Genomic DNA, 55,416 nt, shown 5'->3' with positions numbered 1-55,416 from the left:
CCCTCCGCATCGTTGCCGAACCCGCGCTCCGGCATTCGGAATCCAAGGCTCCGGGGCGTCCCCGTCCCCGAAGTCCCCCAGAACATACTCCGTTCCGCGCACCCCGCTCACTCCCCCCGCCCGGGGGCGGCGCCGACCCGCTCCCCCGGCCCGCCGCTGCCGGCGTCCGCGGCGTGCCCGGCGGCCTCCGCGCGCGCCCCGCCCAGGGCGCCGCGCCAGCGGCGGTAGAGGGTGTGCGGGACCCCGGCCGCGTCCAGGACCCGGCCGGCGACGAAGTCCACCAGCTGCTGCGCGGTGGAGCCGCCCGCGTAGAAGGCGGGCGACGCCGGGAGGACCACCGCGCCCGCCTCGTCCAGCGCCACCAGCTGGCGCAGGGTCTGGCCGTTCAGCGGGGTCTCGCGCACCGCGACCACCAGCGGGCGCCGCTCCTTGAGCGTCACCGAGGCGGCCCGCTGCAGCAGGTCCTTGGAGAGGCCGAGCGCGATCCCGGCGACGGAGGCGGTGCTGGCGGGCACCACGAGCATCCCCTTGGCGGGGTACGAGCCGCTGGACGGCCCCGCCGCCAGGTCGCCCGCGGGCCAGTACCGGACCCGGTCCAGGCCGGCGGGGGCCTCCGGGGCCGGGGAGTCGCCGAGGCCCTGCGCCAGCCACGCGCCCAGGTCGTCGCGCCAGTGGCCGTCACGGAAGGAGATCCCGGTCTCGTCCAGGATGGTGAGGCGGGCCGCCCGGCTCACCACCAGGTCGACGTCCTCGCCCGCTGCCAGCAGCGCCCGGACCACCGAGGCCGCGTAGGGCGTGCCGGACGCCCCGGACACGCCGACCACCCACGGCCGCCGCGGCCGCTCCTGCTGCTGCACTGCCGCCGACTCAGCCACACCCGCACTCTACCTTCGGCACCTTCGATCCGAAGGCGGCGGCCCGTCGGCGGGGCGGCACCCGGGGGCGCCGGAGGCCGTGGCCGGGCTAGACCCCCAGACCGCGCAGGACGAGGTCCAGCAGGGCGAAGCAGAAGAGCGCGATGCCGACGAAGCCGTTGACCGTGAAGAAGGCCCGGTTGAGCCGGGAGAGGTCGTCCGGCCGGACGATGGCGTGCTCGTACAGGAAGGCGCAGGCCACGACGGCGAGGCCGAGCCAGAAGGCCGGTCCGGCGTCGGTGAGGACGGCGTACCAGGCGAGCAGGCCCGTTGTGACCACGTGGGAGGCGCGTGCGCCGTTCAGGGCGGCCGCGATGCCGAAGCGGGCCGGGACGGACCTCACCCCGTGGGCGCGGTCGGCGGCGACGTCCTGGCAGGCGAAGATCAGGTCGAAGCCGCCGATCCAGACGCCGACGGCCAGGCCGAGCACCACCGCGTCCCACGACCAGGTGCCGGTGACGGCGATCCAGGCGCCGACCGGGCCCATGGCCTGGGCGAGGCCGAGGATGGCGTGCGGGAAGTCCGTGAACCGCTTGCCGTACGGGTAGACCACCATCGGCACGACCGCGACCGGCGCCAGGGCCAGGCAGAGCGGGTTGAGCAGGGCGGCCGCGCCGAGGAAGACGGCCAGGGCGACGAGGGCGCCGGTCCAGGCCGAGCGGACGGAGACGGCGCCGGTGACCAGTTCGCGGCCCGCGGTGCGGGGGTTCCGGGCGTCGATCTCGCGGTCGATGATCCGGTTGGCGGCCATGGCGAAGGTCCGCAGGCCGACCATGGCGAGGGTGACCAGCAGCAGGTCGAGCCAGCGCACCGTGCCGCCGTCGAGGTGCATCGCGGTGAGCGCGGCGATGTAGGCGAAGGGCAGCGCGAAGACCGAGTGCTCGATCATCACCAGGCGCAGGAACGCCCGGGTGCGGCCGGGGGCGGGCGCGGCCGGGGGCGGGGTCGCGTGCCCGAGGGCGTCGGCGGCGCTGCTCACAGGCCGTACTCCTTCCAGCGCCGGGTCACCAGGTCGGCGGTGTCCGGGTCGGACAGGACCATCTCGGGCCAGCCGCCGTCGCGGGTGTAGCCCTCGGCCGGCAGCTTGCGGGTGGCGTCGATACCGGCCTTGCCGCCCCAGAACTGCTGGTAGGAGGCGTGGTCCAGGTGGTCGACCGGCCCCTCGACCACGACCAGGTCGCGGCTGTAGTCGGTGTTGCCGAAGGCCCGCCAGGCGACCTCGTGGTAGTCGTGCACGTCGCAGTCCGAGTCCACCACGACGATGAGCTTGGTCAGCGACATCATGTGGGCGCCCCAGATGGCGTGCATGACCTTCTGGGCGTGCTTGGGGTACTTCTTGTCGATCGAGACGATCACGCAGTTGTGGAAGCCGCCGGCCTCGGGCAGGTCGTAGTCGACGATGTCCGGGACGATGATCTTCAGCAGGGGCAGGAAGAACCGCTCGGTGAACTTCCCCAGCGGCCCGTCCTCGGTCGGCGGCCGGCCCACCACGATGGACTGGAGGAGCGGGCGGCGGCGCATGGTGACGCAGTCGATCGTCAGCGCCGGGAAGGGCTCCTGCGGGGTGTAGAAGCCGGTGTGGTCGCCGAACGGGCCCTCCGGCAGCATCTCGCCGGGCTCCAGCCAGCCCTCCAGCACCACCTCGGCGTCGGCGGGCACCTGGAGCGGCACCGTCCGGCAGTCCACCATCCGCACCCGCTCGCCCTGCACGAAGCCGGCGAACATGTACTCGTCGATGTCGCCGGGCAGCGGCGCGGTGGCGGCGTACGTCACGGCGGGCGGGCAGCCGAAGGCGATGGCCACCGGCAGGCGCTCGCCGCGCCGGGCGGCCACCTGGTAGTGGTTGCTGCTGTCCTTGTGGATCTGCCAGTGCATGCCGATGGTGCGCCGGTCGTGGCGCTGCAGCCGGTACAGGCCGAGGTTGCGCACCCCGGTCTCGGGGTCCTTGGTGTGGGTCAGGCCCAGGTTGAAGAAGGACCCGCCGTCCTGGGGCCAGGTGAAGAGGGCCGGGAGCTGCTCCAGGTCGACGTCGTCGCCGGTGAGGACGGTCTCCTGCACCGGCGCGTCGCCCGGCTTGACCTTGCGCGGCGGCACGTGCGCCATGGACGCGAGCTTGCCGAAGGCGTCGCGGAAGCCGGTGAAGCCCTGCGGCAGCTCGGGCTTGAGCAGTCCGGCGATCCGCTGCCCGATCTCGTCGGCGGACTTCAGGCCGAGCGCCTTGGCCAGCCGCCGCTCGGTGCCGAAGACGTTCATGGCCAGCGGCATCGACGAGCCCTTGACGTTCTCGAAGAGCAGCGCCGGGCCCTTGGCCTTCTGCACCCGGTCGACGATCTCGCCGACCTCCAGGTAGGGGTCGACCTGCGCCTTGACGCGTTTCAGCTCGCCCTCGCGCTCCAGCGCCCGCAGGAAGGACCGAAGGTCGTCGTATGCCATGCCTGCCAGTATCCGCCACCCACTACCCTGGACCCGCCATGAGGTCCCCCTGGGCCGTGTCCGTACCGGGGGAGATGCACCGCCGTGCTGAGGTACCTGCCGTTCCTGATCGTGCTCGCCCTGTGGGTCTGGGCCTTCGTCGACTGCCTGATCACGCCCGAGGAGGAGGTCCGCCACCTGCCCAAGGTGGTGTGGATCCTCGTCATCCTCTTCCTCGGCGAGGTGCTGGTCGGCCCGATCGCCTGGCTGGTCGCGGGCCGGGCGCGCGTCGGCGCGGCGCGCCGGCGGGCGCCGTGGCCGTCGGACGCCGACGGCCGCCCGGAGGACGGGCGGCCGCAGCGCCGCGTGCTGGCACCGGACGACGACCCGGAGTTCCTGGCCTCGCTCGGGAAGCACAACGCGGCCCACGAGGACATGCTGAAGCAGTGGGAGTCCGACCTGCGCCGCCGCGAGGAGGAGCTGCGGCGCCGGGCGGACCGCGCCGACGAGGCGGACGGCGGCCGGGGGGCCGAGGACTGACCTCCCGCCGGGCCGCCCCCGCGGGCGGGCCGGGCGGGCGCCGTGCCCGCGGGCGGGACCGGCGCCGTGCCCGCGGGGCGGGGTGACGGCGCGCCCGGGTGACGGTGCGCCCGGGTGACGGTGCGTCGTACGGCGGCGGCGCGCCGGGCCGCCGCACGTGCGTTGCCGCGGCGCCCCGGGGCCGGGAGAGTGGGGGCATGGGCGAGGCGGCGGATCTGCGGGCGATGCTGGCGGTGGCGGTCGAGGAGGCGCGGGCCGGGCTGGCCGAGGGCGGGATCCCGATCGGGGCCGCCCTGTTCGGCCCGGACGGCGAGGTGCTGGGGCGCGGCCGCAACCGCAGGGTGCAGGACGGCGACCCGTCGCTGCACGCGGAGACCGCGGCGTTCCGGGCGGCGGGCCGCAGGCGCGGGTACGGCCGCACGACGATGGCCACGACGCTGTCCCCGTGCTGGTACTGCAGCGGGCTGGTGCGGCAGTTCGGCATCGGCCGGGTCGTGGTGGGCGAGGCTTCGACCTTCTCCGGCGGCCACGACTGGCTGCGCGGGCACGGCGTGGAGGTCGTGGTGCTGGACGACCCGGAGTGCACCGCCCTGATGGAGCGGTTCGTCCGGGAGCAGCCGGAGCTCTGGTTCGAGGACATCGGGGACTGACCCGGGGCCGGCCGGCCCCCGGAGGGGCGCACCGGGCCGGAGGGGCGCACAGGGCCGGAGGGGCGCACCGCACGGGTGCCGGGCGCCGGAGGGGCCCGCGTCACTCGTTCGGAGCCGCGGGGGCGGACCGGCTGCGACGGCCTCCGCACCCCGCCCCGATTCACCCGTACGGAGTACACGGCGGCGGGCGGGGCGCTACCGCGGACGGCGCGCGCAGGGCGGACGCCGTCCCGGCCGAACTCGGCGTCCACCGGGCCCGGAGGGCGGTTCCGGACAGGCGGAGGCGCACCTGTCGCCCCGTTTGTGCACATTGGCCGCGGTGTGCTCCTGTCCGGCTCGGACATGGAATCCGGCCGGACCTTGTACGGAATCGACCCCCGCGCGGCGAGCGGACCGCTCGTAAGGTCGTAAGGGAAGTGTTCGCAGCCGCCGCAGCCGATCCTGCTGTCGCGGGCCGCCCCCCACGACGCCGTGGGGGAGCCGCCGAACCGGCCGTCGAGCGATTCCGGACAGACATGGAGTGGTGGGAGATGACGGTTCTGCAAGAGGCGACCACCGGGGAGGCGGCCGAACCCGCCGCCGAGGCCCCGGCAGACGCGCGGGGGCGGGTCGCCGAGCTGCGCGACATCAGGAAGCAGGCCGTCGACGGTCCGAGCGAGGCGGCGACCGCGGCCCAGCACGCGAAGGGCAAGCTGACCGCCCGCGAGCGGATCGCCCTGCTGCTGGACGAGGACTCCTTCAACGAGGTGGAGCCGCTGCGCCGCCACCGGGCGGCCGGCTTCGGCCTGGAGGCGAAGAAGCCGTACACCGACGGCGTGGTCACCGGCTGGGGCACCGTCCACGGCCGCACGGTCTTCGTGTACGCCCACGACTTCCGGATCTTCGGCGGCGCGCTGGGCGAGGCCCACGCCCAGAAGATCCACAAGATCATGGACATGGCCATCGCGGCCGGGGCGCCCCTGGTCTCCCTCAACGACGGCGCCGGCGCCCGCATCCAGGAGGGCGTCACCGCGCTCGCCGGCTACGGCGGCATCTTCCAGCGCAACACCCGCGCCTCCGGCGTCATCCCGCAGATCTCGGTGATGCTCGGCCCGTGCGCCGGCGGCGCCGCCTACAGCCCCGCGCTGACCGACTTCGTCTTCATGGTCCGCGAGACCTCGCAGATGTTCATCACCGGCCCCGACGTCGTCAAGGCCGTCACCGGCGAGCAGATCTCCCAGAACGGCCTCGGCGGCGCCGACGTGCACGCCGAGGTCTCCGGCGTCGCCCACTTCGCCTACGACGACGAGCAGACCTGCCTGGAGGAGGTGCGCTACCTCCTCTCGCTGCTCCCGCAGAACAACCGCGAGACCCCGCCGCCGGTGGCGACCGACGACCCGGCCGACCGCCGCTGCGAGTCGCTGCTCGACCTGGTGCCCGCCGACGGCAACCGGCCGTACGACATGCGCAAGGTCATCGAGGAGGTCGTCGACGACGCCACCTTCATGGAGGTCCACGAGCGCTGGGCCACCAACGTGATCTGCGCCCTGGCCCGCCTGGACGGCCAGGTGGTGGGCATCATTGCCAACCAGCCGCAGTCGCTGGCCGGCGTGCTGGACATCGAGGCGTCCGAGAAGGCCGCCCGCTTCGTCCAGATGTGCGACGCCTTCAACATCCCGCTGCTGACCCTCCTCGACGTGCCCGGCTTCCTGCCCGGCGTCGACCAGGAGCACGGCGGCATCATCCGCCACGGCGCCAAGCTGCTCTACGCCTACTGCAACGCCACCGTGCCGCGCATCCAGCTGATCCTGCGCAAGGCCTACGGCGGCGCCTACATCGTCATGGACTCGCGCAGCGTGGGCGCCGACCTGTCCTACGCCTGGCCCACCAACGAGATCGCCGTGATGGGCGCCGAGGGCGCGGCCAACGTCATCTTCCGCCGGGAGATCGCCGCCGCCGAGGACCCCGCGGCCAAGCGGGAGCAGATGGTCAAGCACTACAAGGCCGAGCTGATGCACCCCTACTACGCGGCCGAGCGCGGCCTGGTCGACGACGTCATCGACCCCGCCGACACCCGCAGGGTCCTCATCGCCTCCCTGGCCATGCTCCGCACCAAGCACGCCGACCTGCCCTCCCGCAAGCACGGCAACCCGCCCCAGTGACCGGCACCGTCGAAACGCCCGAAGGAGCACCGCCGATGACCCAGGTCGTCCCAGCGTTCCAGATCGTCAGGGGCAGCCTCACCGACGAGGAGCTGGCCGCCCTCACCGCCGTCCTCCTCGCCCGGGCCGCCGCCGGCGGCGGCGCCCGGCAGCAGGCCGTCCGGCCCGAGCCCGTCGCCCGCTGGCAGCGCCTGGAGCGCCGCCCCTCCTACGACTCGCCGCTCAGCTGGCAGACCGCCGCCTGACACCCGGTACGCACGGAGGCGGCCCGGCACCCCTCGCGGGGGTGCCGGGCCGCCTCCGTGCGTGCGGGCGGGGGTACGGGGTCAGCCGACGCCGGCGTAGGAGTGCTTGCCGGTGACGAAGATGTTGACGCCGTAGTAGTTGAAGAGGAAGCAGGCGAACGCCAGGAGCGCCAGGTAGGCGGCCTTGCGGCCCTTCCAGCCGGCGGTGGCGCGGGCGTGGAGGTAGGCGGCGTAGGCGACCCAGGTGATGAAGGACCAGGTCTCCTTGGGGTCCCACTCCCAGTAGCGGCCCCACGCCTTCTCGGCCCAGATGGCGCCCGCGATGATGGTGAACGTCCACAGCGGGAAGATCACCGCGTTGATACGGTACGCCAGCTTGTCGAGGGTGCCCGCCGCCGGCAGCCGCCGCCACACGGACGGCGCGACGCCCAGCGGGCCGCCGTCCTTTCCGGCCGCGGCCCGCTTCTCGTAGGCGTCCTTGAGCAGGTACAGCGCGGTGGCCACGAAGGCCGCGTAGAACGCGCCGCCGCAGACGATCGCCGCCGAGACGTGGATGGCCAGCCAGTAGGAGTGCAGCGCCGGGACGAGCTGCTCGGAGTCCGTGTACAGGACCGTGACGGCCAGGCCCAGCGTCAGCAGCGCGGAGAGCACCACCGGCAGGCCGAGCCAGCGCACCTTTTTCCCGGCCGCCAGCAGCCCCAGGTAGGCCAGGACGGCGGTCAGGGCCAGGGCGCAGGAGAACTCGTACATGTTCCCCCACGGCCAGCGCGTCACCGACAGGCCGCGGGTGAGCACGCCGCCGAAGTGGACCAGCGCGCCGAGCACGGTGAGGGAGACCGCCATGCGGCCCAGCAGGTCCGCCTGCTCGTCGGTGCCGGCCGCGCCCGGCCCGTCGGCCTCGTCGCCGCCGCGGCCGCTGGTGACCACGGCGGCGCCCTCGCCGGCCAGGGCCGTGCGGGTGAGCGTGGTGGTGCCGCCGCCCGCGGAGGCGACGGTGACGGTGACCTTCCGGGCCCCGGCGGGGCGCGCGGCGGCCGCCGCGGCCTCGGCGAGCGAGCCGCCCTGCTCGGCGGAGCGGCGGGCGACGGCTCCGCGGCTGCCGAAGGTCCACTCGAAGCAGTGGGCGAGCATCGCCAGCAGGTACACGGCCATCGCCGAGTAGATCAGGTAGTTGGAGATGTTGGCCAGGTGTTCGTTGACCGCCGTGGCAAGGACCACTGTCAACCCCTCTCCTCGGTCGTCCCGGATCCGTGGGGCCGCGCCTCCGCGTGCTCACGGGTCCCTGCGTCGTTCCGGTCTTCTGCGCCGTCCCGGTCTTCTGCGCCGTCCCGGTCCCCGGGGCCGTTCCGGTCCTGCGGGCCGTCGGGGTCCTGCGGACCGTCCTCGGCGGCGGGTGCGTCGTCCTGGAGGGCGACGGCGAGCTCGGCCAGCTCCTCGGCGATCCTCGCGGACTCGCTGCGGGCCAGGCCCGCCGTCTCCACGACGGTGGCGCCCCCGACGGCCGAGGCGCGGACCCACACCCTGCGGCGCTGGATCAGCAGGGAGCCGATCAGGCCGAGCACGGCGAGCACCGCGCTGCCCAGGGCCACGGCGTTGCCGGGGCGGTGGGCGATGGTGAAGCTGGCCCACTGCTGGTAGCCGTCGAAGGTGAGGGTGCCGTAGCCGTCGGGGAGCTTCCAGCCCTGGCCCGGCTTGAGCGCGGCCCTCGCGAGGTCGCCGTCCTGCCGGAGCTGCTTCATGTGGCTGGTGTCGAGCTGGTACACGTTCTGCGGGATGCCCGCGTCGGTGCCCAGGTCGCCCGCCCAGGCGGTGAGGATCAGCTTGGGGTCGGCGGCGGCGGGGAAGAGCGAGTTCCAGCCGGTGAGCGGGTCCGCCTTGACGGGGGCGGTGGGCGAGAAGATGCCGGAGAAGCCCAGCTGCACCTTCCGCCCCGGCTTCCCGTCCCTGGTGCCGTAGTCGCCGACCTTGATCGCGCCCGTGGAGGTCAGGTTGTTGTCCTGCGGCAGGAAGGGGGTGGGGCCGTGGAAGACGACGTCCCCCCTGCCGTTGCGCACGGTGACGACGGGCGAGTAGCCGTGGCCGATGAGGTAGACCTTGCTGCCCGCCACCTCCAGCGGCTCGTTCACCTTGATGGCGCCCTTGTGCAGCCGGCTGCTGTCGGTGCCGGTCCAGTACCGGATGCGGGCGGTGAAGTCCCGCGGGGTGCCGAGCTGGTCGCCCCGGGTCTGGTACGTGGCGCTGAAGCCGTCGAGCTTGAAGCCGAAGGGCTCCAGCTGGTCGGCGCCGTAGAAGGGCGCGCCCTGGAAGTCGTCGTACTGGGTCATGGTGTTGGAGAAGCCCTGCCCCTCCAGCACCAGCTTGCCGCCCTGGCCGCCGCCCACGCTGCCCCACGCCATGGCGACGAGCAGGCCGAAGAGCGAGATGTGGAAGAGCAGGTTGCCGACCTCGCGCAGGTAGCCCTTCTCCGCGGCGACCGCGCCGCCGGAGGCGTGGACGCGGAAGCGGCGGCCGCGCAGCAGCCGCTCCGCGGCCGCGGTGACCTGCTGCGGGTCCGCCGCGGTGCGCCAGGTCGCGTACACCGGCATGCGGGAGAGGGTGCGGGGCGCCGCCGGGGGGCGGCTGCGCAGCACGCCGGCGAACTGCCACGTCCGCGGGACGATGCAGCCGGCCAGCGAGACGAAGAGCAGGATGTAGACGGCGGAGAACCACACCGAGCTGTACACGTCGAAGAGCTGCAGCCGCTCGTACAGCGGGGCGAGGCCGGGGTGGTCGGCCTTCCACTGGGCGACCCGCAGGGCGTTGGCGCTGGTCTGCGGGATCAGCGAGCCGGGGACGGCGGCCAGGGAGAGCAGGAAGAGCAGGATCAGCGCCACCCGCATGGAGGTCAGCTGCCGCCACGTCCAGCGCAGCCAGCCGAGGACCCCGAAGGCGGGCGCGGCGTCGTCGGGCCGCTCCTCGACGGGTGCGGTGGAGAGGCGCTCGGCGGCCGCCTCGTCGTCGAGCGGCCGGCGCGGGTCGGGGCTGCCGGTGTCCGTGGTGCTCCCGGTGTCCGTGTTGCTCACAGGCTGCTCACAGTCAGATTCCGATCGAGAAGTCCTGGGTGGCGGACTGCAGCTGGGAGACCAGGGAGTCCCAGGCCCCGGTCACGAGCAGCAGTCCGACGGCGACGAGCATGCCGCCGCCGATGCGCAGCACCCACTGGTAGTGGCGCTTGATCCAGCCGAACGCGCCGAGCGCACGGCGGAAGGCGAGCGCCGCCACGACGAACGGTACGCCCAGTCCGAGGCAGTAGACCGCCATCAGGAGGGCCGCCCGCCCGGCACTGGCCTGGTACATGGACAGGGTGTTCAGCGAGGCGAGGGTCGGGCCGATGCAGGGGGTCCAGCCGACGCCGAAGACGACGCCGAGCAGCGGGGCCCCGGCCAGGCCGACCGCGGGGCGGCGGTGGGAGCGGACCTCGCGCAGGGTGAAGCCCGGGAGCAGGCCCATGAAGGCCAGGCCCATGAGGATCGTCACGACGCCCATCACCACCGAGATCGTGCGGCGGTACGTGAGGAGGGTCTGGCCGAAGAAGCCGAAGAGCGCGCCGGTGGAGACGAAGACGGCGGTGAAGCCGAGGACGAAGAGCAGCGAGCCGAGCAGCATCCGGCCGCGGCGGCGCCCCTCGGCGTCGGCGAGGTCGGCGGCGGAGAAGCCGGTGACGTAGGAGAGGTAGCCCGGGACCAGCGGCAGCACGCAGGGGGAGAAGAACGACACCAGGCCGGCCAGCAGGGCGACCGGGACGGCGAGCAGCAGGGCGCCCCGCAGCACGGTCTCGTTGGTGCCGTCCGCCGCGGCGAGGAGGGTGCCGGCGGGGAGGGCCCCGGCGGCGAGGGGGCCGGTCACGGCTTCTCCGCGACGACCGGCTTCAGCATGGCCTCGACGTCCTCCCGGGCGAGCGGCTTGAGGGCGCGGGCGGCGATCCGCCCGTCGCGGTCGACCACGAGGGTGGAGGGGATGGCCTGGGGGTTCAGGGTGCCCTTGGGGAAGCGCAGGACCTGGGTGCCGTCCGGGTCGTAGAGGCTGGGGTAGGTGACGCCGAAGTTCTTCTCGAAGACCCGGGCGTTGTCGGCGCTGGTGTCCCGGGTGTTGATCCCGAGGAACTGCACGCCCTTGTCCTTGTACGCGGCCCAGGTCTGCTGCAGGCCCGCGGCCTCGGCCCGGCAGGGCGAGCACCAGGAGCCCCAGACGTTGACGACGACGACCTTGCCCCGGTAGTCGGAGAGGGCGGCGTGCCCGCCGTCCACGGTCTCGCCCGAGATGTCCGGTGCGGCCTGGCGGTGGCCCGCGGCGACGGTGTCGATGCCGCCCTTGCCGCTGACGAAGCCGGCGCCGGCCGTGTCGCCGACCCCGGAGCCCGAGGCGGAGCATCCGGCGGCGGCGAGCACGGCGGCGCCGGCGAGGGCCGCCAGTCGTGCGCGGGTGCGGCGGGAGGCGGGTCGGACAGGACTCATGTGAAAAGTTTCGCATGGCTCCCGGAGGACCTTCACCGGGGTCGGGTGTCCCGCGTCACACCCGCGGCGGGGGCGGCCGGGCCCCGGTTCAGCCCTGCTTGGGCCCCTCGGCGAACTCGGCGACCAGCGTCTCCTCGAAGGCCTTGAGGTCGCCCGGCTTGCGGCTGGTGACGAGGACGTTCGGGCCGCTCCGGCAGACCTTGACCTCCTCGTCGACCCAGTGGCCGCCCGCGTTGGCGATGTCGGTGTGCAGGCTGGGCCAGGAGGTGAGCGTGCGGCCGCCGAGCACCCCGGCCTCGATGAGCGTCCAGGGGGCGTGGCAGATGGCGGCGACGGGCTTGCCCGCGTCGAAGAACGCCCTGGCGAAGGCGACCGCGTCCCGGTCCAGGCGCAGCGCGTCGGGGTTGGCGACGCCGCCGGGCAGCACCAGGGCGTCGTAGTGGCCCGCGGAGACCTCGCCGGCCACGTCGTGGACCTCGAAGGTGTCGGCCTTGTCCAGGTGGTTGAAGGCCTGGACCCGTCCCGGCCTGGTCGAGACCAGCCGGGGCCGGCCGCCGGCCGCCTCCACCGCCTGCCACGGGCCGGTCAGTTCGACCTGCTCGATGCCCTCGGTGGCGACGAGGAATGCGACGGTCCTGCCCTCCAGGGTGGTGGACACAGCGGACCACCCTCCTTCCGTTCGGGTGCGCGTGCGGGGCCTGCGCCCCTGGGGGGTTCTGTCCCCCTTCGCGCCCCTTCCCGGGGCCTCCGGACGGAAACCAGGGGCCCCGCCCGCCGGTCGCGGCGGGCGGGGCCCCTGGGGGGCCGGCCCGGGGCAGCCCCGGCCGGCCGGGCCGCTCAGGCCCCGAAGCTGCGGCCCACCGGCCGGCTGCCGCCGCCCTTGCCGGTGAGGTGCGCGGGCAGCAGGTCGCGGGCGGGCTCGCTGTACCCGACGGAGACGATCCGGTCGCCCTCGTACGTGAAGCTGGTCAGCGAGGCCAGCGAGCACTGCCGCCGCCGCGGGTCGTGCCACAGCCGCCGGTGCTCGGCGAAGCAGCGGGTGACCCAGATCGGCAGCTGGTGGCTGACGCAGACCGCCTCCCGGCCGCGGGCGGCGTCCCGGGCGGCGCCCAGCGCGCCCATCATCCGCACGACCTGCTCGATGTACGGCTCGCCCCACGACGGGCGGAAGGGGTTGGTGAGGTGCTTCCAGTGCGAGGGCTTGCGCAGCGAGCCGTCGCCGACGCCGAAGGTCTTGCCCTGGAAGACGTTCTCCGCCTCGATGAGCCGCTCGTCCACCGCGGTCGCCAGGCCGTGCGCGGCCGCGATGGGAGCGGCGGTCTCCTGGGCCCGCTCCAGCGGGGAGGCCACCACGTGGGCGATGTCACGGCCCGCGAGGTGGTCGGCGACCCGCTCGGCCATCTCCTTGCCGAGCTCGGACAGGTGGTAGTCGGGCAGCCGGCCGTACAGCACGCCCTCCGGGTTGTGCACCTCGCCGTGGCGCATGAGGTGGACGACTGTGACGTCTTTGCTGCTCACCTGAGCTGCTCCTTCAGGGGGTACGGGTCGGCGGACCGAGACTACGCGGGCCGGGCCTCGGCCGCGGCACGGGCCGCCGCCGGGAGCGCGTCGGCGATCCGCGCGACGGCGCGGTCGTCGTGCGAGGCGGAGAGGAACCAGGACTCGAAGGCGGACGGCGGCAGGTACACGCCCTGGGAGAGCATGCTGTGGAAGAAGGCGGTGAAGCGGAAGGCCTCCTGCTCCTTCGCCCGCTCGTAGTCGGTCACCTCGCGGTCGGTGAAGAAGACCGAGAACATGCTGCCCGCGTGCTGCACCCGGTGGGCGACGCCCTCCTTGGCCAGCGCCTCGGAGACCAGGCCGGAGACCTCGGCGGCGACGCGGTCGACCGTGGCGTACACCTCGTCGGTGCAGTGGCGCAGCTGGGCGAGGCCCGCGGCGGTGGCCACCGGGTTCCCGGAGAGGGTGCCCGCCTGGTAGACGGGGCCGGCCGGGGCCAGGTGGGCCATGACGTCGGCGCGGCCGCCGAAGGCCGCGGCGGGGAAGCCGCCGCCCATGACCTTGCCGAAGGTGAGCAGGTCCGGCGCCCAGCCCTCGTGGGCGGCCTCCAGGCCGTACCAGCCGGCGCGGGAGACGCGGAAGCCGGTCATGACCTCGTCGGAGACCAGCAGGGCGCCGTTCTCGCGGCAGACCTCGGACAGGCCGCGGTTGAAGCCGGGCAGCGGCGGGACCACGCCCATGTTGCCGGGGGACGCCTCGGTGATCACGCAGGCGATCTCGCCGGGGTGGGCGGCGAAGGCGGCGCGCACCGCGTCGAGGTCGTTGTAGGGCAGCACGATGGTGTCGCCGGCCTGCGCGCCGGTCACGCCGGGGCTGTCCGGAAGACCGAAAGTCGCCACACCTGAACCGGCGGCGGCCAGCAGCGCGTCAACATGACCGTGGTAGCAGCCCGCGAACTTGACGACCTTGGACCGCCTGGTGAAACCGCGCGCGAGGCGGATCGCCGACATGGTCGCCTCGGTGCCGGAGGACACCAGGCGCACCTGCTCGACCGGCGCGATCCGGTCGACGATCTCCTCGGCGAGCTCGACCTCGCCCTGGCCGGGGGTGCCGAAGGAGGTGCCCCGGGCGACGGCGGCCCGGACGGCCTCCAGGACGGCGGGGTGGGAATGGCCGAGAATCATCGGTCCCCACGAGCACACCAGGTCGACGTACTCGCGGCCGTCGGCGTCGGTGAGGTACGGACCGGTACCGGACACCATGAACCGGGGCGTACCGCCCACGGCTCGGAAGGCGCGCACGGGCGAGTTGACCCCGCCGGGGGTCACGACCGACGCGCGCTCGAACAACGTCTGGGACACTGGGGCTTCGTACGGATAGCTCACACAGGACATGGTCTCAAATCGTGTCCGTCCCATCGGCATGTCCCGCCCGATCATCTGGAACGATGATCGGGGTGCACCATGCAGTACCGCTCAGCGGGCGGGCGGCAGCGCCAGGTCTGTCGGTTTCGGCGAACTCCGGTGAGGATGGTCCGAGTGTCCGAGCGTGACGACTCCGAGAGGACGGCCGGGCCCTACCGGAGGGCTGCGGATTCAGCGGGGAGAGAGAGGGGAGGCGGTGGCCGGGTGGGGGTGACCTACAAGTACTTCGGGGCGCCGGACCGCGCCACCGCAGCCCGCGTGCCCACCGCCCTCGGCCGCGACGGACTCGGCCTCGACGCCGGCGAGCTCGGCACCCTGGGCCGCCTCGGCGACCTCATCGGCGCGGAGGAGCGCATCGAGGCGGAGGAGCGCGCCTTCGAGCGCGAGGACGCCGTGGGGCGCCACCTCTCCACCAAGATCAAGCCGGAGACGATGAGCGCGATGGTGCTCACCGGCATCAAGGGCGTGCCGCTCCAGCAGGTGCCGCCCCTGGAGCTGGTCGTCCTGCACCCCGACTACGCCGTGGTCCAGCTGCCCTCCAGCGTCGTCGAGCCCCTGCGCAAGGCGGACGAGACCGAGCTGGGCGCCGCCGCCTTCATCTGGTCCACCGTCCCCGACCGCCGCGGGCCGCGCGACGCCTTCGTGATCTACAAGATGCTCCACGAGTGGCAGGACTTCGCCAACCGCCTCCACGACGCCGGCCACCAGCTCTTCTGCCTCGTCTGGCCCTGACCGGGGAGAACCCGCCGGGGAGCACCTGCCGGGGCGGCCGTGCTGTCCGACCCCGGCACGGGCCCGGAGGGCGCCCGTCACCGCGGACGTCACGACTGCGTGTTCGGGGACACCGTCCAGGTGGGGCGATGGACGGTCGACACCCGGGAGCTGCCGCCGTACGCCTGATCAGGGCGGCCGTCACTCCTTGGGGCGAGCACCGGTCGCGGGGGCGGCGGGGCGGGGGACATGCTGGCGGTCGGGCCCGCGGCGGAACGCCCGGGCGACCCCACGCCCCGCAGGAGCAGCCCGATGAGCACGACCGGAGAGCGCGGCACCGAAGAGCGCGGCACCGAGGAGCGCGGCACGCGGGAGCCCGGTGCCGGCGGGCGGGACGCCGCCGGGCACGGCGCCGGGAGCGGGGGGCGTACGGCGACGGGGCGCACCACGGCCCGGACCGAGGGCATCGCGCGGCGGCGGCTGGCGGGCGGCGCGGCGGTCCTCGCCGCCGCCGGGGCGGTCGCCGCGGCGGCGACCGCGTGCAGCAGCTCGGACGGGAGCGGCGGGAGCACGGCGTCGGCCGCGGCCCAGGTGTCCCGGCTCGCCGCGTCGGCCGCCGCCGAGGTGTCGCAGGGCGCGGCGTCCGCCGCGGCCCGCGCCTCCGAGGCGGCCGGGGCCATCGCCTCCGAGGCGCAGGGGCAGGCGTCGGCCGTCCAGTCGGCCGCGGCGTCGTTCGCCTCCGCGCACCCCTCGGTGCTGGAGTCTGCGTCGGCGGCGGCCGCCTCGATCCGGGCGCGGGCGTCGGCCTTCGAGGCGTCGGTGGCCGCCCAGGTCCAGGCGGGGAAGGCCTCGGCGTCGGCCGCGCTGGGCAAGGTGAGCGGCAGCGGCAACGCGGTCGGCGACGTGCGGGTCACCGGGGTGCCGCTCGGCACCACCGGGGGCCGCCCCGGGGCGAAGGTCACCATCACCAACAGCAGCGGGGCCACCGCCTCCTACGCCGTGCAGGTCGACTTCGTCGACGCCTCCGGGAGGACCGTCGAGTCCGCGGTGGTGGGGGCGAAGGACCTGGCGGCGGGGGCCGTCGCCACCAAGCTGGCCTTCGCGGCGGAGGCCGCGGGCGGGCCGGTGACACCGAAGGTGGCCAAGGCCCAGCGGTACTGACGCCCGGGGGCGCCGCGGTTCGGCGCCGCGTCCCGTGCCGCCGGGCCCGGCTGGCACGGCCCCGGGGCCCCGGGGGCGCCCCGGTAGGGTCCCGGCCATGACCGTCGCGCGCTCCGTCCTGCTCTTCCTGCTCGCAGCCGTCCTGGAGATCGGGGGCGCGTGGCTGGTGTGGCAGGGCGTCCGCGAGCACCGCGGGTGGGCGTGGGCCGGCGCGGGCGTCGTCGCGCTGGGCGCGTACGGGTTCGTCGCCACCCTCCAGCCGGACGCCCACTTCGGGCGGATCCTGGCCGCCTACGGCGGGGTGTTCGTCGCCGGGTCGCTGGCCTGGGGGGCGGCCGTGGACGGCTACCGGCCCGACCGGTGGGACGTGGCGGGCGCCCTCGTCTGCCTGGCCGGCGTCGGACTGATCATGTACGCACCGCGCGGGCGCTGACCGGCGGGCCGGGCGGGCCGGGCGGGCCGGGCGGGCGCCGCCCGCGGGCCCCCGGGGGAACTCTGGGATTTCTCTGGGAACGGCCCACCGGCGCCGCGGGCCGCGCCGCCCCGGGTTAGGGTGCGGCCGGATCCACGGGCGGCGGAGGGCGGTGGGCGGCAGGTGGCGGACGCGACGGCGGCGGCACGGGTGCTGGTGGTGGACGACGACGCGGCGATCCGGCGGTCGCTGGAGCGCGGGCTGCGGCTGAACGGCTTCGCGGTGGCGCTCGCGCCCGGCGGCGTCGCGGCCCTGGCCGAACTGGCGCGCGGCGGCCAGGACGCGGTGGTGCTCGACGTCTCGATGCCCGACCTCGCCGGCACCGAGGTCTGCCGGCGGCTGCGGGCGGCGGGGAGCGAGCTCCCGGTGCTGATGCTCTCGGCGCTGGACGAGGTGGACGACCGGGTGGCCGGCCTGGAGGCGGGCGCGGACGACTACCTGGTGAAGCCGTTCGCCCTGCAGGAGCTGGTGCTGCGCCTGCGGGCGCTGCTGCGGCGCCGCGGGCAGGCCCCCTCGGGGGTGCTGCGGGTCGGCGGCCTGGCCCTGGACCCGGCCACCCGGGAGGTGAGCTGCGACGGCGTGCCCGTCGCCCTGACCCGGCGGGAGTTCGAGCTGCTGGAGGTGCTGGCCCGCAACGCCGGGCTGGTCCTCAGCCGCGACACGCTGCTGGACCGGGTGTGGGGGTACGACTTCCAGGTCACCACGAACACGGTCGACACCTTCGTCAGCTACCTCCGGCGCAAACTGGAGGCCGGCGGGCGGCCGCGGCTGGTCCACACCGTGCGCGGGGTCGGCTTCGTCCTGCGCCCCGACGGGCCGGACGCGGGCGGGCCGGACGCGGGCGGGCCGGACGCGGGCGGGCCGGACGCGGGCGGCCCGGACGCGGACCGGGCGGGGACGGACCGGGCGGGGGCGGACCGGTGAGGCTCTCGCTCGCCGCCCGGGTCGCCGTCGCGGTCGGCGTCACGGTGCCCCTGCTGGTCCTGGCCGCCGGCGGCCTGCTGCTCCGCCTGGTCGACCGAGACCTGGACCGGCAGCGGGACGGCGACCTGCGCGCCCGGGCCGCGGCCGCCGCCCCGCTGGCCAGGGGCCTGCTCGCCGCGCAGCTCGACGGACGGCCGCGGGCGGAGCGCACCCGGCAGCGCCTGCTGTTCTCCGCAGCCCTGGACGTCGGCGTCCAGGTCGCCGACCGCTCGGGGGCGGTGGTCGCCGAGGGCGGCCCGACCCCGCCGGCCGGGACGCCGCTGCCCGGGGTGGCCGGGGTCCCGGTCACGGTGCGCGCGGACGGGGAGAGCTGGCGGGCGCTGGCCCTGCCGGTGGGCGGTGCCGCCGGGGGCACGCTGCGGCTCTTCTCCCCGGACTCCGCCCGGCAGGCACGGATCCGCGCGGTCCGGTCCCGTGTCGTGCTGGCGGCCCTGGTCGCCGCACCCCTCGCCGCCGGGGCGGGGCTGCTCGTCGCCCGGCGGGCGGTGCGGCCGCTGCGGCTGCTGCAGCGGCGCACCAGCGGACTGGACCCGCGGACCAGCACCGCCCGCCCGCCGCACGCGCCGACCCGGGTGGCGGAGGTCGACGACCTCGCCCGCACCCTGCACACCGTGCTGGCCCGGTACGACGAGCAGGCCGGGCGGACGGCCGAGGCGCTGGCCACCGCCCGCTCCTTCTCCGCGGCGGCCTCCCACGAGCTGCGCACCCCGCTGATGAGCATGCAGACCAACCTGGAGGTCCTCAGCGCCCACCCGCACCTGGACCCCGCCGACCGGGAGGAGATCCTCGGCGACCTGCGCACGGAGCACGCCCGGCTGCTGGGGCTGCTGCTCACCCTGCGCGGACTGGCCCAGGGCGACCTCGTCGAGGCCGACGCCTTCGGGCCGGTGGACCTGGCCCTGCTGGTCCGCAGCTGCGTCCGGGACACCGCGCGCCGCCGCCCGGAGGCGGACCTGGCCGTGGAGGCGGCCGAGGACCTGCGGGCCTGGGGCTGGGAGCCGGGCCTGCGGATGGCCGTGGACAACCTGCTCACCAACGCCCTGGTCCACGGCCGCGGGCCGGACGCGGCGGGGCGGGTGGAGGTCCGGCTGCGGCGGAGCGGGCAGGCGGGCCCGCCGTCGGCCGTCCTCACGGTGGACGACCGCGGGCCCGGCGTCCCGCCGGCCGAGCGGGAGCGGGTCTTCGAACGGTTCCACCGCCGCCCCGGCAGCCCCGGTTCGGGCCTCGGCCTGACACTGATCGCCCAGCAGGTCCACCTGCACCGCGGCACGGTCCGGGTGCTGGACGCACCGGGAGGCGGGAGCAGGTTCGAGGTGCGGCTGCCGCTGCTGCCCTCCCCCGACGACACCCGCACCCTGGAGCTCCCGCTGCGCCGCGACTGGCTGGCCGGCACCACGGCGGGCCTCCCGGCCTGAGCCCGCTCCGCCGTCCCGGTCCGGCCGGGTCCGGCGGGCCCGGAACTCCCAGAGAATCCCCAGGGAGCCTCCCTACGCTCGGCGGCACGCCGTCCGGCCCCGGCAGGGGCACCGGACGGGAACCGTGTCGTACCAGCGGAAAGGACGTCCCATGAACCGCAGGACCGCACTCACCGGGGGACTGGCCGGGCTCGCGCTCGCCGGGTCCCTGCTGACCACGGCCGCCGTCCCGGCCTCCGCGGCCACCGGCTCCGCCTCCCCCGCCCCCGCCGCGTCCGCCGGCGCGAAGGCCGTGAAGGGCGACGGCGCGAGGGTGCTCTGCGTCCGCGCGCCCAGGATCGAGCGCCGCATCGACCGGGCCCTGACCCGCCTGCAGGCAGGTCCCGGGGTCCGCGGCTCGATCGCCCGCCTCCAGCAGCGGGTCGACAACGCCCAGGCCGCCGGGCACACGGCGGTCCACAACTACCTCAGCCACCGTCTCGACCACCGGAAGTCCATGGTGGGCACCCTCACCCAGCGGCGCGCCGACCTGCAGAAGGTCGAGGCCTGGTGCCGGACCCGCGGTGACGCGGACGGCACGTCGTGACCGGGGCGCCGCGCCGCGCCGCGCTGCTGCTGGCCGCGGCCCTCGCCCTGGCGGCGCCCGCCGTCACCGGCTGCACCGACCGGTCGGCCGCGTCCGCCCCGGCCGCGCCCGCCCCGGCGGCGCCGTCGGCGGCGCCCGGGTCCGGGGCCGGGTCGGGCGACGCGGCCGACGCCGACCTGCAGCGGATGCAGGGGCTGGTCTCCGGCGCCGAGCAGGCGGCCGACGCCGCCGACGCCGACGCGACCGCCGACGGGTAGGGCGTCCGCCGGACCCGCACACGGCCGGACCGGCCCCGGCCCGCCCGGCCCGCCCGGCCCGCCCGGGCCGCCGCAGCGCCGGGCGCCCGCCGCGCCGCGCGGCCGGGGAGCCGCACCACCGCAGAGAGCCGGACGGCACGGAGCCGCCGGCACCCGCCCTAGGAGGGAGACGGGTGCCGGCGGCTCCGGCGCGCAGCGGGTCAGCCGGCGTTGACGCAGGTGTTGCCGAAGGCCGGGTTGACGGCGGCGATGAGCAGGTTGACGGTGTTGCCGCACAGGTTCACCGGCACGCTGACCGGCACCTGGATGGCGTTGCCGGAGATGACGCCGGGCGAGCCGATCGCGGCACCCTCGGCCCCGGAGCTCGCCATGGCGGAACCCGCACCCGCGGCGATCAGGCCGGCGGCGGCGAGGGAAACGGCGGCCACCTTCTTGGGCGCGTTCATTGATGTCTCCTTTGTGTACATACCTGTCGAACCGTGAGCACTGGGCGTGCCCCCTGATCAACGACGCTCCGGACCGCAGGGCATGAGCGGTGTCGCACATTCACCCGCATGCAGCAAAGTCCCGGCCCGCACCCCCCATCCGGGTGATCGCCGCACCCGAGGCCGTTCCCGGGCGGCGGGTCGGTCGTTCTCCAGCACGAGGTCCTCGATCCAGCCCCTCGGGAGAGAAGAAACCATGCGCCACATCGTCGGGACGGCACCCGGAAACGCCGTCAGCACGCCGGTCGCAGCGCTGGAACCGGCCCTCCGGGACGTCCGGCGCACCGCCTGACGCACCCTCGGGCCGCTCCCGGGAGCGGGTCTCCATCCCAGCGGACCGCCTCGACATGCGGGGCATCACGGCGTGTGCCAAAACTTCTCGGGGAACTGTGTGTAATCGTCTGAACACTCCGGCTTGCACCGTGGCGGAAATGCCCGGGGTGGGCCGCCCGAGTGATCGCCGCACATTGCGCGCATCCCTGGGGCCAGCATTGTCGTTTCGCACATCGCCCGCCGGTTCCACGGCAGGGCGGAAACACGGAGGAATTCCCACCATGCGCTCTTTCAAGAAGGCTGCCGTCATCACCGTCGCGGCGTCCGGCCTGCTCGCCGCCGGTGCCGGTGCGGCCTCGGCCAGCAGCGGCGCGGAGGGTGCCGCGGTCGGCTCCCCCGGCGTCGTCTCCGGCAACGTCATCCAGGTCCCGGTCAGCGTCCCGGTCAACCTGTGCGGCAACACCATCACGGTCATCGGCCTGCTGAACCCCGCGTTCGGCAACACCTGCGTCAACGCCGGCTGACCCGGTTCCACACCGCCGTCCGCGGCCACCGCAGGCGGCACCCATCCGAATCCAGGAGATTCACCATGCGCAACATCAAGAAGGCCACCCTCGTCTCTGCCGCCTCCCTCGGCATGATCGTCGCCGGTGCCGCCTCCGCCTCCGCCCTGGGCGCCGGCGCCCAGGGTGCGGCGGTCGGCTCCCCCGGTGTGGCCTCCGGCAACGTCGTGCAGCTGCCGATCCACATCCCGGTCAACGTCTGCGGCAACTCGATCAACGTCGTGGGCATCCTGAACCCGGCCTTCGGCAACACCTGCATCAACGCCTCGGGCGGCTTCGGCCACGAGCGCGGCCACGAGTACGGCGGCGAGCGCGGCCACGAGTACGGCGGCGAGCGCGGCCACGAGCACGGCGGCTGGGACAAGGGCCACGGCGAGCACAAGGGCGAGCACGGCAAGGGCCACGGCAAGGACTGCTGATCCGCGTCGCACCGTACGGCGCTGCCCCTCGGAGCCCGAGAGCCCGAGGGGCAGCGCCGCGCCGCAGACCGGCCCCAGGAGAGCCCGCCCCCAGGAGAGGACGACAGCCATGAAGACCCCGTCCCGCGCGGCAGGCCGCGCACTCGCCGCCGTCGGAGCGGCCGTGCTCGGCACCCTCGCCGCGCACACGCCCGCCATGGCCGCCGAGGCCCGTGCCCCGCAGCCGGCCCAGGCCCCCGACGCCACGCTGCAGCCGGTGGACACCAGGGCGGCGCTCGGCACGCTCGGCACCACCGCGGGCAGCGCCCTGCGCCCGGTGACGGAGCTGCGGCTGGACCCCTGGGCCAACTCCTCCGCCGACCCGCTGACCAACGCCGTCTCGGTGGAGCCGAAGACCCCCAACGGGCAGACCCGCCCCCTCAGCACCCTGCCGCTGACCGCGCCGCTCAGCGGCGGCGGCGGGCTCAAGGACCTGCCGGTCCTGGGCCAGGTCCTGGGCGGGGCGGTGCGGGGCTGAGCGCCGGCCCCCGCCCGTGACGCGCCGAGGGCGGCTCCCCCACGGGGAGCCGCCCTCGGCGCGTGCGCGGCGTGCGCGCCGCGGTCAGAGCCGCTCCCGCAGGGTGCGGGCGGCCTCCACGGCCCAGTAGGTGAGGATCTGCTCGGCGCCGGCCCGGTGGATGGAGGTCAGCGTCTCCATGACCACCCGGTCGCGGTCGATCCAGCCGTTGGCGGCCGCGGCCTCGACCATCGCGTACTCGCCGGAGACCTGGTACGCGGCGACCGGCACCGGGGAGGCGTCGGCGACCTGCCGCAGCACGTCCAGGTACGCCATGGCGGGCTTGACCATGACGAGGTCGGCGCCCTCGGCGAGGTCGAGCTCCAGCTCGCGCAGCGCCTCGCGGGCGTTGGCCGGGTCCTGCTGGTAGCCCTTGCGGTCGCCCTGGAGCGAGGAGCCGACGGCCTCCCGGAAGGGGCCGAAGAAGCCGGAGGCGTACTTGGCGGTGTAGGCGAGGACGGCGACGTCCTGGTGGCCCGCGCCGTCCAGGGCCTCGCGGACCACGCCGACCTGGCCGTCCATCATGCCGGAGGGGCCGACCATGTGGACGCCCGCCTCGGCCTGGACCACGGCCATCTCGGCGTAGCGCTCCAGGGTCGCGTCGTTGTCGACGGTGCCGTCGGCGGCGAGCACGCCGCAGTGCCCGTGGTCGGTGAACTCGTCCAGGCACAGGTCGGACATGACCACCAGCCGGTCGCCGACCTCGGCCACCACGTCGCGGATGGCCTGCTGGAGGATGCCGTCGGGATTGGTCCCCTCCGAGCCGCAGGCGTCCTGCACCGCGGGCACCCCGAAGAGCATGATCCCGCCGAGGCCGGCCTCGGCCGCCTCCACCGCCGCCTTGCGCAGCGTGTCGCGGGTGTGCTGGACGACGCCGGGCATGGAGGCGATCGGCACCGGCTCGGCGATCCCCTCCCGCACGAAGGCCGGGAGGATCAGCTGGGCCGGGTGCAGCCGGGTCTCGGCGACCAGGCGGCGCACCGCCGGGGTGGTGCGCAGCCGCCGGGGGCGGTGGAGGGGGAAGCCGGTCATGACGGTGCGGTGCCTTTCAGCGTGGCTCCCGGCGGCGCCCCGCCGGCCGGGTGCTGCCGGCGGCGGGGTGTCCCGGACGGGACGGGTCGGGCGGTTCCGGGCGGTTCGGGCGGTTCAGCGGGCCTTCCTGCGGGAGCCGGGGCGGCGCTCGCTCGGCCGGTACACCTGCTCGCCGGCCTCCAGCGCGGCGTCGCGGCGGGCCGCGCCGAAGTCGGCGAGGGCCTCGGCGAGCGCGGCCGCGGAGGGCGCCGGGGAGAGCACGTCGACCCGCAGGCCGTGCTCCTCGGCGGTCTTGGCGGTGGCCGGGCCGATGCAGGCGATGACGGTGACGTTGTGCGGCTTGCCGGCGATGCCGACGAGGTTCCGCACGGTGGAGGACGAGGTGAAGAGCACGGCGTCGAAGCCGCCGCCCTTGATCGCCTCACGGGTCGCGGCCGGCGGCGGCGAGGCGCGCACGGTGCGGTAGGCCGTGACGTCGTCCACCTCCCAGCCGAGGTCGATGAGCCCGGCCACCAGGGTCTCGGTGGCGATGTCGGCGCGGGGCAGCAGCACCCGGTCGATCGGGTCGAAGACCGGGTCGTACGGCGGCCAGTCCTCCAGCAGCCCGGCCGCGGACTGCTCGCCGGAGGGCATGAGGTCGGGCTTGACGCCGAAGTCGACCAGCGCCTGGGCGGTGGTCTCGCCCACGGCGGCGACCTTGATGCCGGCGAAGGCGCGGGCGTCGAGGCCGTACTCCTCGAACTTCTCGCGGACCGCGCGCACCGCGTTGACCGAGGTGAAGGCGATCCACTCGTAGCGGCCGGTGACCAGGCCCTTGATCGCCCGCTCCATCTGCTGCGGGGTGCGCGGCGGCTCCACGGCGATGGTGGGCACCTCGTGGGGCACCGCGCCGTAGGAGCGGAGCTGGTCGGAGAGGGAGGCGGCCTGCTCCTTGGTGCGGGGCACCAGGACGTTCCAGCCGAAGAGCGGCTTGGTCTCGAACCACGACAGGGAGTCGCGCATGCCGACCTGCTCGCCGACCACCGCTATGACGGGGGTCTGCGGGTCGACCGGTGCGGACACCGGGGAGGGCAGCACCTTGGCGCTCTTGAGCTCGGCCGCGATGGTGGCCAGCGTCGCGGTGAAGGTCCGCTGCCGGGTGGTGGTGCCGCCGAGGGTGGCCGAGAGCGGCGAGTCGGGCTTGCGGCCGTGGGCCGTCAGGGCGGCGGCGGTGGCGGGCAGCTGGCCCAGGGTGGTGCGGACGACCAGGGTGGCGTCGCAGGTGCCGAGGTCGGCCCAGCCCTGCGGCTCCAGGGTGGCGGCGTCGACGAACCGCACGTCGGCGCCGCGGCGGCCGCGCAGCGGCACGCCGGCGTAGGCGGGGACGCCCACGGACTGGGCGACGCCGGGCACGACCTCGAAGGGGATGCGGTCCTTGGCGCAGGCCAGCATCTCCTCGGCGGCACGGCCGTCCAGGCCGGGGTCGCCGTCGACGGTGCGCACGACGTGCCGCCCGGCCTTGACCGCGGTGGCGACCAGCTTGGCCAGGGCGGCGGCGCCCCAGTCGGCGGTCTCCGCGGCGTCGCCGGCGGTTCCGCCGGCGCCGTCGGCGCCGTCGGTGTCGCCGGGCGTGTGGACCTCGACGCCCTCGGGGCAGTGGGTGCGGACGGCCGCGGCGGTGAGCGGGTCGGCGACGAGCACGTCGGCCGACGCCAGCACCTCGACCGCGCGGAGCGTCAGCAGTCCGGGGTCGCCGGGTCCGGCGCCCAGGAAGGTCACCTGTCCGCCCTTGCGGTGGCCGTGTGCGTCGGTGGTGGCGGTGGGGCTCACAGGACTCGCTCCCCCATCAGACCGGCCGCGCCCCCGGCGAGCATCCGGGCGGCGAGGTCGCGGCCGAGGGCCTGCGCCTGCTGCTCGGAGGTCCCGTCGAGAACGATCGGACCGGTGGTGGACATCTGCAGCAGGGTGGCGCCGTCGGGGGTGCCGACCACGCCCTCCAGCCGCAGTTCGGTGGCGGGCCCCTCGGGCCCGAGCACGGTGGCCAGCGCGCCCACGGGGGCGGAGCAGCCGGCTTCGAGGGCGGCGAGCAGGGCTCGCTCGGCGGTGACGGCGGCCCGGGTGGGGCGGTGGTCGAGCACGGCGAGCGCTGCGGCGAGCGCGGTGTCGCCCGCGGCGCACTCGACGGCCAGCGCGCCCTGGCCGGGGGCCGGGAGCATGAGGTCGGTCCCGAGCAGCTGGGTCGCCTCGGCGAGGCGGCCGAGGCGGCTCAGCCCGGCGGCGGCCAGCACCACGGCGTCGAGCTCGCCCGCGCGGACGTAGCCGATGCGGGTGTCGACGTTGCCGCGGATCGGCACGGTCTCGAGGTCCAGGCCGCGGGCGGCGGCGTACGCGTTGAGCTGGGCCATGCGGCGGGGCGAGCCGGTGCCGACGCGGGCCGGGCGGCCCTCGCCGCGGGCGCCGCACTTCTCGGCGAGCTCGTCGAGGGTGAGGGCGTCGCGGACCACCAGGGCGTCGCGGACGTCCTCCCGCTCGGGGACGGCGGCCAGCAGCAGCCCGTCGGGGGCGGCGGTGGGCAGGTCCTTGAGGGAGTGCACGGCCAGGTCGATGCGCCCGTCCAGCAGCGCGTCGCGCAGGGCGGAGACGAAGACGCCGGTGCCGCCTATCTGCGCGAGGTGCTCGCGGGAGGTGTCGCCGTAGGTGGTGATCTCCACCAGTTCGACGGGGCGGCCGGTGGCCCGGGAGACCTGCTCCGCGACCATGCCCGACTGGGCCATGGCCAGGGCGCTGCGGCGGGTGCCGAGCCGCAGGGTCCGCTGCTTCAACTCGCCTGCGATGGCGCTGAGTTGACCATTCATGACATGATCGTCCCGGTCGTGCTGGTTGCCTGGGTGGTGGTTCATCGGGCGCCGCCCTTCGCGGCCGGGGCCGCCTCCTGCCGGGGCGCGCCGGACACGGCCTCGACGGCCGCCGGGTCGAGGTCGAACAGCTCCCGCAGGGCCTCCGCGTAGGAGGCGCCGCCGGGCTCCCCGGCCAGCTGCTTCACCCGCACGGTGGGCGCGTGCAGCAGCTTGTCGACGACCCGGCGCACGGTCTGGGCGATCTCGGCGCGGGCCTTGGGGTCGAGGCCGGGCAGCCGGCCGTCGAGCCGGTCCAGCTCGCTGAGGACGACGTCGGAGGCCATGGTGCGCAGGGCGACCACGGTGGGCGTGATCCGCGCGGCCCGCTGGGCCGCGCCGAACGCCTCGACCTCCTGGGCCACGATGCCGCGGACGGCGTCCACGTCGACCGCGCCCGGCTGGTCGGCGGCGGCGCCGGCGAGGCTCTCGATGTCGACGAGGCGGGCGCCCTCGACCGCGTGCACCGCGGCGTCGACGTCGCGGGGCATCGCCAGGTCGAGCAGGGCCAGCGGCGGTGCGCCGGCCTCGCGGTCGCGGACGGCGTCCCGCACCTGGTCGGCGTCGATGACCAGCCCGGCGGCGCCGGTGCAGGAGACGACGAGGTCGGCCTCCGCCATGGCGGCGGCGACCTTGTCGAAGGCGACCGTGCGGGCGCCCAGGCCGGCGGCGAGGCGCTCGGCCCGGTCGGCCGTGCGGTTGGCGATGACGAGGTCGGCCACCCCGGCGCGGTCCAGGGTCGCGGCGGCCAGCGAGCTCATCGAGCCCGCGCCGACGACCAGGGCCCGCTTGCCGGCGACGGGGCCGGACACGGCGGCGACCTGCTCCAGGCCGAAGGTGACCAGCGACTGCCCGGCCCGGTCGATGCCGGTCTCGCTGTGGGCGCGCTTGCCGACCCGCAGGGCCTGCTGGAAGAGCTCGTTGAGGCCGCGGGCGGCGGTGTGCTCCTCCTGTGCGAGGGAGAGCGCGTCGCGGATCTGGCCGAGGATCTGGCCCTCGCCGACCACCATGGAGTCCAGGCCGCAGGCCACCGAGAAGAGGTGGTGCACGGCGCGGTCCTCGTAGTGGACGTAGAGGTGCGCGGTCAGCTCGTCCAGGTCGACGCCGCTGTGCAGGGCCAGCAGGGTGGAGAGCTCGGCGACCCCGGCGTGGAACTTGTCCACGTCGGCGTAGAGCTCGACCCGGTTGCAGGTGGCCAGCAGGGCGGCCTCGGCGACGGTGGCGGAGGCGGCGGAGGCGTGCAGCAGCCGCTCGCGGGAGTCCCCGGTGAGCGCGGTGCGCTCCAGGACGCCGACGGGCGCGGTGCGGTGGCTGAGGCCGACGACGAGGAGGCTCATGCCGGCATCACGGCGGGGAGGTCCCCGTCGGTCCCGGACGCGGCGGCGCGGCGCAGCTTGGCGGCGGTCCTGGCCGGACGGTCCGCCGCGGCGGGGACGACCGGCTCGGAGGAGGGCCCGGAGGACGCGGCGGCCTTGGCGGCCGCGGGCGCGGCGAGGGCCTGCTCGGCCTCCTCGCCCGCCTTGCGCTGCTCGTGGAAGGCCAGGATCTGCAGCTCGATGGAGAGGTCGACCTTGCGCACGTCCACGCCGTCGGGCACGGAGAGCACGGTGGGCGCGAAGTTCAGGATGGAGGTCACCCCGGCCGCGACCAGCCGGTCGCAGACCTGCTGGGCGGCACCGGGCGGCGTGGTGATGACGCCGATCGACACCTGCTCGTCCTCCACGATGTCCTCGAGTTCGTCCATGTGCCGGACGGGCAGCCCGGCGGCGCTGGTTCCCACCACGGCGGGGTCGGCGTCCAGCAGCGCCGCCACGCGGAAGCCCCGGGAGGCGAAGCCGCCGTAGTTGGCCAGGGCGTGGCCGAGGTTGCCGATGCCGACGATCACCACGGGCCAGTCCTGGGTCAGGCCCAGCTCGCGGGAGATCTGGTAGACGAGGTACTCCACGTCGTAGCCGACGCCCCGGGTCCCGTAGGAGCCGAGGTAGGAGAAGTCCTTGCGGAGCTTCGCGGAGTTCACCCCGGCGGCGGAGGCGAGCTCCTCCGAGGAGACCGTGGGCACCGAGCGCTCGGAGAGGGCGGTCAGCGCGCGCAGGTACAGCGGCAGGCGCGCGACCGTTGCCTCCGGAATGCCCCGGCCACGGTTGGCCGGGCGGCCGCGGTCGGCGGTGTGGGTGGGTCGGCCAGTTGCCACGGTGCTCCTGAGGGTGAAGCTGGGCTTTGGCAGCCAGGCTATGCGTTTGTGAACGTGTGCACAAAGATTGTGTCCGATTTGTCCCCGAACAGTGACGCGCATCACGCGTCACCCCCGCGGGCGTCCGGAACCGGCGCGGCCGCCGGTGCGTTCGCCCGCGTCCGGGCGCACCGCGCCGGGGGGACGCGGGGCGCGGCCAGGCTGGGCCACGCCAGGGCGGCGGCCTCCCGCAGCGCCCGGGTCCACTCGGCGGGCCGCAGCGGGCGGGCCGGGTGCCGCGCCGCGCAGTGCCGCAGCAGGTCGGCCGTGGTCAGGGCGTCCCCCAGCGCGGTGTGCGCCGCGAACGGCGGCAGGCCCGCCGCCTCCGCGCAGGCCCGCAGGCCGAAGCCGCCCGCGGCGGGCAGGTGGTCGCGGGCCAGCCGCATGGTGCACAGGGAGGGGACGGGCGGCAGGTCGACGCCGATCCGGGCGAACTCGCGCTCCAGGAAGGCGCGGTCGCAGGCCACGTGGTGGCCGACCAGCAGGCGGCCGGAGAGCAGCTCCAGCAGCTGCGGGGCGACCTCCCGGAAGCGCGGCGCGCCCGCCACCTCGTCCTGGGTGATCCGGTGGACGTGGGTGGGGCCCACCGGGCCCTCCGGGTCGATCAGGGTGGTGTACTCGGCCACCGGGTGCAGGAAGCGGTCCAGGGCGACCACCGCGACCTCCACCACCCGGTGCCGCCACGGGCTGCGGCCGGTGGCCTCGACGTCCACCACCGCGTAGCCGCGGGCGTGGGCCGCAGCCGTACGGGGCGCGGCGGGCGCCGCCGGGAGTCGGCGGGGAAGCACGGGACGGTCCCTCTCTGTCCAACCCCCGTACGGCTCAAAACCCCTCGATGGTAAGCCGACGAACTGTCCGTGCGACAAGTCGGCGGATCCGGTGTGCACGGTCGGTCAACGGGTCAGCGCGCTGCGCAGCCGCTGCTCGTCGACGCGCCAGAAGTCGTGCTGCCTCCCGTCGACCAGCGTCACCGGGATCTGCTCCCAGTACAGGCGGTGCAGCTCCGCGTCGCGGGTGATGTCCTTCTCCTCGAACGAGGCGCCGAGGTCCCCGGTCACCCGGAGGATCACCTCCCGCGCCTCGTCGCAGAGGTGGCACCCCGGCTTCGCGATCAGGGTGACGGTGCGGGCGGACGGGTCGGGCCGCCCGGGGCGGCGGAGCAGAGGACTCATCCGGCCATTCTGCTCCCGGCGCGGACCGCGGCGACAGCGGCCGGACGGCCCCGGGACCCGTCCCGGGGGGCGGAGGGGGCGGGGCGGGACGGGCGGAGGGGCCGCGGGACGGAGGGGCGGCGCGGGCGGGCACGGCGGTGTGGCGTCCACCACGGACGCGGGCCGCCGGGGCCCCGGCACCTCCTCCGCCACCGCACCGACGCGCGGCGTTGACGGGCGCCGAACCTCCGCGTCACCGGGTCGGCCCGCCGCTCTGGCTATGCTCGCCTCATGGCTGTGCTGCGAAGGCTCACCCGGAGGAAGCGGTCCGTGACCGAGCGGACCGTGCTGGCCGGCGAGGCCGCCGCCCACGCCGCCCAGACCGACCCGGCGGCCCGGGCCGACCAGGCCGCCCGGATCGGGAGCGCGGAGGCGGAGGCGGGCGTCCAGGCACGCCGCCGCGGACTGCACCTGCGCGACCGCGGCGGCCGGGCGGAGCGCCCCGCCCCGCGGACGCCGGGCGACGCGCCCCCCGCCACCGGCGACCCGCGCGCCGCCGCCTTCTTCGACTGCGACAACACCCTGCTGCAGGGCGCCGCCGTCTTCTACCTCGGCCTCGGCCTCTACAAGCGGCAGTTCTTCACCCACCGCGACGTGGCCCGGTTCGTCTGGCAGCAGGCGTGGTTCCGGCTGCACGGCACCGAGGACCCGGCCCACATGGCCGACGCGCAGGACACCGCGCTGGGCATCGTGGAGGGCAAGCGGGTCGAGGACCTCGAGGTGATCTGCGAGGAGATCTTCGAGGAGGTCATGGCCGACAAGGTGTGGCCCGGCACCCGCGCCCTCGTGCAGATGCACCTGGAGGCGGGCCAGCGGGCCTGGCTGGTGACGGCCGCCCCGGTCGAGGCGGCGCGGATCATCGCCCGCCGCCTCGGGATGACCGGCGCCCTGGGCACCGTCGCGGAGACGGTGGACGGCGTGTACACCGGGCGGCTCGTGGGCGAGCCGCTGCACGGGCCCGCGAAGGCCGCGGCGGTGCGGGCGCTCGCCCGCCGCGAGGGGCTCGAACTGGAGCGCTGCGCCGCGTACAGCGACTCCTCCAACGACATCCCGATGCTGTCGCTGGTCGGCTACCCCTACGTCATCAACCCGGACAACGCGCTGCGCCGGCACGCCCGCGCCGAGGGCTGGCGGGTCCGGGACTTCCGCACCGGGCGCAAGGCGGCCCGGGTGGGCATCCCGGCCGCGGCCGGCCTGGGCGCCGCCGCGGGCGGCACCGCCGCGGCGCTGGCGCTGTACCGCAGGCGCCGCTGACCCGTCGGCCCGCCGGGCGGCCGGCCCACCGGGCGGCAGACCCGCCGGGAGGCCCGCCCGCGGGGACGCGCGGCCCCCGGCGTGCGCGGCGCCCCGCCGCGCCCTCGCCCGCCGCGCCCCTCCCCGGCGCGCCGGTCCGCCCGGACGCCCCGGGCCTGTTCCGACACCTCCGGTCCGTTCCGGCACCTCCGGACAGCACGGCCCCGCCCGATCCCGGGCGGGGCCGTCCGCGTGCTGACCGGATCCGATCGCTCCGGCGCCCCCGGAAATGGGGGATTACGGCCCTGCGTCACGGGGAACGACGCGCCGCTGCGGAGAAATACGGTCACGGAAGGCCACGGAAGCGTCACCCACGGACAGTCACGGGCCGCCCCAGGCGGTCACTTTCAGCTCATCGCAGGTAACAGAAGAGGCTCAAGCGACCACTTTGGCGACACCGAGTAGCGACAGTTTCACGAAGCGTTATTCTCGTCTGACGCACGCCGGAACCCATGCGTCCCACGGTGGGTGGGCGGTCCCGCACTGCACGTATACAGTTCTGCCTCTGGGAGTCCCGTGTACCCACACGTCCGGAACGACGCGCCCGCTCCCTACGACACCTGCGGAGCCTCCGGCCTGGACCTGCTGCGCACCCTGGTCCGCGACCAGCTGCTCCCGGCCGCCCCCGTCCTCGCCCCGGCCGGCACCGCGCTCCGCAGCGGCACCGCCTCCGGCACCCGCTCCCGGACCGCCCCGGGACCGCGCACCACCGGCCACCGCGCCCGCCACGGCACCACCGAGGACGGGCACAACCCGGTGATGGAACTGGTCGAGCGGGCCCAGGCCGGCGAGAGCGAGGCCTTCGGCCGCCTGTACGACCACTATGCGGACACGGTCTACCGCTACATCTACTACCGGGTCGGCGGCCGGGCCACCGCCGAGGACCTCACCAGCGAGACCTTCCTGCGGGCCCTGCGGCGGATCTCCACCTTCACCTGGCAGGGGCGCGACTTCGGCGCCTGGCTGGTGACCATCGCCCGCAACCTGGTGGCCGACCACTTCAAGTCCAGCCGCTTCCGGCTGGAGGTGACCACCGGGGAGATGCTCGACGCCAACGAGGTCGAGCGCAGCCCGGAGGAGTCCGTGCTGGAGTCCCTCTCCAACGCGGCCCTGCTGGACGCGGTCCGCAGACTCAACCCGCAGCAGCGCGAGTGCGTGACGCTGCGCTTCCTCCAGGGGCTCTCGGTCGCCGAGACCGCCCGGATGATGGGGAAGAACGAGGGGGCCATCAAGACCCTCCAGTACCGGGCGGTGCGCACCCTCGCCCGGCTGCTGCCCAGCGACGCCAGGTGACCCACGCGAGGATGAATCAGAGATCACATGATCGGGCGTGCGTAACCGACGCCCGAGGCTGCTCGTTGCCCAGCCAGAGCAACAGTCCGGCCGTCCGGGGTGTCGACAACGACGAGAGGAGGTGCGACCCGTGACAGCGAACGTGCTCGAGAACCGGCGGGCCAAGGCCTTCGCCGAGGCGCTTGCGGCGCACCAGAGCACCGACCGCCGGAACGGGGCCGTCGAGGGCGGCCCCGCACGCGGCCACTCCACCGCCATGGCGGAACTGCTGGCGGCAGCCGACACGCTGACGGCCGCCGCGGTCCCGGCGCCCGTCCTCGACGCGGAGGTGCGCGCGGTCCAGCGGGCGGAGCTGGTGGCCGCCTTCGAGCGGGAGTTCGCCGCGGGCACCGGCTCCGGCGTTCCGGAGCAGCGCGGCCGCGGCGCCCACCGGGCAGCCGCCGCCGTCGGCGGCGCGGCGGCCCGGCTGCGGCCGCGGTCCCGCTGGGGCCGCCGCCTCGCGGCGGGCGGCCTGGCCGCCGGCATCGCGGTCGGCGGCCTCACCGGGGTGTCGATGGCCAGCACCGGCGCGCTGCCGGGCGACACCCTGTACGGGATGAAGCGCAGCCTGGAGGGCTGGCAGCTGGACTGGGCCGGCTCCGACGGCGAGCGCGGCGCGCTGCTGCTGGACCACGCATCCACCCGGATGCGCGAGGCGCGGGAGCTGGTGGTCCGCTCCGGCGGCGACGGCTCCTCCGCCCCCCTCGCCCCCGCCACCGTCGAGCAGATCCGCACCGCGCTGGCCGACATGCACGCGGAGGGGGCGACCGGCCGCCGGCTGCTCTGGGCCGTCTACCGCAGCAACGGCTCGCTGGACCCGATGCGCCGCCTGGCGGGCTTCGCCCGCTCGCAGGACGACCAGTGGACGCAGCTGCGGCGGCGGCTGCCCGAGCAGCTCGCCCCGGTCGCCTCGCAGGTGACCCAGCTGCTGCACGAGATGACGGCGGACGCCACGCAGTTGCACATCCTCCCGCCGCAGGACCACGGCGGCGGCGGGTTGACCGGCACGCCGGGCACCGGTCCGCGCTCGGGCGGCCCGGGCACCACCACCGGAGCGGACCGGACCGGGACGACCGGGCGGCCCCCGTCCGACGGCCCGTCCAGCCCGGCCGCCGAGCGGCGCGACGAGACCCCCCCGTCGGCCACCGCGGGGGCCTCCGCGACGCCGGGCAGCACCCCGGCCGGGGGCCCGGTCGGCGGCCTGGTGGACGGCATCACCGGCGGCCTGACCGGCCGCGGCTCCGGGGCGGACGGCAGCACCGGCACGGCGGCCCCGGGCTCCACCCCGGCGGACGGGTCCACCGCGACCGGCGGCGCCAAGCCCGGGCTGACCGTTCCGCCGCTGATCCCGGGCCTGCTGCCCGGGGTCGGCCTCGGACTCGGCTGACGGCCCGGCTGACGGCGCAGCACACGCGCGGCACGGGGCCGCCGCCCGCACGGTTGCGGGCGGCGGCCCCTCGGCGTGCCCGGTCCTGCGGCACACCCGGCTCCGGTGCGCGGGCGGCGCCGGACCGTGTCCGGCGTGTCCGGCTGGCCCCGGGGCGTGTCCGCCTCCGGGACGCGCCTGTCCCCGCCGGAGCCGGCCGGCCCCGGGGCGGGAACGCGGAAGGGGCCGCGGGACGGCTCAGAAGAAGACCGAGCGGCGCTGCACCAGCAGGCGGTAGAGCGTGTGCTGGATGGTCTCCCGGACCTCGTCGGTGAGGTCGAAGACCAGCATCGGGTCGTCCGCCGCCTCCGGCGGGTGGACGTCGGTCGCGATCGGCTCGCCGAACTGGATGGTCCACTTGGTGGGCAGCGGCACGGCGCCGAGCGGCCCCAGCCAGGGGAAGGTCGGCGTGAGCGGCACGTACGGCAGGCCGAGGAGCCGGGCGAGGGTCCGGGCGTTGCCGATCATCGGGTAGGTCTCCTCGGCGCCCACGATCGAGCAGGGCACGATCGGCACCTGCGCCCGCAGCGCGGAGGCGACGAACCCGCCGCGGCCGAACCGCTGGAGCTTGTAGCGCTCGGAGAACGGCTTGCCGATGCCCTTGAAGCCCTCCGGCCAGACCCCGACCACCTCGCCGCGCTCCAGCAGCCGCTGGGCGTCCTCGTTGCAGGCCAGGGTGTGGCCGGCCTTGCGGGCCAGCTCGTTGACGCCGGGGAGGACGAAGACCAGGTCGGCGGCGAGCATCCGCAGGTGGCGGCGGGCCGGGTGGTGGTCGTGGACGGCCACGTGGGTCATCAGGGCGTCCAGCGGGACCACCCCGGAGTGGTTGGCGACGATCAGCACGCCGCCCTCGGCCGGGATGTTCTCGATCCCCCGCACCTCGACCCGGAAGTACTTCTCGGCCAGCGGGCGCAGCAGCGACAGGAACACCTCCTCGGTGAGCTCCCGGTCGAAGCCGAACTCGTCCACCTCGTAGTCGCCCGTGATGCGGCGGCGCAGGAAGGCCAGCCCGTTGGCCGCCCGGCGCTCCCAGCCGCGGCCCAGCAGCCGCTCGGCGGCCCCGCCGAGGGGCCCGGCGAGGGCGTGGCCGACCGCGTCGGCGATCCGCTCGGCGGCCGCTCCGGCCCGGTCGGCGGCCCCGCCGACCGCCTCCCCGACGGCCGCCGCGCCCGCCGCGCCCGCGGCGGCCGGACCGGGCAGCGGGCCCTGGGGCAGGGCGGAGAGCGGCGGCAGCCGCCGGTGGGCGGCGCGCCGGTCGTCCTCGGGCCCGGCCGCGGGCGGGCGCACCGGCCCCCTGGCGCGCCGGGCGTCGCGGCCCTGCGCCGGCGGCCTGGTGCCCGGCCGGGTCCGGTCGGCGCCCTCCCGGCCCGGGACGGACCGGTCGGCGGTGGACCGGTCGGCAGTGGACCGGTCGGCGTCCGGCTGCGCGGCGGCCTCGCGGTCGCGGGAGGGGGGCTGCGCCGCACCGCCGGTCCGGGCGGACTCGATCGGGATGACCTTGGCATCGCCCATGGCGTACTCCCTCGCGGCGCTCATCGCAGGTCCAGCTCCCATGTGCCCGATTCCGCGGGGCCCGCTCCCGCGGGGCCCCCTTCCGTGGTGCGTCCCGCCGCCGCGGGGGTGCGGCCGGCGGGCGGCAGCATCCCCGCCAGCCGGTCGGTGGCGGCCGCCAGGCGCTCCGTGGGGAGCAGGCCGGCCGCCGCGGCCGCCGCGAAGTCCGCGAAGGCCTCGGCGGTGCTGCGTACGGGCGTGTACCCGAAGGTCTCGTGAAGGTGCCTCACGTCGACGACCCGGCCGTGGGTGAGGAGCCGGATCTGCTCCGGGGAGAAGTCCGCGACCCGGGTCTGCCGGATCAGTCCGGCGACCCAGCTGATGGCGGGGAGCAGCAGCGGGACGGTGGGGCGGGCGAGGCGGCGGGCGCACTGGGAGAGCAGCAGCACGCCCTCGCCGGCGACGTTGAAGGTGCCGCTGTTGGTGGTGCCGCGGCGGGGTTCGAGGGCGGCGAGCCGGAGCACCTCGACCGCGTCGTCCTCGTGGACGAACTGCATCCGGGGGTCGTAGCCGAGCACGGTGGGGAGCACCGGCAGCGAGAAGTACTCGTTGAGCGGGGTGTCCGCGGCCGGGCCGACGATGTTGGCGAACCGCAGGACGCAGACGGCCACGTCGGGGCGGCGGCGGGAGAAGCCGCGGACGTACCCCTCGACCTCGCAGGCGTCCTTGGCGAAGCCGCCGGAGGGCAGCGCCCGGGGCTGCATCTGCTCGGTGAAGACGGCGGGGTCGCGCGGGGCGGAGCCGTACACGCTGGTGGTGGACTTGACCACGAGCCGCTGCACGGTGGGGGCCTTCTGGCAGGCGCCGAGCAGCTGCATGGTGCCGATGACGTTGGTCTCCTTGACCGTGCCGCGGCCGCCGGAGCCCAGCGGGGTCGCGGTCACGTTCAGGTGGACCACGGTGTCGACGGAGTGCTCGGCGATGATCCGGGCCACGGCGGGGCGGCGGATGTCGGCGCGGGCGAAGACGTAGTCGGCGACGCGGCCGCCGGACCCCTCGGGGGGCGCCTGCTCCAGGCCGTACGGGGACGGCTGGACGTCGACGCCGACGACCAGGTCGACGTCCGGCTCCCGCCGGATCTCCCGGACGAACCGGGCGCCGAGGTGGCGGGCCACCCCGGTGACGAGCACGACCTTTCCCACGGTGGAAGTCCTCCCGTCCGAAAACCCCTGCCCGCACAGCACCGTATCGCCTGGTTGTTTCAGGGGGACGACCCGGCGTCACCGGTGTGGCGGCGATCACCGGGGCCGTACCGCCCGGCGGCACGCCGTCTCCGTGATCCTACGACAGCGGAGGGTGTCCGGGGCGGAGGGCGTCCGGGCCTCCCCGGCGGACCGGACGTCCCGGGGACCGGACCCGGGGGTCCGGCCCGGCAGCGCCCACCGGCGCGGAGGCGGCCGCCGGTGCAGGGGCGGCGGCCGGTGCAGGGGCGGCGGCCGGCCCGGAAACGCCGACGCCCGCCCCGGCGGTGGGCCGGGGCGGGCGTCGGGCTGATCGGGGCGCTGCTTACTTCTTGTTGCGCCGCTGCACACGCGTCCGCTTCAGCAGCTTGCGGTGCTTCTTCTTGGCCATACGCTTGCGGCGCTTCTTGATGACAGAGCCCACGGAACAACCCTCGCTCACTGGGACTCTCTCGCGACCGCGGCGCGGTGCTCTGGAGTCCGGATACGACTGACGGAAGCCATAGCCTACCTTCCGCACCCCGCGTGCCGTAATCGAGTCGCACACACGGGTGCGGCGGACTCCTGCCGGGCCCGTCCCGGCAGCGCCGCGCCCCTGGTCCGCTAGGCGGTCTCCCGCCCGACGTAGGACTCCCGGAGGTAGTCGTGGACCGCCTGCTCGGGGACCCGGAAGGAGCGTCCCACCCTGATGGCGGGCAGCTCCCCGCCGTGCACCAACCGGTACACGGTCATCTTGGACACCCGCATGACCGCGGCCACCTCCGCCACGGTCAGGAAGTTCACCTCGTTCAGAGGCCTCTCACCAGACGCCATGTCAGCACCGACCTTTCGCATGTGCTGAGCACCGGCTTCCCCTCCGGTGACTGAAGCCAGCACACCCGTATCCCCAGAGTAGTTGCGGGTGGTACGGGTGGGAAGAGGGGTGAGGCCGCCTCCGTCACCGTGGCCGCACGACCCGTCGCAGCAGGTGAGCGCCGGGCGGGCCGCCGCGGACCGGTGACCCGGCGTCGCGGGGGCCTCCCGCGCCGCCGGCCCCGGCGTCGGCTCGCGGAAGCACACGGCCCGCGCGGGAGCGCGGGGGGCGCGCCCCGGCCGCCGTCCGCGCGCCGGTCGCACGCCCGGCGGGCGGCCGGCGGTGGGAACAGCGGTGCTGCCGGGGGTGCGGGCGGCCGGGGGTGCGGGCGGACGGCGGTGCGGGCGGACGGCGGTGCGGCCGGACGGGTCAGGGGAGCAGGCCGTGGTACGGGAAGACCTCGCGGCGGGCCGCGAGGATCGCCTGGTCGAGCCGGTCGGCGGGGTCGTAGCCGCCCTCCGCGAAGTCGGGCCAGACCACCGGGTGGCGGCCGTCGGTCATCCGCAGCGGCGCCTGCCGCCGGGTGCGGCGGTACACCTCGGCGCGCCACTCGGCGGGCGTGTCGGACTCCGGGTCCAGGGGGCGCCCGGCGGCGATGGCCGTGAGGTGGGTCCAGATGCGCGGCACGACGTCGACGACGGCGTACCCGCCGCCGCCGAGCGCGACCCAGCGGCCGTCCGCGTACCGGTGGGCGAGGTCGTGGAGGGCCTCGGCCATGGCCCGCTGGGCGTCCAGCGAGACGGCGAAGTGCGCGAGGGGGTCCTCGACGTGGGTGTCGGCGCCGTGCTGGGTGACCAGCACCTGCGGCCGGAAGGCGGCCAGCAGCTCGGGGACGGTGGCGTGGAAGGCGCGCAGCCAGCCCGCGTCGCCGGTTCCGGCGGGCAGCGGGACGTTGGCCGCGCTGCCGGGCGCGTCCGGGCCGCCGGTCTCGCCGGGCCAGCCGGTCTGCGGGAAGAGCGTGGCGGGGTGCTCGTGGACCGAGACGGTGAGCACCCGGGGGTCGTTCCAGAAGACGTGCTGCACGCCGTCGCCGTGGTGGACGTCCACGTCGACGTAGGCGACCCGCTCGACGCCGAGTTCCAGCAGGCGGGCGACGGCGAGCGCCGCGTCGTTGTAGACGCAGAAGCCGGAGGCCCGCTCGGGCATCGCGTGGTGCAGGCCGCCGGCGACGTTGACGGCGTGCAGGGGGCGCGGCCGGTCGCCGGGGGTGCCGGGCGCGGGCCACACGGCCTCGGCGGCGGCGACCGACTGACCGGCGATCAGGGCGGAGGCGGTGTGCATGGCGGCGAAGGCCGGGTTGTCCTCGGTGCCGAGGCCGCGCCGCACGTCCTGCCCGGCCGGGTCGTCCCAGTGCGCGGCGGTGCGGCGGACGGCGTCGATGTAGGCCTGGTCGTGCACCAGCCGCAGCGTGGAGTCGCCGGCGGGGGCGGCCGCCCCGACGGTGACGCCCGGCGCGTCGGGGATGCCGAAGGCCTCCACGAGCCGCATGGTGAGGGCGAGCCGCACCGGGTCCATGGGGTGGCCGGGGCCGAAGTCGTAGGCGGTGACGGCCTCGTCCCACTGCAGGCGGAGGCCGCAGGGGACGGTTCGGGGCCGGGCGGCGGGGGCGGACATGGCCGCCACGGTAGCGGAGGGGCCCGCGCCGGGCCGGTCAGCCCGCCCCGGCGATCGCGCCGGTGCCCGTGCCGGTCCCCGCGTCGGTGCCCGCGTCCGGGTCGGGACCGGCCGGGGCGGCGGTGGCGGCGGTGGCGGGGTCGGCGGCCCGGCGCGGTGCGGGGCCGAAGGCCCGGGAGACCGGCAGGACGGCGAGGACGAGGACGAGCGGGATCGCGAGCGCCGCCCGGTAGGAGGCGGCGTCGCCGACCGCGCCGACGAGGGGCGAACCGACCAGGAAGCCGACGTAGTTGAAGAGGTTGAGGCGCGCCACCGCCGTCTCCCGCGCGTGCGGGAGGCGCCGGGCCCCCGCGGCGAAGACCTGCGGCACGACGGCGCACAGCCCCGCGCCCAGCAGGGCGAAGCCCAGGACGCCGGTCCAGGGGCCGGGCGCGGCCGCGGCGGCCGCGAAGCCGAGCGCGGAGAGCACGGCGCCGGTCCGCACCACCGCGGGGGCGCCCCAGCGCTGCACGGCCGCGTCGCCGAAGGTCCGGCCCGCCAGCATGGCCGCCGTGTAGGCGTTGTACGGGACGGTGGCCAGGGCCTCGGAGGCGTGCAGGGTGTCGTGGAGGTACTTGGCGCTCCAGTTGGAGACGGTGGCGTCGGCGATGTACGCGGCGGTCATGGCGAAGCAGAGCGGCAGCAGCGGCCGCCAGGGGACGGGGCGGCGCGGCGCGGCGGACCCGTCCCGCGCGACCCGGTCCTCCCGCACGGCCCGGTCCTCCCGCACGGCCGGGGCGCCACCGGCGTCCGGACCGGCCGGCCCCAGGTGCCGGGTGCCCGCCGCCAGGACCACCGGCAGCAGCACCGCGGCCGTGCCGCCGAACAGCACCGGCAGCGGGAGGTGCCCGTGCGCACCGGCCCAGGCCAGGGTGGCGCCGGCGATGCCGCCCAGGCTGAAGGCGGCGTGGAAGCCGAGCATGACGGAGCGTCCGCAGCGGCGCTGGAGGTCGACGCCGAGCATGTTCATCGAGGCGTCCAGCGCGCCGACGGCCAGGCCGAAGGCCGCCAGGGCCAGGGCCAGCTGCCACAGGGCGGTGCCCGCCCCGGTGCAGGCGAGGGCGAGCAGGACCAGGGGCTGCGCGGTCCGCAGCACCGCGCGGGCGGAGGTGCGCCGGGCGAGGTGCTCCGAGGCGACGCTGCCCGCTCCGGCGAGGACCGGCACCGCGGCGAGGAGGGCCGGGAGGAGCGCGTCCCCGACGCCGTACCGGTCCTGGACGGCCGGGATGCGGGTGACGAGCAGGGCGAAGGCCGCCCCCTGGCAGAGGAAGCAGGCGAGCAGGGCGGTCCGGGCCCGCCGCAGGCGGTCGGCCGCCTCCGCGGGCGCCGTCTCCCGGGGCGCCCCTCCCGCCGGCGCTCCTCCCACCGGCGCTCCTCCCGCGGGAGCTCCCCCGGCGGGAACTCCCCCCGCGGGGGCCGCGCCCGCGGCCCCCGGCCCCTCCGTGGCGGGCCTCCCCTCCATGGCCGGGCTCCCCTCCGTGCCGCCGCCCCTCGTGCCGCCGTCCGGCGGGCGGTTCCGGCGTGAGCGTAGGGGCGCGGGGCGGGCCGCGGAAGGGTCCGGACGCGGCGGTTCCGCCGGAATCCGCCATCCCTTGTGACTCCCTTCGGGTGAGTTGCCATGTTTTGCGCTCATCGGTGCTTACGGTGAGAGTGTGTGCCGTAGGTGACGGCCCCCCGGGAGAGATGAGGACACGTCGTGGGGATGGTGCGCGCTCTCGGTCCCCAGCTCCTGCACGTCCGCCGCCGCCAGGCCGTCGACCGGACCCTCCAGGACCTGCTCACCGCCGTCCTGACGGCACCTCGGCTCCCGCGGTCCGCCTTCGCCCCGGAGCTGCTGGAGCGGGTCCCCGTCGACCGGCTGCAGCTGATGGTGGACCAGCTCCGCGAGCGGCACGGCGCCGTGCGGTCGGTCCAGCCCCACGAGGGCCTGTGGCGGGTGCACTGCGCCGACGGCGGCGAGCTGCTCTGGGCCGGCCTGGACGGCGACGGCCTGCTCACCTCGCTGGTCCTCGGACCGGCCGCGCTGACGGCCCGCCGCACCGCCGCCGAACCCCCCGGCCCCCGGCGGTCCGCCGAGCGCCGCGCCGTCGCCCCGTCCACCCGTCCGGTCGCCGGTCCTGCCGCCGCCGCACGGCCGGCCGCCCCCGCGCCGCCCGCAGCGCGCCCGGCCCCCGCCTCCACCGCCGCGCAGGCCCGGCAGGAGGCCGCCCGCCGGTACGCGCTGGCCGCCGCCGGGACCGCCGGCTGGGCGGTGCTCCAGCTCGCCCTGGCCCTGGCCGCGGTCTCGGCCACGCAGTGGCTGCTGCTCCTGCTCGCCGCGGCCGCCGCCGCCTGGTGCCTGCTGCACGTCGGCCCCTGGCACGCCCTGCCCCCGTACGCCCGGCTGCTGCCCGGCGCCGCCGTGGCCGGGACCGCCGCCGCCGGCCTGCGCGTGCCCGCCGCCGGCCTGGCCTGGGACCTGCGGGCGCCGCTCGCGCTGCTGCCGCCGCTGGCCGTCCTGGCCGCCGCCGCCTGGACCGCCGCCCGCTGCCGCCCCCGGACCGACCCCGCGGACCCGCCGCTGGTGCTGGCCTCGCCGCTGCGCGGCGGCACCCTCTGCCTGCTCCAGGCCGGCGGCCCCGCCCTCAACCGGCACGCGGCGGACGCCTACGGCCGCGCCGCCCGCCTCGCCGTCGACCTCACCGTGCTCGGCAGCGGCCTGCGGTGGCGCCGCCGCCGCGCCCTGGGCCTGATGCCGGCGGAGAACGACGCCTACGCGGCGTACGGGCACCCGGTGCGCAGCCCCTGCGACGGCGTGGTGGCGGTGGTCGTCGACGGGCTGCCCGACAACGAGCCGGGTGCCGTCGACCCCGCGCACCCGCTGGGCAACCACGTCGCCGTGGACACCGGCCGGGCGCTGGTGGTGCTGGCGCACCTGCAGCCGGGCAGCGTCCGGGTGCGGGCGGGGGCGCGGGTCTCGGCGGGGACGATGCTCGGTGCGGTGGGCAACTCCGGCGACACCGGGGGCGAGCCGCTGCTCCACCTGCGGGCGGAGACCCGGACCTCGACCGCCTCCCCCGGGTCCGGGGCGGCCCTGCCGCTGCTCCTCGCCGAGCTGCGCGGGGCGCCGCTGCGCGGCCGCCGCCTCACCGTCGAGGGCTGAGGGACGCGGGGGCCCGGGGCCCGGGGGCGGCCGGACCGGTCCGCCGCCCGGTCAGGTACCGGTCCGCCGCCCGGTGAGGTACCGGCCTGCCGCCGGATCAGGCCCCGGCCAGGCCCAGCAGTACCGGCAGCTCCGCCATGTCGGTGAACAGGCGCGTCGCGCCGGCCGCGGTGAGCCGGTCGGCCGGGGTGAGCGCGGCGTAGCCGAAGACGTCCATCCCGGCCGCGCGGGCGGCGAGCACGCCGTTGGGGCTGTCCTCGACGACGGCGCAGCGGTCCGGCGGCGTGCCCAGGGTGCGGGCGGCGTGCAGGAAGAGGTCGGGGGCGGGCTTGCCCCGGCCGACGTCCTGGGCGCTGAAGATCCGGTCCTCGGGGAGGTGGCCGCGCAGTCCGGCGAGGTCCAGGGCGGTGCGGATCCAGGTGTGGTGCGCGGAGGACGCCAGGCAGTAGGGCGTCCCGGACGCGGCCAGGGCCTTGAGCAGCCCCTCGGCCCCGGCGACCGCGGTGAGCTCCGCCTCGAAGGCGGCGAAGACCCGGGCGTGGAAGAGGTCGTCGAAGCCGTCGGGCAGCGCCCGCCCCGACCGCGCGCGGACCACGTCGTGGATGTGGTGCGCCGCCGTGCCGAGGAAGTCCCGCACCGAGTCGTCGAAGGTGGTGGGGTGGCCGAGCTCGGTGAGGTACTCGGCCAGCACCCGGTTGGAGAGGGGCTCGCTGTCGCAGAGCACCCCGTCGTTGTCGAGGATCACCAGGTCGTAGCGCACCCGGACACCCTATGCGGCGCCGGCGCTGGCGCGGGCGGGGGCGGGCTCCGGCGCGGGCGGGGGCAGGGGCGGGGCGGGCGCCCCCGCCCGCGCCCGGGGTGGCGCTACCGCCCGCCGGCGGCCAGCTCCCGGGAGCGGTCCCGGGCGGCCTCCAGGGCGGCGAGGAAGGCCGCGCGCACGCCGTGGTTCTCCAGCTCGCGGATGGCGGCGATGGTGGTGCCCGCCGGGGAGGTGACGGCCTCCCGCAGTTTGACGGGGTGCTCGCCCGAGTCGCGGAGCATCGTGGAGGCGCCGACCGCCGACTGCACGATCAGGTCGTGGGCGACCGCGCGGGGCAGGCCGAGGAGGATCCCGGCGTCGGTCATGGCCTCGACGAGGAGGTAGAAGTAGGCCGGCCCGGAGCCGGAGAGGGCGGTGGCGGCGTCCTGCTGGGCCTCGGGGACCCGCAGCGTCCTGCCGACGGGCCGGAAGATCTCCTCGGTGCGGCGCAGGTGCTCCTCGGCGGCGTGGGCGCCCGCCGAGATGACGCTCATCGCCTCGTCGACCAGCACCGGGGTGTTGGTCATCACCCGCACCACGGGGGTGCCGGGCGCGAGCCGCTCCTCGAACCAGGCGGTGGGCACGCCCGCCGCGCCGGAGACCACGAGGCGGTCGGCGGGGACGTGCGGGGCCAGCTCGTCCAGCAGGGCGGCCATGTCCTGCGGCTTGACGGTGAGGATCAGGGTGTCGGCGGCCTTGGCGGCGTGCTCGTTGGAGACGGCCTCGACGCCGTACCGCTCGCGGAGCTCGGCGGCGCGCTCGGCGCGGCGGGCGGTGACCAGGACGTCGGCCGGGGCCTTGCCGGCGCGCAGCAGGCCGGAGACCAGCGCCTCGCCGATCTTGCCGGCGCCGAGGACGGCGACTGTCTGGGGCATGGGCGGCTCACCTCGTCGTGTTCCGGGGGCGTGCGCCCCCGGTCGTCTTCCGGACGGTGTCGGGCCCATCCTCGCACCGGGGAGGCGGGGGCGGCGGGGGCGTCCGCCTGCCGGTCGGGGCCGCCGGCGCGGCTCCGGGCCCCCGGGGCCGCGCCGGGGCGTGCGGCCGCTCAGGGCGTCCGGCGGCGCAGGGTGGCGGCGCCCAGGGCGAGCGCGGCGGCGATGCAGCCCGCGGTGACGGACGTGTCGCGGACGAACGCCCCGCCGAGGTCCGCGTGCACGGTGACCTCGGTCATGGCGTCCACCGCGTAGGAGAGCGGCAGCACGTCGGAGACGGCGCCGAGGACGGGCTGCATCTGCCCGCGCGGCACGAAGAGCCCGCAGAGCAGGAACTGGGGCAGCACCACCGCGGGCAGGAACTGCACCGCCTGGAACTCGGTGCGGGCGAAGGCGCTGGTGAAGAGGCCGACGGAGGTGCCGAGCACCGCGTTGAGGACGGCCACCAGCAGCAGCGCCCAGAGCGGGCCGGCGACGTCGAGGCCGAGCAGTCCGACGGCGAGGGCGGTGGCGAGCCCGGCCTGGAGCACCGCGAGGCCGCCGAAGGCCAGGGCGTACCCCAGCAGCAGGTCGAGGCGCCCCAGCGGCATGGAGAGCAGCCGCTCCAGGGTGCCGGAGGAGCGCTCGCGGAGGGTGGCGACCGAGGTGACCAGGAACATCACGGTGAACGGGAAGACGCCGAGCAGCGGCGCGCCGATCCGGTCGAAGACCTGCGGGGAGCCGTCGTAGATCCAGGAGAGCAGGGCGAGCAGCAGGCAGGGGACGACCAGCAGCAGGGCGACGGTGCGCGGGTCGTGGCGGAGCTGGAGCAGCACGCGGCGGGCGGTGGCGCCGGCGCGGGCGGCACCGGCGGCGAGGGGGCGCGGGGCGGCGGTCACGGCCGGACCTCCCGGGGGTGGCGGGCGGAGGGGGTCCCGGCGCCGCCGGGAGCCGCGGTACCGCCGGTACCGCCGGGACCGGCGGGGCCCTCGGGGCCCGCCGGGGCCTCGACGAGGCGGAGGAAGGCGTCCTCGACGGTGGCGGCGCCGGTGCGGGCGCGCAGCGCGTCGGGGGTGTCCTCGGCGAGCAGCCGGCCCTCGCGCAGGAGCAGCAGGCGGTCGCAGCGCTCCGCCTCGTCCATGACGTGGCTGGAGACCAGGACGGCGGCGCCGTCGGCGGCGAGCCGGTGGAAGAGCGCCCACAGGTCGCGGCGGAGCACGGGGTCGAGGCCGACGGTGGGCTCGTCGAGGACGAGCAGCTCGGGGCGGTCGCCGGTGCCGGCGCCGAGCAGGGCGACGGCGAGCGAGACGCGGCTGCGCTGGCCGCCGGAGAGGCGGGAGGCGAGCGTGCCCGCGTACCCGGCGAGGTCGACCTCGGCCAGCACCCGGTCCACGGCCTCGGCGCGGGCCGCGCGGCGGGCGCGGCCGGGCGCGAGGACGGCGGCGTAGTAGGCGAGGTTCTCCCGCACCGAGAGGTCGGCGTAGACGGAGGGCGCCTGGGTGACGTACCCGACGCGGTGGCGCAGGCCGGGGTCGCCGGCGGGCAGGCCGAGGACCTCGGCGGTGCCGGTGGCGTTGGCCTGGACGCCGGCCAGGACGCGCATCAGGGTGGTCTTGCCGCAGCCGGAGGGCCCGAGGAGTCCGGTGACGGTGGACCGGGGGACGGTGAAGCCGAGGCCGTCGAGCACGGTGCGGCCGCCGCGGACGACGGTGAGGGCCTCGGCCCGCACCGCCACGGTATTCATCATGCGGAGAATATCCTCTCCGGCGAGCGCGGGGTCAAGGGAGGCGTGCGGGACAAATCAGGGTTGTCCCCTATGGTGCGGACCCCGCCGCAGGCGCACCGTGAAGGCATGACAGCACACGGAGACATGACCCCGGGTGAGAACCGCCAGCTCGCCGTCGCCTCGGCGACGCTCGGCCCCTGGCGGACCGCGGCGGCCGTCGGCACGCTGGGCGGCGCCGCCGCCCTGGGCGTCGACGTGCTCACCGGCGACTGGTCGCTCGGCATCCTCGCCGGGCCGGTCAGCCTCGCCCTCTTCCTCTTCTTCCTGGTCGGCGGCGTGGGCTCGGTCACCGGCCGCGCCGGCGGCGACCGGCGGCTGCGCCGCTGGGCCGCCGAGCACCCCTGGCGGGTGGCGGCCGTCCCGGCCGTCCTGCTGCTGGTGCTGGACACGGCGGCGCGCAGCCTGCTCTCCTCCGCGAGCCTCGCCGCCGCGCTCTGGGACGGCGTCTGGCACGCGGTCCTGCTGGCGGCGGTGGTCGGGGTCGTCGGCTCGGTCGCGGGGGCGCGCGCCCGCCGGTAGGCGGGGGCCGGGCCGCGGCTCAGCGGCGGGGCCGGCGCCCTCCCGGCGCGCGGCGGGCGCCGGGACGGCCGCCGCGGGGGGTGCGGCGGCGCGCGTGGGCGGCGAGGGCCGCCTCGTGGCGGGCGCGGGCGACGCCCTCGCCGGGCGCCTCGACGAGGCTGCGGACGGCGTACGCGGCCAGGGTGCCCGCGAAGCCGACGACCATGATCGGGGCGAGCGCACGGTCGTCGGCCATCCAGCCGTCCAGCGCGTCCCGGCCCCGGGACAGGGTCCGCCAGGTGCGCAGCCCCGCCATCAGCGAGCAGCCGCCGACGGCGGCCGCGAGCAGCACGTCGAGGAGGGGACCGCCGGTGAAGGCGGAGAGGGCGAGCGACAGCGCCAGGAGGCCCGCCGCGAGCGCGGCCAGCGCCCCGGCGGCGACGGCGGCGCGCCGCAGCGCGTAGCCGGGGCCGCGGTCAGCCCAGGAGGTGCCGAAGAAGCGGACGGGTTCCGGCCGGGGGGCGTCGGTCGGGGCGGCGGGGGCGCGGTCGGCGGTCACGGGGCCGATTGTCCCCGACGGGGGGGGGGGGGCGGGGGGGCCGGCGCCCCCCCCGGCCCCGCCGGTGCTCCGTGCCGTGCCGCCCCGGGCCCGGGACGGCACGGGCCTCAGCCCTCCAGCCGGGACAGGTCGCGGACCGCGCCGCGGTCCGCCGAGGTGGCCATGGCCGCGTAGGCGCGCAGCGCCGCCGAGACCTGCCGCTGCCGGTCCTTCGGCCGGTAGCCGCCGGACGCCTCCAGCCGGGCGCGGCGCGCGGCCAGCTCCTCGTCGGGGACCTCGAGCCGGATGGAGCGGTTCGGGATGTCGATGGAGATCGTGTCGCCGTCCTCGACCAGGGCGATGGTGCCGCCGGACGCCGCCTCCGGGGAGGCGTGGCCGATGGACAGGCCCGAGGTGCCGCCGGAGAAGCGCCCGTCGGTGACCAGCGCGCAGGACTTGCCGAGGCCCCGGCCCTTGAGGAAGGAGGTCGGGTAGAGCATCTCCTGCATGCCGGGGCCGCCCCGGGGGCCCTCGTAGCGGATGACGACGACGTCGCCGGCCTTGATCTGCTTGGCCAGGATCTTGTCGACGGCCTCCTCCTGGGACTCGCAGACCACGGCCGGCCCGGAGAAGGTCCAGATGGACTCGTCGACGCCCGCGGTCTTCACCACGCAGCCGTCCTCGGCGAGGTTGCCCCGGAGCACGGCGAGGCCGCCGTCCTTCGAGTAGGCGTGCGCGGCGTCGCGGATGCAGCCGTTCGCGGCGTCGGTGTCCAGCGAGTCCCAGCGCTCGGACTGGGAGAAGGCGGTCGCGGAGCGGACGCAGCCGGGGGCGGCGTGCCACAGCTCGACGGCCTCGGCGGAGGGCGAGCCGCCGCGCACGTCCCAGGTCTTCAGCCAGTCGGCGAGCGAGGGGCTGTGGACGGTGTGGACGTCCTCGTCGAGCAGCCCGGCGCGGTACAGCTCGCCGAGGATCGCGGGGATGCCGCCGGCCCGGTGGACGTCCTCCATGTAGTAGGTGCCGCCGGGGGCGACGTTCGGGGCGACCTTGGCCAGGCAGGGGACGCGGCGGGAGACGGCGTCGATGTCGGCGAGCCCGTAGTCCAGCTCGGCCTCCTGGGCGGCGGCGAGCAGGTGGAGGATGGTGTTGGTGGAGCCGCCCATGGCGATGTCGAGGGCCATGGCGTTGTCGAAGGCGGCGCGGGTGGCGATCGAGCGGGGCAGCACGGTGGCGTCGTCCTGCCCGTAGTAGCGCCGCGTGAGGTCGACGACGGTGCGGCCGGCCCGCTCGTACAGGTCCCGGCGGGCGGTGTGGGTGGCGAGCACCGAGCCGTTGCCGGGCAGCGAGAGGCCCATGGCCTCGGTGAGGCAGTTCATCGAGTTGGCGGTGAACATGCCCGAGCAGGAGCCGCAGGTGGGGCAGGCGTTCTCCTCGATGCGGAGGATGTCCTCGTCGGAGACGTCCTCGTTGACCGCGTCGGAGATGGCGTTGATCAGGTCGAGCTTGCGGACGGTGCCGTCGACCAGGGTCGCCCGGCCGGCCTCCATGGGGCCGCCGGAGACGAAGACGGTCGGGATGTTCAGGCGCAGCGCGGCCATGAGCATGCCCGGGGTGATCTTGTCGCAGTTGGAGATGCAGATCAGGGCGTCCGCGCAGTGCGCGTTGACCATGTACTCGACCGAGTCGGCGATCAGGTCGCGGGACGGCAGCGAGTAGAGCATGCCGCCGTGGCCCATGGCGATGCCGTCGTCGACCGCGATGGTGTTGAACTCGCGGGGGACGGCCCCGGCCGCCTTGACCGCCTCGGAGACGATCCGGCCGACCGGCTGGAGGTGGGTGTGGCCGGGCACGAACTCGGTGAAGCTGTTGGCCACCGCGACGATCGGCTTGCCGATGTCCCGGCTGTCCACGCCGGAGGCCCGCATGAGGGCCCGGGCGCCCGCCATGTTGCGGCCGTGGGTGACGGTACGCGACCTCAGCTCGGGCACGGTGCTCCACTCCCTTCGCGCCGCGGCGGCGGTGTGTGCGACGCGGGCGGTCCTGCTCTGCGGCTTCTGCGGACCGGTGGGGCGCACCGGGTCCGTGACGGTCGAGCGTACGCCTCCGGCGCCGCCATCCGGACATGGCGTCCGGATGGCGGGACCGCGTCGCGGCGCGGGAGGGCGCGGGCCGGGCCGCGGGGGCGCGGGGTGCGCGGCGGGGGCGCGGGCGGGGGTCAGCGCTCCGTGAGGTAGCGCTGCAGCACCGGCGCGACCAGCCGGACCAGCTCCTCCGGGTCGGCCGAGGCCAGCGGCTCCACCCGGATCACGTACCGGGCGAGCGCGAGGCCGACCATGTGGGAGGCGGCCAGCTCGGCCCGCAGCCGCGGCTCGGGGACGTCCAGTCCGGCCGCGATCCGCTCCATCAGCTCGCGGGAGACGAACTCCCTGAGCATGACCGTGGCCTGGTCCTCCGTCAGGGCCGAGCGGATGACGGCGATCAGCCGCTCCCGGACCTCCGGCTGCTCCCAGAGCGACAGGAAGGAGCGGGCCAGCCGCTCCCCCACCCCCTCGGGGCCGCCCGCCACCGCGTCGTGGACCATCAGCGCCGGGGCGAAGGTGATCTCCAGTGCGGCGGCGAAGAGCTGCTCCTTGCTGCCGAAGTGGTGGTGGACCAGTGCCGGGTCCACCCCTGCCGCCCGGGCGATGCCGCGGATCGACGCCTTGGCGTAGCCGCGGGCGGCGAACTCCGACCGGGCGGCGGCCAGGATCGCCTCCCGGGTCCGCGGCGCCCCGGCCCGCGAGCCCGCCGGGCGGCCGCGGCGGCGGGCCGGCGCCTCCTCCGCGCTCACCGGCGCGCACCCCCGTCCGCGTTCGCACTCCCGTCGGCGCTCCCGTCGGCGTCCCCGTCGGCGCTCCCGTCGGCGCTCCCGTCCACGGCACCGGCACCGGCACCGGCACCGGCGGCGACGCCGACCACGAGCTCCACCACGTACGGCTCCACGACCACGCCGTCGGGGAACGCAGCCAGCAGCGCCTCCCGCTCGGCGGCCAGCAGCCGCTCCCGGTCCGCGGGGGCGAGCACCGCCACGTACGAGCGCGACGCCTGGTCCAGCAGGGCGGTCCCGAGCGGCACCCGGCGCTCCCAGCGGACCGCGGCGGTGGAGACCCGCAGGCCGGAGCGGGACAGGTCCTCCGGGGACCCGCCGTACGGCCGGTGCCCGTGGTACCGCGGGCAGGCCGCGCGCATCCGGGCGGACTGCTCCCGCACCCACGGGACCCCGCGGTCCTTGAGGTTCCACCACAGCGCCAGCGCGCCGCCGGGCCGCAGCACCCGGACCGCCTCGGGCACCGAGCGCGCCGGGTCGGTCCAGTGGAAGGCCTGGGCGTAGGTGACGAGGTCCGCGGAGGAGTCGCGGAACGGCAGGGCGTTGCCGTCGGCGCGCACCAGCGGCAGCCCCGGGCTGACCGCGCGCAGCCGCCCGGCCATGCCCGCGGTGGGCTCGACGGCGGTGACGCGGGCGCCGCGGGCCAGCAGGGCGCGGGCGGAGATGCCGGTGCCCGCCCCCACGTCCAGCACGTCGGCGCCGGCCAGCGGGCGGCCCGCCAGCTCCTCGACGGCGTCGAGGAGCGCAGCGGGGTAGGAGGGCCGGGCGGCGTCGTACTCGGCCGCGACCGCCCCGAAGGAGGAGGCGAGGTCAGCCCCTCCGTTGGCTCCCATCCGCCCGTCCCCTTCCCCTGCGGCGTCCGCCGCGGTGCTCCCCGCGGTCGTGCCTCAGCCTACGTGCGCCGAGGGGGCGAGGTGCTTGCGCGTGAAGGCCAGCGCCTCCGCCAGGTCGGCCTCGCGCTCGTCGGGGGTCGCGGCGCGGCGGGTGTTGACCTCCAGGACGACGTGGCCGTCGAAGCCGCCGGCGGACAGGCGGTCCAGCAGCTCGGCGCAGGGCTGGGTGCCGCGGCCGGGGATGAGGTGCTCGTCCTTGGCCGAGCCGCTGCCGTCGGCGAGGTGGACGTGCGCCAGCCGGTCGCCCATGCGGTCCACCATGGCCAGGGCGTCGACCCGGGAGGTGGCGGCGTGGGAGAGGTCGACGGTGAAGTGCCGGTAGTCCTCGTCCGTGGGGTCCCAGCCCGGCGCGTACGCGAGGACCTCGCGGTCGCGGTAGCGCCACGGGTACATGTTCTCCACCGCGAACCGGACGTCGGTCTCGTCCGCCATCCGCCACACGCCCTCGACGAACTCGCGGGCGTACTGCCGCTGCCAGCGGAACGGCGGGTGGACCACCACGGTCCCCGCGCCCAGCTTCTCGGCGGCGGCGCGGGCGCGCTCCAGCTTGGTCCACGGGTCGGTGCTCCACACCCGCTGCGTGATGAGCAGGCAGGGGGCGTGCACGGCCAGGATCGGGACGCCGTGGTCGTCGGAGAGGCGGCGCAGCGCCTCGATGTCCTGGCTGACCGGGTCGGTCCACACCATGACCTCGACGCCGTCGTAGCCGAGGCGGGCGGCGGCCTCGAAGGCGGCGGCGGTGTTCTCCGGGTAGACCGAGGCGGTGGAGAGGGCGACCCTGGCGCCCGGCCCGCGGCCGCCGGCCGGGGCGGGGGCGGCGGGGGGGCGGGGGGCGGCGGTCGCGGCGGGGCGGCCGGCCGGTGCGGGTGCGGGTGCCGATTCCGGTGCCGGTCCGAGGAGGCCCGGCGGCTGCGGCAGGGACCGCCCGTCGGGGCCGCGCAGGGTGCCGGGCGCGACGGCCGTGCCGGCGGGGCGGTCGGAGGCGGTGGCGGCGGGGGTGCCGCTGTCCGGGGGCGGCGCGGGCGCGGGCGCCGGGGCGGCGGCCGCCGGGGTCGCCGCGGACCCGGCGGCGCCGGGGAGCGCGACCGCCCGCGCCGCGCGCGCGGCGTCGGCGGCCTTCGCGGCGGCCCGCTTCACGGCGGCGGTCTGCTTCACCGCGGCCTGCTTCACGGCGGCCTGCCGGGCGGCGGCGGCCTGCTTCACCGGGCCCCGTCCGGCGCCGCCGGTTACGCCGGTGCCGTGCGGCCGGCCGCCGGCGTCGGCGGCCGCGTCGTCCGCGGACTCCGTACCGCGCCGGGCGGCGGCCCGGCGGGCGCGGGCGGCCTCCAGGGCCGCGCCCGCGACCTCCCGGGTCGCGGCGGCGCGCTTGGCCACCACGCGCCGGGCGGCGCGGGCCGCGCGCCGCGCCTCGGTGTCGGGGCCGTCCGTGCCGGGGCCGCCGCTGTCGGGGCCGCCGCTGTCGGGGCCGCCCGGGACCGGGCCGTCGCCGGCCGGACCCCGCCGGTCCGGGGCGTCGCGGTCCGGCCCCGCCGTGTCCTGGTCCGCTGGGTCCGCCACGGAAGACAGACTATGCGGCTCCCGTGCGCCGCGGGACCCCGCCCGGCCGCCGGTCGGGGGTGCTGCGGCCCCGTCCGGGGCCTCGGATGGTCCGGTCATGCGTATGCCGCCGAGTCGTCGAGGGTCTCTCCTGCCGCCGGGTCCGGGCTCGCACCGGCCCCGGCCCCGTGCTCCTGCCCCCGGCGCCCGCCGGTGACCCGTGGCACGGACCTCAGGGGGTCGTCCCTTCACACGTCGCCCGACCCGGTGCCCGTCTCCGTCATCATGTCCAGGCGCCGCAGGATGACGCCCTCGCGCAGCGCCCAGGGGCAGATGTCGACCTCCTCCAGCCCGAAGAGGTCCATGGCGGCGTCGGCGACCAGCGCCCCCGCGAGGAGCTGCCGGGCCCGGCCCTCGGAGACCCCGGGTATGCGGGCGCGCTCGGCCTCCGTCATCGTGGCGATCCTCGGCAGCCACTCGTCGAGGCCGGCCTTGGTGAGGCGCCTCGGCACGTAGGGGCCGGCCTCGGAGCGGGGCGCGCCGGTCATCCGGGCGAGCTGCTTGAACGTCTTGGAGGTGGCGACCGTGTGCCCGGGCGGCCCGAGCCGGGAGACGCCGCCCACGACCCGGGCGATCTCGGCGCGGACCTGGCGCCGCACCTCCCGCACGTCCTCCGGGCTCGGCGGGTCGCCGGGCAGCCGCCCGGAGGTGAGCCGGCCCGCCCCCAGCGGCAGCGACACGGCGACGTCGGGGGACTCGTCCACGCCGCAGGCGATCTCCAGGGAGCCGCCGCCGATGTCCAGGACCAGCAGCCGGCCCGAGGACCAGCCGAACCAGCGGCGGGCGGCGAGGAAGGTCAGCCGCGCCTCGTCCCCGCCGGAGAGCACCCGCAGCGCGACGCCGGTCTCCTGCTCGACCCGGGCCAGCACCTCCTCGCCGTTGGCCGCCTCGCGGACGGCGGAGGTGGCGAACGGGAGCACGTCCTCGACGCCCTTGTCCTCGGCGACCCGCATCGCGGAGGCGACGGCCGCGACCAGGCGGTGCACGCCGTCCGCGGTGATGGCGCCGTCCGCGTCCAGCAGTTCGGCGAGGCGCAGCTCCTCCTTGGAGGAGAAGGCGGGCATCGGGCACGCACCCCGGTGCGCGTCCACCACGAGGAAGTGGACGGTGTTGGAACCCACGTCGAGTACGCCCAGTCGCATAGCGCTCCACGCTACCGGCACGGCGGCGCAGGTCGGAGGGGTTCCCGGACCCCGGGAGGGCGTCCGCGGGCGGGACGGGCGCCGCACGCGCCCCGGCGGCTGCGGCGGGGCCCCGGCCGGGCCCCGGGCGGGAGGTCCCGCGGAAGCCCGGCAAACACTCCGCTAACGGGACGATCCGCGCCCCCGGGCAGGGCATAGGCTGGCCCCGTGGCAGCAGCAGAGAAGGACCGGGGACACGGCACCGCGCGCGGCACGGGGGCGGCGCGCCGCCGCGAGGTGCCGCTGGACTTCCCCCGGGCGTGGGTGGAGTTCCCCGACCCGGCCGACGAGGACCAGGTCTTCCGCTGCGACCTGACGTGGCTGACCTCCCGCTGGGCCTGCATCTTCGGCCGCGGCTGCCACGGCATCCGCCCCGGCCGCGGCGAGTCCGACGGATGCTGCACCCTGGGCGCCCACTGGTCCGACGAGGACGACGAGCAGCGCGTGGCGGAGCACGCCGCCCGGCTGACCCCCGAGACGTGGCAGTACCACCACCTGGGCACCGGCCCGGACGGCTCGGTGCTGCTCGACGGCGGCATCACCCAGCTCGACGAGGACGGCGACCGGCAGACCCGCCGGGCCGACGGCGCCTGCGTCTTCCTCAACCGGCCGGGCTTCCCCGGCGGCGCCGGCTGCGCCCTGCACACGCTCGCCCTCAAGGAGGGCCGCGAGCCGCTGGAGACCAAGCCCGACGTCTGCTGGCAGCTGCCGATCCGGCGCACCTACGAGTGGGTGGACCGGCCCGACGACACCCGGGTGCTGGTGGTCTCCATCGGCGAGTACGACCGCCGCGGCTGGGGGCCGGGCGGGCACGACCTGCACTGGTGGTGCACCGGCAGCCCGGAGGCGCACGGCGGCTCCGAGCCGGTGTACGTCGGCTACCGGCCGGAACTCACCGAGCTGATGGGCCCCGAGGGGTACGCGGTGCTGGCCGGGCTGTGCGAGGAGCGGATCGCCGCCCGCGCCGACCGGACCCTGGCGCCCCACCCGGCGGACCCGGAGCGGTAGGCGGGCGCCGCCGCGCCGGAAAACCGGTGGCGGCCCGGCCGCCGCGCCGCGCAGGCTCGTGGGGACGCACCCGGCGCAGAAGGCGAGGAGAGCGACCGTGACCGACGAGACCACCGCCCCCGGCGGGACCACCGCCCCCGACGAGGCCACCGCCGTCGGCGGGACCGGCGGACCCGGCGCGGGGGCGGCCGGGAGGCTGGCGCCCGGCAGCGAGGTGACGGTCCTGCTGGTGAAGCACCCCCGGCCGGACGTCCGCTACCCGGCCCTGGTGGACGGGGACGACGGGACGCGGATCACCGTGCGGGCCCCCTGGGCGGGGCCGCCGAGCCGCGACTTCGGCTTCGTCCGGTTCGAGCGGGGCGACGTGTTCACCGAGCACTACTGGCGGGACCGCTGGTACTCCGTCAAGGAGGTGCGCGACGGGCGCGGGGCGCTGAAGGGCTGGTACTGCGACGTCACCCGGCCCGCGGCGGTCCGGGACGGCGCCGTGGTGGTCCACGACCTCGACCTGGACCTGTGGCTGCCGGCCGACCGGTCCGCGCCGCTGCGGCTGGACGAGGACGAGTTCCTCGCGAGCGGCCTGGCGGAGCGCGACCCCGCCGCCGCGGCCCGCGCCCGCGAGGCCCTGGACGAGCTGGAGCTGCTCTCCCGGGACGGCTTCGCCGCCCTGCTGGGCGGCTGAGCGGTCCGCCCGGTGCCGGGCGCGGGGCGGACCGGCCGCCGCCGCCCCGGTGCCGGGCACGGGGGCGTCAGCCCGTGCCGGGCGCCGTCCCGGAGCCGGACGGCGTCGGGGACGCGGTCCCCGACGGCTGCCCGGACGGCCCGGACGTCCCCGGCGGGGAGGAGGGCGCCGGGGAGGAGGGCGCCGGGCCCGACGGCTGCGGGGACGGCGGCGCCGGGGAGGACGGCGGGCCGTCCGAGGGGGAGGGCCGCCCGGTCGGGCCGCCCGAGGGCGCGGGGGTGGACGGCGGGGAGGACGGCGTCGGGGGCCGGTGCGTGCCCGAGGGGGACGGCCGCGGGCCGCCGCTGCCCTCCAGGGTGACGACGGACTCGGAGGGCTGCAGGGCCACGTGGGCGGTCCAGCGGCCGCGGGGCGCCCGGTCGGGGTCGACCGTGACGATGAGGGTGATCCGCTGCCCGGGCTCCAGCACCCCGGAGTCCCGGCTGAGACGGAGCCAGGAGGCGTCGGTGACGGCCCGCCAGAAGAGGCTGTGGGCACCGGTGTTGGTGAGGGTGACGACGGTGCGGCTGCCGTACTCGCTCGCCGCGACCGACAGCCGGCCGGGCGCGGCCCCCGCGGCCGCGGCCCCGGCGGCGGCGGGCCCGGCGGCGGCGGGCCCGGCGGCGGGCGGCCCGGCGGGGACC

The 55,416-nt window shown here is 76.5% G+C and carries 54 protein-coding genes and 2 pseudogenes; 21 read left to right on the top strand and 35 right to left on the bottom strand.

Annotated elements, in window-relative coordinates:
• Positions 1 to 107: 107 nt before the first annotated feature.
• The 3 genes from LO771_RS23655 to LO771_RS23645 form a co-directional block, all read right to left on the bottom strand.
• Complete coding sequence (locus LO771_RS23655) at positions 108 to 875, bottom strand: UbiX family flavin prenyltransferase (protein WP_230746222.1); 768 nt, start codon at positions 873 to 875, stop codon at positions 108 to 110.
• A gap of 88 nt (positions 876 to 963) precedes the next feature.
• The gene (gene mqnP / locus LO771_RS23650) at positions 964 to 1,893 is read right to left on the bottom strand and encodes a menaquinone biosynthesis prenyltransferase MqnP (protein WP_230746220.1); all 930 of its coding nucleotides are present in this window, start codon (positions 1,891 to 1,893) and stop codon (positions 964 to 966) included.
• Positions 1,890 to 3,347: a menaquinone biosynthesis decarboxylase gene (locus LO771_RS23645; RefSeq protein WP_230746218.1), complete on the bottom strand. Its 1,458-nt coding sequence runs from the start codon at positions 3,345 to 3,347 to the stop codon at positions 1,890 to 1,892. The genes mqnP and LO771_RS23645 overlap by 4 nt, the downstream gene beginning before the upstream one ends.
• A gap of 84 nt (positions 3,348 to 3,431) precedes the next feature.
• Here LO771_RS23645 and LO771_RS23640 point away from each other — a divergent pair, with 84 nt between their 5' ends.
• The 4 genes from LO771_RS23640 to LO771_RS23625 all read left to right on the top strand — a co-directional run bounded on the left by LO771_RS23640 (position 3,432) and on the right by LO771_RS23625 (position 6,902).
• Positions 3,432 to 3,866 carry a PLD nuclease N-terminal domain-containing protein gene (locus LO771_RS23640; RefSeq protein ID WP_230746216.1) on the top strand — a complete coding sequence of 145 codons (435 nt, stop codon included), beginning with the start codon at positions 3,432 to 3,434 and terminating at the stop codon, positions 3,864 to 3,866.
• Between the two features lie 197 nt (positions 3,867 to 4,063).
• Positions 4,064 to 4,516, top strand: coding sequence for a nucleoside deaminase (locus LO771_RS23635; protein ID WP_230746214.1), 453 nt, complete (start codon positions 4,064 to 4,066; stop codon positions 4,514 to 4,516).
• A gap of 530 nt (positions 4,517 to 5,046) precedes the next feature.
• Positions 5,047 to 6,657: an acyl-CoA carboxylase subunit beta gene (locus LO771_RS23630; protein WP_230746212.1), complete on the top strand. Its 1,611-nt coding sequence runs from the start codon at positions 5,047 to 5,049 to the stop codon at positions 6,655 to 6,657.
• Positions 6,658 to 6,692: 35 nt separating this feature from the next.
• Positions 6,693 to 6,902 carry an acyl-CoA carboxylase epsilon subunit gene (locus LO771_RS23625; RefSeq protein WP_230746210.1) on the top strand — a complete coding sequence of 70 codons (210 nt, stop codon included), beginning with the start codon at positions 6,693 to 6,695 and terminating at the stop codon, positions 6,900 to 6,902.
• An 81-nt stretch (positions 6,903 to 6,983) separates the two neighbouring features.
• Here LO771_RS23625 and ccsB read toward each other — a convergent pair whose 3' ends face one another.
• The 7 genes from ccsB to hemL form a co-directional block, all read right to left on the bottom strand.
• On the bottom strand, positions 6,984 to 8,120 hold the full coding sequence (gene ccsB / locus LO771_RS23620) for a c-type cytochrome biogenesis protein CcsB (RefSeq protein WP_230746337.1): 1,137 nt from the start codon (positions 8,118 to 8,120) through the stop codon (positions 6,984 to 6,986).
• A 2-nt stretch (positions 8,121 to 8,122) separates the two neighbouring features.
• A complete protein-coding gene (locus LO771_RS23615) occupies positions 8,123 to 9,964 on the bottom strand; it encodes a cytochrome c biogenesis protein ResB (protein ID WP_230746208.1) in 1,842 nt (613 codons plus the stop codon).
• A gap of 13 nt (positions 9,965 to 9,977) precedes the next feature.
• Positions 9,978 to 10,787 carry a cytochrome c biogenesis protein CcdA gene (locus LO771_RS23610; RefSeq protein WP_308188987.1) on the bottom strand — a complete coding sequence of 270 codons (810 nt, stop codon included), beginning with the start codon at positions 10,785 to 10,787 and terminating at the stop codon, positions 9,978 to 9,980.
• Positions 10,784 to 11,395, bottom strand: a complete 612-nt coding sequence (locus tag LO771_RS23605; protein ID WP_230746206.1) for a TlpA disulfide reductase family protein — start codon at positions 11,393 to 11,395, stop codon at positions 10,784 to 10,786. The genes LO771_RS23610 and LO771_RS23605 overlap by 4 nt, the downstream gene beginning before the upstream one ends.
• A gap of 88 nt (positions 11,396 to 11,483) precedes the next feature.
• Positions 11,484 to 12,053 (bottom strand): type 1 glutamine amidotransferase domain-containing protein, encoded by a 570-nt coding sequence (locus LO771_RS23600; protein WP_230746204.1) that lies wholly within the window; start codon positions 12,051 to 12,053, stop codon positions 11,484 to 11,486.
• A gap of 179 nt (positions 12,054 to 12,232) precedes the next feature.
• On the bottom strand, positions 12,233 to 12,880 hold the full coding sequence (locus tag LO771_RS23595) for a histidine phosphatase family protein (protein WP_230746333.1): 648 nt from the start codon (positions 12,878 to 12,880) through the stop codon (positions 12,233 to 12,235).
• A gap of 74 nt (positions 12,881 to 12,954) precedes the next feature.
• Positions 12,955 to 14,286 (bottom strand): glutamate-1-semialdehyde 2,1-aminomutase, encoded by a 1,332-nt coding sequence (gene hemL, locus LO771_RS23590; RefSeq protein ID WP_230746196.1) that lies wholly within the window; start codon positions 14,284 to 14,286, stop codon positions 12,955 to 12,957.
• Between the two features lie 135 nt (positions 14,287 to 14,421).
• Here hemL and LO771_RS23585 point away from each other — a divergent pair, with 135 nt between their 5' ends.
• From LO771_RS23585 to LO771_RS23555, 7 genes are all read left to right on the top strand, one after another.
• The gene (locus LO771_RS23585) at positions 14,422 to 15,048 is read left to right on the top strand and encodes a hypothetical protein (protein WP_374228226.1); all 627 of its coding nucleotides are present in this window, start codon (positions 14,422 to 14,424) and stop codon (positions 15,046 to 15,048) included.
• 291 nt (positions 15,049 to 15,339) lie between these two features.
• Entirely contained in the window at positions 15,340 to 16,188 is an 849-nt protein-coding gene (locus LO771_RS23580; RefSeq protein ID WP_230746193.1) for a hypothetical protein, read from the top strand.
• 97 nt (positions 16,189 to 16,285) lie between these two features.
• Positions 16,286 to 16,621: a YnfA family protein gene (locus tag LO771_RS23575; protein WP_230746184.1), complete on the top strand. Its 336-nt coding sequence runs from the start codon at positions 16,286 to 16,288 to the stop codon at positions 16,619 to 16,621.
• A gap of 162 nt (positions 16,622 to 16,783) precedes the next feature.
• Positions 16,784 to 17,584: a response regulator transcription factor gene (locus LO771_RS23570; RefSeq protein ID WP_308188986.1), complete on the top strand. Its 801-nt coding sequence runs from the start codon at positions 16,784 to 16,786 to the stop codon at positions 17,582 to 17,584.
• On the top strand, positions 17,581 to 19,059 hold the full coding sequence (locus LO771_RS23565) for a sensor histidine kinase KdpD (protein WP_230746182.1): 1,479 nt from the start codon (positions 17,581 to 17,583) through the stop codon (positions 19,057 to 19,059). Before LO771_RS23570 ends, LO771_RS23565 begins: the two co-directional genes overlap by 4 nt.
• A gap of 151 nt (positions 19,060 to 19,210) precedes the next feature.
• Positions 19,211 to 19,645, top strand: coding sequence for a hypothetical protein (locus LO771_RS23560; protein WP_230746180.1), 435 nt, complete (start codon positions 19,211 to 19,213; stop codon positions 19,643 to 19,645).
• Entirely contained in the window at positions 19,642 to 19,902 is a 261-nt protein-coding gene (locus LO771_RS23555; RefSeq protein WP_230746178.1) for a hypothetical protein, read from the top strand. The genes LO771_RS23560 and LO771_RS23555 overlap by 4 nt, the downstream gene beginning before the upstream one ends.
• 200 nt (positions 19,903 to 20,102) lie before the next feature.
• Here the strand turns inward: LO771_RS23555 and LO771_RS23550 are convergent, their stop codons facing one another.
• Positions 20,103 to 20,348 carry a chaplin gene (locus LO771_RS23550; RefSeq protein WP_230746176.1) on the bottom strand — a complete coding sequence of 82 codons (246 nt, stop codon included), beginning with the start codon at positions 20,346 to 20,348 and terminating at the stop codon, positions 20,103 to 20,105.
• A gap of 593 nt (positions 20,349 to 20,941) precedes the next feature.
• Here LO771_RS23550 and LO771_RS23545 point away from each other — a divergent pair.
• The 3 genes from LO771_RS23545 to LO771_RS23535 all read left to right on the top strand — a co-directional run bounded on the left by LO771_RS23545 (position 20,942) and on the right by LO771_RS23535 (position 22,159).
• Positions 20,942 to 21,184, top strand: a complete 243-nt coding sequence (locus LO771_RS23545) for a chaplin (protein WP_230746174.1) — start codon at positions 20,942 to 20,944, stop codon at positions 21,182 to 21,184.
• A gap of 65 nt (positions 21,185 to 21,249) precedes the next feature.
• Positions 21,250 to 21,642 carry a chaplin gene (locus LO771_RS31150; protein WP_230746172.1) on the top strand — a complete coding sequence of 131 codons (393 nt, stop codon included), beginning with the start codon at positions 21,250 to 21,252 and terminating at the stop codon, positions 21,640 to 21,642.
• A 109-nt stretch (positions 21,643 to 21,751) separates the two neighbouring features.
• Entirely contained in the window at positions 21,752 to 22,159 is a 408-nt protein-coding gene (locus LO771_RS23535; protein ID WP_230746169.1) for a hypothetical protein, read from the top strand.
• Between the two features lie 84 nt (positions 22,160 to 22,243).
• Here LO771_RS23535 and hemB read toward each other — a convergent pair whose 3' ends face one another.
• The 7 genes from hemB to LO771_RS23500 form a co-directional block, all read right to left on the bottom strand.
• Positions 22,244 to 23,230: a porphobilinogen synthase gene (gene hemB / locus LO771_RS23530; RefSeq protein WP_230746167.1), complete on the bottom strand. Its 987-nt coding sequence runs from the start codon at positions 23,228 to 23,230 to the stop codon at positions 22,244 to 22,246.
• A 114-nt stretch (positions 23,231 to 23,344) separates the two neighbouring features.
• Positions 23,345 to 25,039, bottom strand: a complete 1,695-nt coding sequence (locus LO771_RS23525; protein WP_230746165.1) for a uroporphyrinogen-III synthase — start codon at positions 25,037 to 25,039, stop codon at positions 23,345 to 23,347.
• Entirely contained in the window at positions 25,036 to 26,064 is a 1,029-nt protein-coding gene (hemC, locus tag LO771_RS23520; RefSeq protein ID WP_230746163.1) for a hydroxymethylbilane synthase, read from the bottom strand. Before hemC ends, LO771_RS23525 begins: the two co-directional genes overlap by 4 nt.
• Before the next feature lie 41 nt (positions 26,065 to 26,105).
• Entirely contained in the window at positions 26,106 to 27,440 is a 1,335-nt protein-coding gene (locus tag LO771_RS23515; RefSeq protein WP_230746161.1) for a glutamyl-tRNA reductase, read from the bottom strand.
• Entirely contained in the window at positions 27,437 to 28,294 is an 858-nt protein-coding gene (locus LO771_RS23510) for a redox-sensing transcriptional repressor Rex (RefSeq protein ID WP_230746159.1), read from the bottom strand. Before LO771_RS23510 ends, LO771_RS23515 begins: the two co-directional genes overlap by 4 nt.
• Positions 28,295 to 28,395: 101 nt before the next feature.
• Positions 28,396 to 29,121, bottom strand: a complete 726-nt coding sequence (locus LO771_RS23505; RefSeq protein WP_230746157.1) for a 3'-5' exonuclease — start codon at positions 29,119 to 29,121, stop codon at positions 28,396 to 28,398.
• Positions 29,122 to 29,226: 105 nt separating this feature from the next.
• The gene (locus tag LO771_RS23500) at positions 29,227 to 29,505 is read right to left on the bottom strand and encodes a glutaredoxin family protein (protein WP_230746155.1); all 279 of its coding nucleotides are present in this window, start codon (positions 29,503 to 29,505) and stop codon (positions 29,227 to 29,229) included.
• A 270-nt stretch (positions 29,506 to 29,775) separates the two neighbouring features.
• Here LO771_RS23500 and LO771_RS23495 point away from each other — a divergent pair, with 270 nt between their 5' ends.
• From LO771_RS23495 to LO771_RS23485, 3 genes are all read left to right on the top strand, one after another.
• A complete protein-coding gene (locus LO771_RS23495; protein ID WP_230746153.1) occupies positions 29,776 to 30,798 on the top strand; it encodes an HAD family phosphatase in 1,023 nt (340 codons plus the stop codon).
• A 555-nt stretch (positions 30,799 to 31,353) separates the two neighbouring features.
• On the top strand, positions 31,354 to 32,130 hold the full coding sequence (locus LO771_RS23490; protein WP_230746151.1) for an ECF subfamily RNA polymerase sigma factor, BldN family: 777 nt from the start codon (positions 31,354 to 31,356) through the stop codon (positions 32,128 to 32,130).
• A 130-nt stretch (positions 32,131 to 32,260) separates the two neighbouring features.
• Positions 32,261 to 33,556 carry a DUF5667 domain-containing protein gene (locus LO771_RS23485; protein ID WP_230746149.1) on the top strand — a complete coding sequence of 432 codons (1,296 nt, stop codon included), beginning with the start codon at positions 32,261 to 32,263 and terminating at the stop codon, positions 33,554 to 33,556.
• Positions 33,557 to 33,793: 237 nt separating this feature from the next.
• On the opposite strand, the gene LO771_RS23480 is transcribed toward LO771_RS23485, so the two are convergent.
• The 6 genes from LO771_RS23480 to LO771_RS23455 all read right to left on the bottom strand — a co-directional run bounded on the left by LO771_RS23480 (position 33,794) and on the right by LO771_RS23455 (position 40,199).
• Positions 33,794 to 35,131 (bottom strand): lysophospholipid acyltransferase family protein, encoded by a 1,338-nt coding sequence (locus LO771_RS23480; RefSeq protein WP_230746147.1) that lies wholly within the window; start codon positions 35,129 to 35,131, stop codon positions 33,794 to 33,796.
• Entirely contained in the window at positions 35,128 to 36,288 is a 1,161-nt protein-coding gene (locus tag LO771_RS23475; RefSeq protein WP_230746146.1) for an NAD-dependent epimerase/dehydratase family protein, read from the bottom strand. The genes LO771_RS23480 and LO771_RS23475 overlap by 4 nt, the downstream gene beginning before the upstream one ends.
• Before the next feature lie 364 nt (positions 36,289 to 36,652).
• A complete protein-coding gene (locus LO771_RS23470) occupies positions 36,653 to 36,751 on the bottom strand; it encodes a 30S ribosomal protein bS22 (protein WP_003948845.1) in 99 nt (32 codons plus the stop codon).
• A gap of 179 nt (positions 36,752 to 36,930) precedes the next feature.
• Positions 36,931 to 37,140 carry a helix-turn-helix domain-containing protein gene (locus LO771_RS23465; RefSeq protein ID WP_230746143.1) on the bottom strand — a complete coding sequence of 70 codons (210 nt, stop codon included), beginning with the start codon at positions 37,138 to 37,140 and terminating at the stop codon, positions 36,931 to 36,933.
• A gap of 409 nt (positions 37,141 to 37,549) precedes the next feature.
• Positions 37,550 to 38,794, bottom strand: a complete 1,245-nt coding sequence (locus tag LO771_RS23460) for an acetoin utilization protein AcuC (protein ID WP_230746135.1) — start codon at positions 38,792 to 38,794, stop codon at positions 37,550 to 37,552.
• Positions 38,795 to 38,831: 37 nt separating this feature from the next.
• Positions 38,832 to 40,199, bottom strand: a complete 1,368-nt coding sequence (locus LO771_RS23455) for an MFS transporter (RefSeq protein WP_374228225.1) — start codon at positions 40,197 to 40,199, stop codon at positions 38,832 to 38,834.
• Between the two features lie 336 nt (positions 40,200 to 40,535).
• Between LO771_RS23455 and LO771_RS23450 the strand changes: the two genes are divergently transcribed.
• Positions 40,536 to 41,975: a M23 family metallopeptidase gene (locus tag LO771_RS23450; RefSeq protein ID WP_230746133.1), complete on the top strand. Its 1,440-nt coding sequence runs from the start codon at positions 40,536 to 40,538 to the stop codon at positions 41,973 to 41,975.
• A gap of 97 nt (positions 41,976 to 42,072) precedes the next feature.
• Here the strand turns inward: LO771_RS23450 and LO771_RS23445 are convergent, their stop codons facing one another.
• The 4 genes from LO771_RS23445 to LO771_RS23430 all read right to left on the bottom strand — a co-directional run bounded on the left by LO771_RS23445 (position 42,073) and on the right by LO771_RS23430 (position 45,432).
• A complete protein-coding gene (locus LO771_RS23445; RefSeq protein WP_230746131.1) occupies positions 42,073 to 42,735 on the bottom strand; it encodes an HAD family phosphatase in 663 nt (220 codons plus the stop codon).
• A 104-nt stretch (positions 42,736 to 42,839) separates the two neighbouring features.
• A complete protein-coding gene (gene proC / locus LO771_RS23440; RefSeq protein WP_230746129.1) occupies positions 42,840 to 43,649 on the bottom strand; it encodes a pyrroline-5-carboxylate reductase in 810 nt (269 codons plus the stop codon).
• A 170-nt stretch (positions 43,650 to 43,819) separates the two neighbouring features.
• On the bottom strand, positions 43,820 to 44,584 hold the full coding sequence (locus LO771_RS23435) for an ABC transporter permease (RefSeq protein ID WP_230746118.1): 765 nt from the start codon (positions 44,582 to 44,584) through the stop codon (positions 43,820 to 43,822).
• On the bottom strand, positions 44,581 to 45,432 hold the full coding sequence (locus LO771_RS23430; RefSeq protein WP_230746116.1) for an ABC transporter ATP-binding protein: 852 nt from the start codon (positions 45,430 to 45,432) through the stop codon (positions 44,581 to 44,583). Before LO771_RS23430 ends, LO771_RS23435 begins: the two co-directional genes overlap by 4 nt.
• A 105-nt stretch (positions 45,433 to 45,537) precedes the next feature.
• Between LO771_RS23430 and LO771_RS23425 the strand changes: the two genes are divergently transcribed.
• Positions 45,538 to 45,990 carry a hypothetical protein gene (locus tag LO771_RS23425; protein ID WP_230746107.1) on the top strand — a complete coding sequence of 151 codons (453 nt, stop codon included), beginning with the start codon at positions 45,538 to 45,540 and terminating at the stop codon, positions 45,988 to 45,990.
• 19 nt (positions 45,991 to 46,009) lie between these two features.
• On the opposite strand, the gene LO771_RS23420 is transcribed toward LO771_RS23425, so the two are convergent.
• The 6 genes and pseudogenes from LO771_RS23420 to LO771_RS23395 all read right to left on the bottom strand — a co-directional run bounded on the left by LO771_RS23420 (position 46,010) and on the right by LO771_RS23395 (position 53,004).
• A complete protein-coding gene (locus LO771_RS23420; RefSeq protein WP_230746105.1) occupies positions 46,010 to 46,528 on the bottom strand; it encodes a hypothetical protein in 519 nt (172 codons plus the stop codon).
• A 107-nt stretch (positions 46,529 to 46,635) separates the two neighbouring features.
• On the bottom strand, positions 46,636 to 48,495 hold the full coding sequence (gene ilvD, locus LO771_RS23415) for a dihydroxy-acid dehydratase (RefSeq protein ID WP_230746103.1): 1,860 nt from the start codon (positions 48,493 to 48,495) through the stop codon (positions 46,636 to 46,638).
• A gap of 227 nt (positions 48,496 to 48,722) precedes the next feature.
• A complete protein-coding gene (locus LO771_RS23410) occupies positions 48,723 to 49,337 on the bottom strand; it encodes a TetR family transcriptional regulator (RefSeq protein WP_230746101.1) in 615 nt (204 codons plus the stop codon).
• On the bottom strand, positions 49,334 to 50,206 hold the full coding sequence (locus LO771_RS23405) for a class I SAM-dependent methyltransferase (protein ID WP_230746099.1): 873 nt from the start codon (positions 50,204 to 50,206) through the stop codon (positions 49,334 to 49,336). Before LO771_RS23405 ends, LO771_RS23410 begins: the two co-directional genes overlap by 4 nt.
• Before the next feature lie 54 nt (positions 50,207 to 50,260).
• Positions 50,261 to 51,061: pseudogene (locus LO771_RS23400) on the bottom strand (sugar phosphate isomerase/epimerase family protein); the annotation flags it as partial.
• Positions 51,062 to 52,050: 989 nt separating this feature from the next.
• A complete protein-coding gene (locus LO771_RS23395; RefSeq protein WP_230746097.1) occupies positions 52,051 to 53,004 on the bottom strand; it encodes a Ppx/GppA phosphatase family protein in 954 nt (317 codons plus the stop codon).
• 207 nt (positions 53,005 to 53,211) lie between these two features.
• Here LO771_RS23395 and LO771_RS23390 point away from each other — a divergent pair, with 207 nt between their 5' ends.
• Positions 53,212 to 54,051 (top strand): hypothetical protein, encoded by an 840-nt coding sequence (locus LO771_RS23390; RefSeq protein WP_374228224.1) that lies wholly within the window; start codon positions 53,212 to 53,214, stop codon positions 54,049 to 54,051.
• Between the two features lie 196 nt (positions 54,052 to 54,247).
• Positions 54,248 to 54,733: a DUF402 domain-containing protein gene (locus LO771_RS23385; protein ID WP_230746326.1), complete on the top strand. Its 486-nt coding sequence runs from the start codon at positions 54,248 to 54,250 to the stop codon at positions 54,731 to 54,733.
• A 67-nt stretch (positions 54,734 to 54,800) separates the two neighbouring features.
• Here the strand turns inward: LO771_RS23385 and LO771_RS23380 are convergent.
• Positions 54,801 to 55,416 (bottom strand): annotated as a pseudogene (locus LO771_RS23380) (hypothetical protein); the annotation flags it as partial.

It is taken from the genome of Streptacidiphilus sp. ASG 303, assembly GCF_020991365.1.
GTDB lineage: Bacteria > Actinomycetota > Actinomycetes > Streptomycetales > Streptomycetaceae > Peterkaempfera.
Note: the sequence above shows the minus strand (reverse complement) of the source record. Positions and strands in the feature narration are given on the sequence as shown.

Bases quoted from the DNA above. Each gene is read 5' to 3' on its own strand.
- LO771_RS23450 (WP_230746133.1), top strand. From the start codon at position 40,536: ATGGTGCGCGCTCTCGGTCCCCAGCTCCTGCACGTCCGCCGCCGCCAG.
- LO771_RS23535 (WP_230746169.1), top strand. From the start codon at position 21,752: ATGAAGACCCCGTCCCGCGCGGCAGGCCGCGCACTCGCCGCCGTCGGA.
- LO771_RS23500 (WP_230746155.1), bottom strand. From the start codon at position 29,505: ATGAGTCCTCTGCTCCGCCGCCCCGGGCGGCCCGACCCGTCCGCCCGC.
- LO771_RS23630 (WP_230746212.1), top strand. From the start codon at position 5,047: ATGACGGTTCTGCAAGAGGCGACCACCGGGGAGGCGGCCGAACCCGCC.
- hemL (WP_230746196.1), bottom strand. From the start codon at position 14,286: ATGTCCTGTGTGAGCTATCCGTACGAAGCCCCAGTGTCCCAGACGTTG.
- LO771_RS23430 (WP_230746116.1), bottom strand. From the start codon at position 45,432: ATGATGAATACCGTGGCGGTGCGGGCCGAGGCCCTCACCGTCGTCCGC.
- LO771_RS23585 (WP_374228226.1), top strand. From the start codon at position 14,422: ATGGTCCGAGTGTCCGAGCGTGACGACTCCGAGAGGACGGCCGGGCCC.
- hemC (WP_230746163.1), bottom strand. From the start codon at position 26,064: ATGAATGGTCAACTCAGCGCCATCGCAGGCGAGTTGAAGCAGCGGACC.
- LO771_RS23545 (WP_230746174.1), top strand. From the start codon at position 20,942: ATGCGCTCTTTCAAGAAGGCTGCCGTCATCACCGTCGCGGCGTCCGGC.
- LO771_RS23395 (WP_230746097.1), bottom strand. From the start codon at position 53,004: ATGCGACTGGGCGTACTCGACGTGGGTTCCAACACCGTCCACTTCCTC.
- hemB (WP_230746167.1), bottom strand. From the start codon at position 23,230: ATGACCGGCTTCCCCCTCCACCGCCCCCGGCGGCTGCGCACCACCCCG.
- LO771_RS23515 (WP_230746161.1), bottom strand. From the start codon at position 27,440: ATGAGCCTCCTCGTCGTCGGCCTCAGCCACCGCACCGCGCCCGTCGGC.
- LO771_RS23425 (WP_230746107.1), top strand. From the start codon at position 45,538: ATGACAGCACACGGAGACATGACCCCGGGTGAGAACCGCCAGCTCGCC.
- LO771_RS23405 (WP_230746099.1), bottom strand. From the start codon at position 50,206: ATGGGAGCCAACGGAGGGGCTGACCTCGCCTCCTCCTTCGGGGCGGTC.
- LO771_RS23625 (WP_230746210.1), top strand. From the start codon at position 6,693: ATGACCCAGGTCGTCCCAGCGTTCCAGATCGTCAGGGGCAGCCTCACC.
- LO771_RS23645 (WP_230746218.1), bottom strand. From the start codon at position 3,347: ATGGCATACGACGACCTTCGGTCCTTCCTGCGGGCGCTGGAGCGCGAG.
- LO771_RS23605 (WP_230746206.1), bottom strand. From the start codon at position 11,395: ATGAGTCCTGTCCGACCCGCCTCCCGCCGCACCCGCGCACGACTGGCG.
- LO771_RS23550 (WP_230746176.1), bottom strand. From the start codon at position 20,348: ATGAACGCGCCCAAGAAGGTGGCCGCCGTTTCCCTCGCCGCCGCCGGC.
- LO771_RS23460 (WP_230746135.1), bottom strand. From the start codon at position 38,794: ATGTCCGCCCCCGCCGCCCGGCCCCGAACCGTCCCCTGCGGCCTCCGC.
- LO771_RS23595 (WP_230746333.1), bottom strand. From the start codon at position 12,880: ATGCGCCACGGCGAGGTGCACAACCCGGAGGGCGTGCTGTACGGCCGG.
- LO771_RS23465 (WP_230746143.1), bottom strand. From the start codon at position 37,140: ATGGCGTCTGGTGAGAGGCCTCTGAACGAGGTGAACTTCCTGACCGTG.
- LO771_RS23560 (WP_230746180.1), top strand. From the start codon at position 19,211: ATGAACCGCAGGACCGCACTCACCGGGGGACTGGCCGGGCTCGCGCTC.
- LO771_RS23580 (WP_230746193.1), top strand. From the start codon at position 15,340: ATGAGCACGACCGGAGAGCGCGGCACCGAAGAGCGCGGCACCGAGGAG.
- LO771_RS23480 (WP_230746147.1), bottom strand. From the start codon at position 35,131: ATGAGCGCCGCGAGGGAGTACGCCATGGGCGATGCCAAGGTCATCCCG.
- LO771_RS23495 (WP_230746153.1), top strand. From the start codon at position 29,776: ATGGCTGTGCTGCGAAGGCTCACCCGGAGGAAGCGGTCCGTGACCGAG.
- LO771_RS23635 (WP_230746214.1), top strand. From the start codon at position 4,064: ATGGGCGAGGCGGCGGATCTGCGGGCGATGCTGGCGGTGGCGGTCGAG.
- LO771_RS31150 (WP_230746172.1), top strand. From the start codon at position 21,250: ATGCGCAACATCAAGAAGGCCACCCTCGTCTCTGCCGCCTCCCTCGGC.
- LO771_RS23575 (WP_230746184.1), top strand. From the start codon at position 16,286: ATGACCGTCGCGCGCTCCGTCCTGCTCTTCCTGCTCGCAGCCGTCCTG.
- proC (WP_230746129.1), bottom strand. From the start codon at position 43,649: ATGCCCCAGACAGTCGCCGTCCTCGGCGCCGGCAAGATCGGCGAGGCG.